This is a genomic window from Bradyrhizobium sp. WYCCWR15520 (genome assembly GCF_056174665.1).
In genome coordinates this window covers 1-56,825 of record NZ_JBWBWM010000044.1, presented here as the reverse complement: position 1 = coordinate 56,825, position 56,825 = coordinate 1, and the positions used below count along the sequence as shown (strand labels likewise).

The window sequence follows — 56,825 nt, the reverse complement described above, 5'->3', positions numbered from 1 at the left end:
ACGATCGGCGGCTTATCGGATTGGGGCCCCGCCTCGTAGAAGCCCATGCGAATGCCGTTCACCTGGGCGAACTGCAGCGGCGGCATTTCAATCATGTCAACTTCCTATTCAGCTGCACTGGTCATGTTCGGCGGCGGTGCGTATGCCGCCTCCAGCGCTTCAAATTCGACCGGAAGCATGTCGCAGAGGACCTGGACATGCGGAATGATGTTGGCGCCGGCGATGAAGCCGAAATCGAGCTGGTCGCGGTAGCTCTGCACGGTGATGTTGAGCGCAATGCCATGCGTCGAGATCGACACCGGGAAGATGTGCAGGAGCTCTGCGCCGGCGGCATACAGCGTCTGCCGCGGTCCGGGGACGTTGGATACGGTGATGTTGGCTGCCGGCGGCAGCACGTCGGAAAGGTTGGAACGGCTGTAGAGCAGCGCCAATATCTGGGTCACGATCGGCGCGCCCAGCATCGAGAGGTTGGAGACCTGCGGCATCAGCGCTCGCAGCGGATGCGACATCTCCTTCGACTTGGTGGATTGCGCAATGATGGTTTCGAGCCGTCCCTTCGGATCCTCGATATTGGTGGCAATCGAGCAGATCATGCCGAACACCTGGTTGTTGGCGTCGGCATTGCCCTCCTCGCGCAGCGAGATCGGCACCGCCGCGGTCAGGGATTTGTTCGGCAGACCGCCCTGGCTGAGCAAGTAGCGCCGCACCACGCCCGAAGACAGCGCCAGCACGACGTCGTTGAGCTTGCCGCCCGACGCCTTCGCCAGCGCCTTTGCGCGCGACAGCGAGATCGAGACGCCGGCAAAGCTGCGTTCCGACGAGATCGTCTTGTTGAGCATGGTCGGCGGCGAGGCCATGCTGGCCAGACTATCGCGCGATTTCGGATCGGAAATCTTGCCGACCACGTCGGAGAGAGACTTCAGCACCGTCGGCACGCTGCTTGCGAACTTCACCGCGGTTTCGATCTGGAACATGGCGTTGTCGAACAGGATCGAGCCGAGATCGCTCTTTCCCGTACGCGGCAGTTCGAGACTCTTTGGCGCCGCCTTGGCGTCGAACGGCTGGGTCCAGAGCTGCTGGTAGGAATCGATCAGGTTGGCGGCGATGTCGCGCGGCTCCTGCGCCACCTTGCGCGCGCTCGGCGGTTCGACTTCACGCGGCACCGGCGTGATGTCGTAGATCATGCTGGTAAGAGCTGCGCCGGCGCCGCCATCGATGCAGGCATGGTGCATCTTGGAGTACAGCCCGATCTCGTTGTCCTTCATGCCTTCGAAGACATAGAACTCCCAGAGCGGGCGGGCGCGGTTGAGCAGTTTTGCATGCATCCAGCCGACGATGCGTTCCAGCGTCGCGCGATCGCGCGGCGCCGGCAGGCTGGCGCGAAAGATGTGGCGGTCGATGTCGAACTGATCGTCTTCGACCCAGGAGGGATGATCAATGTCGAGCGGAGCCTTCTCCAGGCGCGCTTTCAGGATCGGCGCGATGTGCAGCCGCGAGGCAATCATGGCCTTGAACTCTTCGAAGAAGTCGCCCTTGTAGCCATCGGGCAGGCGGAAGATCGCCATGCTGCCGACATGCATCGGCATTTCCGGCGTTTCCAGATACAGAAACGACGCGTCCAGCGAAGACAGTTTCTTGGCGTCCGCCATGCTTTCCTCCCGCAGTAGATAACGCGGCGCCTTGGCGGCGCTTCTGGCGTCTGGAATGTCTTTGTTATTGGAGCATATCCGAAAACCGCTAGCCATCCCGCATCGATTGCAGGGCGGGATGTTTCGGGATCATGCCCTAGCTCAGGGCGTTTAACTTACGATTGTGCATTTTCAGGGGGGCCGTAGGCAATGGCAAATGGTCCTGATCGGTCAAAATGCTTAAATTCGCCCTCCGCCTGCGCCAGACGGTCGGCCACCGCCCATAATGCCGCGGGGTTGACGCCGAGCCCGATATGGCTAGCGAAGTACACCTCGATGTTTTCGGCGGTTTCCGAAGGACGCAACAGGCTGGTGTGCCAGTTCACGATGCCGTCGGTCCGAGAATAGATCGAGGTCGCTGGCACCGGCAGGTCACCGGCGATCGCCTGACGGATTTCCGGATTGTCGTCGACCGTCTCTCCCGAGAGCGCCTCATACAGACGCGTCGCGTTGGTCGCCCGGATGTCGTTGGCAAACGGGCTGCCGAGCGTGATCACAGAGCGCACCATGTCCGGCATCTGCAGCGCGAGATCGCGCGCATAGACGCCGCCGAGACTCCAGCCGACCAGACCGACCTTGCGACCGGTCTGGTCGTGAATGCGCCGCAGGAGCTCGCGCAACGCACCCCGCTTGGAAGCAACGCCGCCGAAATTGCGGCCCATGTTCCATGCATAGGCGTCGTAGCCGAGTTCTTTCAGGTAGCGCCGCATCGGCGCCATCGACAGATCGCTGGCAAGAAAGCCCGGCAGCGTCAGCACCGGATGTCCGTCGCCGCGCGGCGCGCGCATCAAGAGCGGCGACAGCAACAGGCTCGAGTTCAGTTCGAACAGCGCCCTCGTCTCGGCCAGCATCAGAAACAGGCTGGGTGGCCGAAGCCTTTGCTCCTCCGTTGCAGCCGCGCTCTCCGCGACCGTCACTTACTTATCCTTCTTGGTCATGCCGCCAAGGCCGGCCATGGTCACGAACATGTCCTGAAATCGCTCGGCGATCTTGGGATCGAACGTGAACCAACTTTGGATCAGCGACTCCGGTGAGACCTTTTCGATGTTGGCCATCACTTGCTGCTGCATCTTGTCCATCACGGCGGTCTGCATCGGCGAGACGTCGGGCAATCCGAAGAACTGCCTGGCCTCCAGCGGCGTGCAATCGATTTCGACGTTAACTTTCATGACCGCTCCTCTTGCTGGCTCCTTGCAGTATCGCCACGATGTCCCGAGTCACGCAAGGACAAGACCCGGTCCCCGGCCCCCTCCATTCCCGATATGGTCAACCAAACCGTTCGATGGCAAACGGCCGGACATCGGCAAACGGGGTCTCGCCGGTCATCATTTCGGCCAGCAGGCGGCCGGTGGCGGGGCCGAGCGTCAGACCATGGTGCTGGTGGCCGAAATCGAACCACAGCCCGTCATGGCGGGGGGCCTTGCCGATGACCGGCAGCATGTCGGGCAGACAGGGCCGCGCGCCCATCCAGGGCTTGGCGTCGACCGGCTCGCCCAGCGGGAACAATTTGTGCGCCCGCGGCAGCGCCCGTTCGACCTGGACCGGCGTTGGCGGTGCATCGCGGTGGGCAAACTCGGCACCGGTGGTCAGGCGAATGCCGCGGTTCATCGGCGCCAAGAGATAGCCGAGATCGGTGTCCAGCACGGGGTGGCGCAAGACCGCGTTGCCGCGCGGCTTGAGGTGCAGATGATAGCCGCGCTTGACCTGCAGCGGGATCGAGTAGCCGAGCGGCCGGAGCACCTGGTCCGACCACGGCCCCATCGCCACCACGGCTTCGCGCGCCGTAATGGAGCCTTCCAGCGTCGCCACCCGCCACCGTCCGCCGGACGGCTCCAACGTTCGGGCGTCGCCGACGAGATATCGCCCGCCCTTGCGGCCGAACAACGCCGCATAGGCCTTGGCCAGCCCGCCGGGGTCGGGCACAAATCCCGGCGTGGGAAAATGGATGGCGCCGGAGAAATCGCCGGTCAGATGCGGTTCACGCGCGATAATGGCAGGCCCATCCAGCACCTCGCCGGTGACGCCATGCTGCCCGGCGCGCTTGAGATCCTGTACCGCATCCGCAAACGTCGCCTCGGAGCGAAACAGCTTGATCCAGCCGGTCCGCCGCAACAGTTCCGGCACATTGGCTTCCGCAATCAACGCCTCATGCTCGATCAGGCTGCGCTGGATCAGCGGCAATTCGGCCATCGCGCTGTGCAGTGCACGCTTGGGCGACGAAGCGAGGAAATACCGCGTCAGCCACGGCAGGAAGGCCGGCAAGTCCCTGAAATGATAGCTCACCTGCGGCGCGCGAAGGAAAGCGTAGCGCAGGATCTGGCCTACGTCGCGCGGAAACATATAGGGAAAAACCGAGGCGCACTCGATCAATCCGCCATTACCGTAACTGGTCTCCTCGCCGGCGGTGTCGTGCCGGTCGATCAGAACCACGTTCCGGCCGCGCTTCTGCAGGTGCAAAGCGGCGCTGACGCCGACCATGCCCGCACCCAGGACGAGAACGTCGGCCTTCAGTTCCGCCATCTGCACTCCGAAAGTTCAATGTAACGTGCTTACACGCACGTCTTAAGGTGAAACTAGTCAATGCCGCACCGCCGCGCAAATCGGCACGCAGTGCGGGGAAATCGTGCTTTGCGCGGTGGCTGGACTTTGGCAACATGGGTCGGCAATATCGGCGGCTAATTGTAGAAATTGCTGATCAAGCGGGGAAATCGAACAAATGTCGGTACGTCAGACTTTGCTTGCAGCGGCCACGGCTTCGATCCTTGCGCTGGCAATGGCGCCCGCATCGGCCCAGACCCTGCGCTATGCCAACCAGGGCGACCTCAAGTCGCTCGATCCCTACACGCTGAACGAGAGCACCACCCACGCCCATCTCGCTCACGTCTTCGAAGGCCTTACCGCCCGCGACAAGGACCTGAAGATCATCCCGGCGCTGGCCGAGAGCTGGGAAACGCCGGAGCCGACCCGCTGGCGGTTCCATCTGCGCAAGGGCGTGAAATTCCAGAACGGCGACCCCTTCACCGCCGACGACGTCGTTTTCTCGGCGGAACGGGTCCGCAAGAAGGGCTCGAATCTGCAGACCCGCATTCCTTCCGACGCCAAGGTCGTGAAGGTTGACGACCACACGGTGGACTTCGTCCTGACCTCACCCAATCCCATCCTCAATTCGCAATGGGATACCTGGTACATCATGAGCAAGAAATGGGCCGAGGCGAACAATGCCGTCGAGCCCACGCCCGCCGCGGCGACGACGCCGAGCTTCGCCTCGCTCAATGCCAACGGCACCGGCGCCTTCTCGATCGAAAGCCATCAGCCCGGCGTCAAGACCGTGTTCAAGGCCAATCCGAACTGGTGGCGCAAACCGGAGCATAACCTCAAGGAAATCGTGTTCACGCCGATCGGCTCGGACGCCACGCGCGTGGCCGCACTGCTGTCGGGCGAAGTCGACGTCATCGAGCCGGTTCCGATCCAGGACATCACGCGGGTCGATTCCAGCCCGAACGCCCAGGTGCTGAAGGGACCGGAACTTCGCACCATCTTCCTCGGCATGGATCAGGTGCGCGACGAGCTGCTCTACTCCAACGTCAAGGGCAAGAACCCGTTCAAGGACATCAAGGTGCGCGAGGCCTTCTTCAAGGCCGTCGACATCGAACTGATCAAGACCCGCGTCATGCGCGGCCTGTCGACGCCTTCGCCGCTGATGATCGCACCGCAATTGTTCAAGCTGTCCGGTGACTTCACGCGCCCGAAACTCGATCCTGACGGCGCCAAGAAGCTCTTGACCGAAGCCGGCTACCCCGACGGCTTCGAAGTCACGATGGACTGCCCCAACGACCGCTATGTCAACGACGCCGCGATCTGTCAGGCGGTCGTCGGCATGCTGGCCCGCATCGGCGTCAAGGTGACGCTGCTGGCCCAGCCCAAGGCGCAGTATTTCGCCAAGGTGCTGAAGCCCGGCGGCTATCAGACCTCGTTCTATCTGCTCGGATGGACCCCCGGCACGCTCGATTCCCACAACGTCCTGTTTGACATCATGGGCTGCCGCGACGATCCGAAATCGGCGCGCGGCGAGGCCAATCTCGGCGGCTACTGCAACAAGAAGCTTGACGAACTCACCGACAAGGTGCTGCAGGAGTCCGACATGAACAAGCGCGATCTCCTGATCAAGGACGCCTACGCGATCGGCGCCAAGGACTTCGCATACATCCCGCTGCATCAGCAGGCGCTGGCGTGGGGCGTGTCGAAAAAAGTCAAGCTGAGCCAGCGCGCCGACAATCAGGTCCTGCTGTACTGGGCGACCAAACAGGACTAATTGGGCTGCAACACAGGTCCCGGCGGCTTATGGCTTCCGGGACTTTTCTATATCGAGGCGACAGCGACGTCCGCCGCCGCATCTAAAGAGCAGTGAAAGGAATTCATGCTCGCTTTCACTCTTCGCCGCGCTATCCAGGCCATCGGCGTCATGATCGCGGTCGGCGTCATTGCGTTCTCGATGTTCCGTTTCGCCGGCGACCCCGTCAACCAGATCGTCTCGCTGGATACGCCAGCCGCCGAACGCGAGGCGGTACGCAAGTCGCTTGGGCTCGACGATCCCGTGCCGGTTCAGTTCGCGCGCTATTTCGGCAACGCCGTACAGTTCAAGTTCGGGGTCTCCTATCAATTTCGTCAGCCGGTTTCCAACCTTCTGATGGAGCGGATGCCGGCGACGTTAGAGCTTGCCGCCTGCGCCACCGTTCTCGCCATGGTGTTCGGCATCCTGATGGGCGTCTATTCGGCGCTGCGGCGCGATACGATTCTCACAAAATTCTTCCAGGCGGTATCGCTGATCGGAATCTCGCTGCCGACCTTCCTGATCGGCATTCTCTTGATCTATCTGTTCTCGGTGACGCTGGGCTGGTTGCCTTCATTCGGCCGCGGCGACGTGGTGCGGATCGGCTGGTGGACTACCGGACTGCTCACGCTGTCCGGACTGAAGGCGCTGATCATGCCCTCGATCACGCTCGGTCTGTTCCAGATGACCCTGATCATGCGGCTGGTGCGCGCTGAAATGCTCGAAGTACTCCGTACCGATTACATCCGTTTCGCCCGCGCCCGCGGCCTGACCACGCGCGCCATTCATTTCGGCCATGCGCTGAAGAACACGCTGGTTCCCGTCATCACCGTTGCGGGGCTGCAGTTTGGCTCGGTTATTGCATTTGCCATCATCACTGAAACCGTCTTCCAGTGGCCGGGTATGGGATTGTTGTTCGTGCAGGCCGTGCAAAACGTCGATATCCCGATCATGGCGGCCTACCTGCTGATGGTGTCGCTGATCTTCGTCACCATCAATCTGGTGGTCGATATCCTTTACACCATCGTCGATCCGCGCCTGCGCTCGACCATCAGCCGTCCGGCATAAGCGAGCGATCCGATGTCCGACGCCGTCGTCCCACACCGAGTTGAACCGAACGCAGCAGCGGCGCGTTCCGGAACGAACTGGCTGAAGCGCGGGCTCGACAGCGACATATTCTATTCGTTCCGCCGTTCCCGCATGACGATGGTCGCGGCCGCCGTCACCGTCATGTTCTTCCTGCTGGCGATCTTTGCTTCGCAATTGTCGGTGCAGAACCCGTTCGATCCGGCGCAACTGCAATTGATGAACTCCCGGATCTCGCCGCTGTGGACCGCCGAGGGCCAGAGCCCGTTCCTGCTCGGCACCGACGAGCAGGGCCGCGACGTGTTTTCAGCCATTCTCTACGGCTTGCGGATTTCGCTCGTGGTCGGCGTGCTCGGCGTCATCCTGGCCGGCACGCTCGGCATCACGCTTGGCCTCGTCGCGGGCTATGTCGGCGGCGCGGTCGACGGGCTGATCATGCGTATCGCCGACGTCCAGCTCACCTTCCCCGCCATCCTGATCGCGCTATTGGTCAACGGCGTTGCCAAGTCCGTGTTCGGTAACCGGCTGGACGCCATGAGCACGCTGGCGGTGCTGGTGGTCGCGATCGGCCTGAGCTTCTGGGTGCAATATGCCCGCACCGTGCGCGGCTCGGTCATGGTCGAGAAGAGCAAGGATTATGTCGCCGCCGCGCAGTTGATCGGCCTGCCCGCGCCCAAGATCATGTTGCGGCACGTGCTGCCGAACACGATGGGGCCGATCCTCGTGATCGCGACCATCAATCTGGCGCTTGCCATCATCACCGAAGCGACGCTGTCGTTCCTCGGCGCCGGTATGCCCGACACCATGCCCTCGCTCGGCACCCTGATCCGGATCGGCAACAACTATCTGTTCGCCGGCGAATGGTGGATCGTCGCCTTCCCCGGCATCGCGCTGGCGGGGCTGATCCTCTCCATCAACCTGCTCGGCGACTGGCTGCGCGACGCGCTCAATCCAAAGCTCCGATGACCGTTCCTGTCCTTTCCGTGCGCAATCTTGAGGTGGAATTCCTCACCCGCCGCAGCACGCTGCGCGCGATCAACGGCGTGTCCTTCGACATCGCCAAGGGCGAGGTGCTCGGCGTGGTCGGCGAGTCCGGCGCCGGCAAATCAGTCACCGGCCTTGCCGTAATCGGACTGATCGATCCGCCCGGCCGCATTGCAGGCGGCGAGATCTACCTGTCGGGAACGCGGATCGACCATCTGCCGCCGGAAGAAATCCGCCGCATCCGGGGCAAGCGGATCGGAATGATCTTTCAGGATCCGCTGACCAGCCTCAATCCGCTGTACCGGATCGGCGACCAGATCGTGGAAACGATCAGGACCCACATGGACCTGTCGGAAACCGCAGCGCGCAAGCGCGCGATCGATCTGCTGGCCGAGGTCGGAATTCCCGCGCCGGAAAAACGCATCGACGCCTATCCGCACGAATTCTCCGGCGGCATGCGCCAGCGTGTGGTGATAGCGCTGGCGATCTGCGCCGAGCCGGAATTGATCATTGCCGACGAGCCGACGACTGCGCTCGACGTCTCGGTGCAGGCGCAGATCATCTCGCTGATCAAGCGGCTGGGACGCGATCACGGCACGGCGGTGATGCTGGTCACCCACGACATGGGCGTGATCGCTGAGACCTCAGACCGCGTCGCGGTGATGTATTCGGGCCGGATCGCCGAAATCGGCCCGGTGCAGGACGTCGTGCAGGATCCGCTGCACCCCTACGCCAAGGGCCTGATGGGCGCGATCCCGACGCTTGCGGGCGAAGAGAAGCGGTTGGTGCAAATTCCGGGTTCGATGCCGCGGCTGTCAGCGATACCGCCGGGCTGCTCGTTCAATCCGCGCTGCGCCTTTGCGTTCGATCGCTGCCGCGTCGAGCGGCCGGAGCCGCTCAAGCAGGGGTCGCATGCCGTGGCTTGCCATCTCTACGATACGGCGCCCAACGAAGCCGCGAAGGAGACCGCGGCATGACGGCCTCCTACGTCGATGTGAGAAACCTGCGCCGCGTATTCGACGTCTCGAAACCGTGGCTCAACCGCGTTCTAGAAGGCGGCCATCTGGAATTTCTGAAGGCGGTCGACGGCGTGACCTTCGACATCCGGAAGGGCGAAACATTCGCCCTCGTCGGCGAGTCCGGCTCTGGCAAGACCACCGTGGCGCGGATGGTGGTGGGATTGCTGCCACCGAGCTCGGGCGAAGTCGTCATCGACGGCGTGTCGATGACGAATCCGAGGCAGGCCCAGGCGCGGCAGCGGTTGCGCCGCCGTATCCAGATGATTTTTCAGGATCCCTATGCGAGCCTCAATCCGCGCTTCCGGGTCGACGCCATCGTCTCCGAGCCGATCCGCGCCTTCGACCTGATCCAGGGCGAGCGCGACATTCGCTCGCGGGTCGGCGAATTATTGAGTCTCGTCGGCCTGCATCCGGACGACGGGCTGAAATATCCGCATGAATTCTCCGGCGGGCAGCGCCAGCGCATCGCGATTGCGCGCGCGCTGGCCTCGGATGCCGAATTCATTGTTTGCGACGAGCCGACCTCGGCGCTCGACGTCTCCGTGCAGGCGCAGATCCTCAATCTGATGCGCGACCTGCAGGACAAGTTCGGCCTGACCTATCTCCTCATCAGCCATAACCTTGCCGTGGTCCGGCACATGGCGACCCGGATCGGCGTGATGTATCTCGGCCGTATCGTCGAGATTGCCGAAGGCCGCGAATTGTTCGCCAATCCGCGGATGCCCTACACCAAGATGCTGCTGGGCGCCGTTCCTGATCTGGCGATGTCCGGCCGCCAGCGGATTCCGGTCAAGGGCGAGATTCCCAATCCGATCGACCCGCCGCCGGGATGCGCCTTCAACCCGCGCTGCCCGCTGGCGTTCGATCTCTGCCGGAAGGAAGCGCCCGCCCTGATCGACGGCGTCGCCTGCCACGCCGTCAACCATCCGGTTGAGACTGCCGCCGTGGTATGACCACGGGAATGGGTGCAATGCGTGGCATGCCACTGGTTGGCATTCGGCCTCGCCTGTGGTCAAGTGCGCCGGCATCGCGATACCAGCACGGCATTGGACTCCCATGGGCAACATCAATCCCGATCCCTTCACCACTCGACCGGAAATCGAAGGCACCTTCGGCGTGGTCACCTCCACCCACTGGATCGCGACTGCTGTCGGTATGAGCATCCTGGAAAAAGGCGGGAATGCGTTCGATGCCGGCGTCGCCACCGCCTTCACGCTGCAGGTCGTGGAGCCGCATCTGAACGGTCCCGGCGGCGACGTGCCGATCATCGTCCACGACGTCAAACGCGGGCGCACCGAGGTGATCTGCGGCCAGGGTCCCGCGCCTGCAAGGGCCACCATCGCGCATTACAAGAGCGAAGGCCTGGAGATGGTGCCCGGCACCGGCCTGCTCGCGGCTTGCGTGCCCGGCACGTTCGAATCCTGGATGCTGCTGCTGCGCGATTACGGCACGATGCGGCTGCGCGATGTGCTGGAGCCCGCGATTGCCTATGCCGGTAACGGCTATCCGCTGGTCGAGCGCGCGTCCGCAACCATCCAGGTGGTCGAGCAGTTGTTCAGGAAGCACTGGACGACATCGGCGGCGGTCTATCTGCCGAACAATGAAGTGCCGCGGCCGGGCACGCTCTTCACCAACACGAAACTCTCGGAAACCTATGCCCGCATCCTGAAAGAAGCGGAGAGCGCGGGCAGCGACCGCGTGGCGCAAATCGAGCGCGCGCGACAATCCTGGTCGCAGGGTTTTGTGGCGGAAGCGATCGACAAATTCTCCCGCACCCAGGAAGTGATGGACGTCTCTGGCTCGCCGCATCGCGGCGTGCTCTCCGCCGACGACATGGCGCGCTGGCAGCCGACCGTTGAGGCGCCGCTCACTTATGACTATGGCCGCTACACCGTGTGCAAGCCCGGCGTCTGGAGCCAGGGTCCGGTGATGCTGCAACAGCTCGCGCTGCTGAAAGGCTTTGAGCTCGACGGGCTCGATCCGGCCGGTCCCGACTTCATCCATCTGCAGATCGAATGCGCCAAACTCGCCTTCGCCGACCGCGAGAAATTTTATGGCGATCCCAAGTTCACCGACATCCCGATCACGACGTTGTTGTCGGACGCCTACAATGACGAGCGCCGCAAGCTGGTCTCGAGAGACAAGGCCTCGCTCGATTTCATTCCGGGTTCGGTGGAAGGTTTTGGCTCGGTCGTCAAGCTGCGCCGTGCCGAAGGCCATCGCGAGGCGGTCGGCGCCATGGGCGCGGGCGAGCCGACCGTCGGCCGCTTCGGCGAGGTGCGCGGCGACACCGTGCATTTCGATATCATCGACCAGGCCGGCAACATGGTCTCGGCGACGCCGTCCGGCGGCTGGCTGCAATCCTCGCCGGTCATTCCCGAGCTCGGCTTCTGTCTCGGCAGCCGCGCGCAGATGTTCTGGCTGGAGGAAGATCACCCGGCCGCGCTGGCGCCGGGCAAGCGCCCGCGCACCACGCTCTCGCCCACCATGGCGCTGCGCGACGGCGAACCCTATATGGCCTGGGGATCGCCCGGCGGCGATCAGCAGGACCAATGGACCACGCAATTCTTCCTGCGGCATGTCCACGCCAAACTGAACCTGCAGGAAGCGATCGACGCGCCGGCCTGGCATTCCGAACATTTCCCGATCTCGTTCTGGCCGCGCACCGCGCGCCCCGGCGTGCTCGTCCTCGAAAGCCGCGTGCCGAAGGCGACTGTCGATACGCTGAAGGGCCGCGGCCATGTCGTCGAGATCGGTCCCGAATGGTCGGAAGGCCGCCTCACCGCAGCCTCCAGGGTCGGCCGCCGCCGCCGCGCCGCCGCCAATCCCCGGGGCATGCAGGGCTACGCGGCTGGACGATAATTAGAGAAGAGACAAGATGACCTGGTCGATCATCGCCTGCGATCCCGCAACCGGCCAGATCGGCATCGCCGTCGCAACCCGGTTTTTTGCGGTCGGCGCGCGCGTGCCGCATATCGTCCCCGGCATCGGCGGCATCGCCACGCAGGCCCTTGTCAATCCCTATTACGGGATCGACGGCGTGAAGCTGCTCCGCGAAGGGCGCAGCCCGCGCGAGGTGATCGATACGCTGATCGCCACGGATGACGGCCGCGAGGCCCGGCAGCTCCATGTCATGGATATCAAGGGCCGCATTGCCGCGCACACCGGCCGCGAATGTGTCGACTGGTGCGGGAATATCCAGGGCGACGGTTTTTCCCTCGCCGGCAATATGCTGACCGGCGCCGCCGTGCTCGACGACACCGCCAAAACCTATGCCGCCAACGCCGCCCTGCCCTTTGCGCAACGGCTGATCGCGGCGATGAAAGCCGGTGAAGCCGCCGGCGGCGACAAGCGCGGCAAGCAATCCGCCGCGCTTCTGATCCATGGCGAGGAGGAATGGTCCGATCTCGACCTACGCGTTGACGACCACACCGATCCGCTTGCCGAACTCGAACGTCTCGAACAGGTCAGCCGTGAGCGCTGGGTGCATTTCCGTCCCTTCCTGCCGACACGGAAGAACCCGGCCGGGATCACCGACCGCGCGGTCATTGACGCCAGCGTTCAAGCCGCGACCACGGGCAAGGCATGACCGCGGGCCCGCTGATCGAGATCGAGAAACTACGCGTCGTCTTCCATGGCGACGATGGCCGCACCACCCACGCAGTGGATAGTGTCGACCTCAGCGTCGCCAACGGCGCGACGCTCGGCCTCGTCGGCGAATCCGGTTGCGGCAAGAGCGTGACCTCGCTCGCGATCATGGGGCTGCTGTCGAAGCGCTCCGCCGAAGTCTCGGGTTCGATCCGCTTCGACGGTTTTGATCTACTCGACGTTCCCGACGACACGCTGCGCGATCTGCGCGGCAACCGGCTTGCGATGATTTTTCAGGAGCCGATGACCTCGCTCAACCCGAGTTTTACCATCGGCGACCAGATCATCGAGACGATTTTGCGCCATCGCGGCGGGTCGCGGCGGCAGGCGCGCGACCGCGCCATCGAGCTGTTGCGGCGCGTGCACATCCCCTCGCCCGACAAGCGCATTGACGAATATCCGCACAAGCTCTCCGGCGGCATGCGCCAGCGCGTAATGATCGCGATGGCGCTGGCCTGCGACCCCCGCCTTCTGATCGCGGACGAGCCGACCACCGCGCTCGACGTCACGCTGCAGGCGCAAATCCTCGACCTGATGCGTGAGCTGAAGGCCGCCAGCGGCGCCGCGATCATCCTGATCACCCACGATCTCGGCGTGGTCGCCGAAGTCTGCGATGAGGTGGCGGTGATGTATGCCGGCGAGATCGTCGAGCGCGCACCGGTCGACGAACTCTTCGCCAATCCACAGCATCCCTACACCGTCGGCCTGCTCGGCTCGATCCCGCGGCTCGATCGCCGTGCCTCGCATCTGGCGACCATCGAGGGTATGGTGCCGAACATGGCTAATCCGCCGCCCGGCTGCCGCTTCGCCGCGCGCTGTCCGTTTGTCGTCGAGCCCTGCACCGCCGCGCCGCCGTCGCTGGCGATCGTCAGTCCCGGCCACGCCTCGCGCTGCATCCGTGCGCCGCTGGAGCGGCTGGTGTCATGACCGCCCTTCTCGAAGTCGAAGGTCTGGTAAAACATTTCGTCGCCGCGCGTTCGGTATTCGGCCGGCCCACGGCACATGTGAAGGCGGTCGACGGCGTCAGCTTCACCGTTGAGGCCGGCAAGACGCTGGCGCTGGTCGGCGAATCCGGCTGTGGCAAGTCTACCGTAAGCCGGCTGGTGCTGCGGCTGATCGAGCCGGATGCGGGCACTGTTCGCTTTGAAGGCCGCGACCTCGGCGCCCTCAACGCCAACCAGTTGCGCGCCTTCCGCCGCGATGCGCAGATCATCTTTCAGGACCCCTACGCCTCCTTGAATCCGCGCATGACGGTGAGCCAGATCCTAAGCGAGCCGCTGGCGTTGCACGATCTGGTGCCGACCGCGCGGCGGCGCGAGCGGGTAGAAGAGCTGTTGCGGCTGGTCGGGCTGGAGCCGCGCTTCGCCCGCCGCTATCCGCACGAATTTTCCGGCGGCCAGCGCCAGCGCATTGCGATTGCGCGGGCGCTCGCCGTGGAGCCGAAACTGATCATCTGCGACGAGCCGGTATCGGCGCTGGACGTCTCGATCCGCTCGCAGATCCTCAATCTCTTGCGCGACCTGCAGGACCGGCTCGGTCTCGCCTACATCTTCGTCTCCCACGATCTGGCCGTCGTGAAGCACATCGCCGACCGCGTCGCCGTGATGAATCTCGGCGGCATCGTCGAGACCGCGAAGGCTGACGCGCTGTTCGCCGCGCCACGGCATCCCTATAGCCGCGCGCTGCTGTCTGCTATCCCCGTGCCCAAACCGCAGGCCAAACGCAGCCGCATCGTGCTGGAGGGCGAGATGCCGAGTGCGCTCAATCCGCCTTCGGGCTGCCGCTTCCATACCCGTTGCCCCTACGTCATCGCGCGCTGCCGCACCGAGGTTCCGCCCCTGCTCGCCGACGGCACAGGCCACGCCACGGCGTGTCACCGTATAGCCGAGTTGCCGGCATCCGAATCCATCGTTCCCGCCGATGGCGATTTTTCGCCGGTGCTGGAAAAACTGGTCGCCGCCTTCAGCGGTGGCACGGAAGGTGCAGGCCGCGCCGGGGTTGACATGTCAGGGACACAGCCAATTGCGTAATCGTGGATAAGGGGATGGCAGCAATGAAAATCTTTCGTTTGGCAGTCACTGCGGCGGCGCTGCTGCTGTCGCTTCCGGCAAATGTTCAGGCCCAGACCACGCTGCGGATCGGGCTCGCCGAGGACCCCGATATCCTCGACCCGACCATGGCCCGCACTTACGTGGGCCGGATCGTGTTTGCATCGTTCTGCGACAAGCTGTTCGATATCGACGACAAGCTCAATATCGTGCCGCAGCTCGCGCTGGGCCACGAGACATCGGCCGACGGCAAGGAAGTCACCATCAAGCTCCGGCCCGGCGTCAAGTTTCACGACGGCGAGGCCTTCGATGCCGAGGCCGCCAAGTATTCGCTGGAGCGTCATCTGACATTGCCGGGCTCGTTCCGAAAGCCGGAGCTGGCGGCGGTCGATCGGATCGACGTCGTCGATCCCCTCACCATCAAGCTGGCATTGAAGGCGCCCTACTCGCCGCTGGTTGCGCAGCTCACCGATCGCGCCGGGATGATGGTGTCGCCCAAGGCGGCCAAAGAGGCCGGCGACAAGTTCGGCCTGCGCCCGGTTTGCGCCGGCCCCTACAAATTCGTCGAACGCGTGCAGCAGGACCGCATGGTGTTCGAGAAGTTCGCCGACTACTGGAACAAGGACAATATCCATATCGACCGCATCGTCTATCTGCCTTTGGTGGACGCGACGGTCCGTCTTGCCAATTTGAAATCCGGCGGCCTTGATCTGATCGAACGCCTGCTCGCGACCGACATCAAGGAAGTCAAGAGCGATTCGAAACTCAGGCTCTCAACCGCAATCGAGCTCGGCTATCAGGGCGTGACGCTGAACGTCGGCAAGGACAAGGCCAAGGGGCCGCTCAGCCAGTCCGCCAAGGTGCGCCAGGCACTCGACCTCTCGCTCGACCGCGAGGCGATCAGCGAGGTGGTATCCAACGGCGAATTCAAGCCCGGAAACCAGTGGATCAATCCGGATCATTCCTATTACCAAAAGGCCTTCCCGGTGCCGAAGCGCGACGTCGCCAAGGCCAAGGCGCTGTTGAAGGAAGCAGGCGTCACGACGCCGGTCAGCGTCGACTTCATGGTGTCGAAGGGCGCGGAAACCGAGGCTGCCGCGCAGGTAATCCAATCGATGGCCGCGGAGACCGGTTTCGACATGAAGCTCAGGGTCACCGAGTTCGCGACCTCGCTGAAGCAGGCCGAGGCCGGAGAATACCAGGCCTATCTGTTGGCCTGGAGCGGCCGGATCGATCCGGACGGCAATTCCTATATCTTCCAGAAGACCGACGCGCCGCAGAACTACAGCGCCTGGTCCAACAAGGACGCCGACAAGGCGCTCGATGAAGGCCGCCTGGTCACCGATCAGGCGCAGCGCAAGGCGATCTATGAGAAGCTGGCGAAGATCGTGCTCGACGAGAAGCCGCTGCTCTACATCTATCACCGCCGCATCCTGATCGCGCATACGACGAAGCTCGAAGGCTACAAGCAGATGCCGGACGGGCTTGTGCGCGTGGTCGGGTTGAAGCTGAAGTGAGTGGTGCATCCGGTATACGGACCATGCCATGCTGAACTTCCTCGCGCGGCGCATCGTCCAGCTCATCCCGACGCTGTTCTTCGTGTCGGTCCTGATCTTCTCGCTGCAGCAATTGCTGCCGGGCGATCCGGCGCTGGTGATGGCGGGAGAGGAGCGCGACCCCGACGTCATCGCGCAAATCCGTCAGCAGTACCGGCTCGATCAGCCGGTCCCTGTCCAGTACGTCTATTGGGTCAAGGGCGTGCTGTCGGGCGATTTCGGCGAATCTCTGCGCAACAAGGTGCCGGTGCGCGAACTGATTGCGCAAAAACTGCCGGTGACGATGCAGCTGGCGTCGATGGCGATCGTCATTGCCTTCCTGATCGGCATTCCCGCCGGCATCGTATCGGCGGTGAAGAAAGGCACGGCCTGGGACTACGGCGCCAATTTCTTCGCGCTGTGGGGGATCTCGACGCCGAACTTCTGGCTCGGCATCATGCTGATCTTCCTGTTCTCGATCCAGCTCGGCTGGCTGCCGGCGTCGGGCTATGTGCCGCTGACCGAGAATTTTCGCGCTAGTATCGCCTCCACCATTATGCCGGCTTTCGTTTTGGGCAATGCAATTGCCGCGATCCTGATGCGGCACACCCGCAGCGCCATGCTGCAGGTGCTCGAAAGCGACTACGTCCGCACCGCCCGCGCCAAGGGACTTCTGGAACGCTCGGTCATTCTCAAGCACGCCATGCGCAACGCGCTGACGCCGGTGATCACGCTCGGCGCGCTTGAACTCGGCACGCTGTTGTCCGGCGCGGTGCTGACCGAGCAGATCTTCTCGATTCCGGGGTTCGGCAAGCTGATCGTCGACGCCGTGTTCAACCGCGACTACGCTGTCGTGCAAGGCGTCGTGCTGACCACCGCGACGATCTACATCACGCTCAATCTCATTGCCGATATCGCCTATGTGCTCGTCAATCCCCGGCTGAGGGCCTAGGCCATGACCGACGCTGCCCTCGGCACGATAAAGTTGGCCGCATCCGACGAGTTGGAGAGCCCGGCGCGACGCGCGCTGCGCCGGCTGTTCAAGCGCAAGGGCGCGGTGGCTGGCCTCGTCGTGATCGGCGCTTTCGTGCTGCTCGCGCTGTTTGCGCCGCTGATCTCGCCTTATGAACCGATCGCGACGAGCTGGTCGCTGGTGCGCAAGCCGCCTTCCGCGCTGCACTGGTTCGGCACCGACGAACTCGGCCGCGATATTCTTGCCCGTGTGATCTATGGGGCGCGGGCGTCGCTGCTGGCCGGCGCCATCTCAGTCGGCATCGCGTTGTCGATCGGCGTGCCGCTCGGCCTGCTGTCGGGCTATCGCGGCGGCTTCATCGACGCCCTGATCAGCCGCATCACGGATGCGATGCTGGCCTGCCCGTTCCTGATCCTCGCCATTGCACTCGCTGCATTTTTAGGCCCCAGCCTCGGCAACGCCATGATCGCGATCGGCATATCGGCGACGCCGATCTTCGTGCGGCTGACCCGCGGCCAGGTCATGAGCGTCAAGGTGGAGGACTATGTCGAGGCCGCGCGCGCCATGGGCAATCCGCGCTGGCGCATCGCGCTGTTTCACATCCTGCCCAACATCATGCCGGCGCTGTTGGTGCAGGCGACGCTGTCGATCGCCGCCGCCATCATCGCGGAAGCCGCGTTGTCCTTCCTCGGCCTCGGCCAACAGCCGCCCGCACCGTCCTGGGGCAGCATGCTGAATGCCGCGCAGCGCTTTCTGACCAACGCGCCGTGGATGGCGATCTGGCCGGGGCTGGCGATCTTCCTGGTCGTGCTGTCGTTCAATCTGGTCGGCGACGGCCTGCGCGATGCGCTGGATCCGCGGGAAAGGTAGGCACATTGGTCAAATCGCAACTTCGAGATGCACAGTTTATTTACGCGAAGCGGCGACCTTCTCGGAGCTGCCGGTTGCAGTTTCCGGTGGGGGCATGTCATGCGCGTCTTCATAGCGTCGAGCTTGATCTGGGGATCGACCGCACTGGCCCACGCCGCCGAGCTGGACCTTCCCAGCAGCAAGCTAGTCGTACGCAACGATCCGTGCCGGGTGGAAGCCACCAGCGCGGAACGCACCAAACCAGCCGCACCAATTCAGGTCAGCCGCCGCAGTGCGATCTACGTCGACCAGCACATTCACAAGGCATGCCGACTCCTGGCCGACGCTCGCGATGAAAGCTCGCGATCCGACTCTATTCGTGGCGATCTTTACTACAGCATTATCGACCCGATCTATCGGGCCCATCCGGACATTGCGCGCGCCTCGCCTCGGTCGTCCATTCCAAGGGTGTTCCACGCGACCCCGCGCGATATTGAACGAACAACCGCCAACCTCCTCAACGACGAGATAACACGCCTTCAAAAAGACATCGGAGAACTCGGCGGGGACATGCTTGACCAAGCCGTTGATAAGAACGCTCCCACGAAAGCACTGGAGCCGTTCATCGACGCTACCGCCGAGCTTTCATTCGCCGGCAAAATCGCTCTCGATGCCTACCCCGATCTGTTTGTGAAGATGCTGGAAGCGGTACCGGATCAGCCCCGCACGGCCGAGAGTGACAAAGCCTTTCGCAAGGGTGCCCCGTCTCTTGGTTCGGTCAGCCTGACAGATGCCGCCTTGGCGCTGGTGCAAACGTTCATGCGGGATGTGCGCCGGATATCGGGCGACGAGCACATCGCATCGGTAGGCTGGGCGCGGGAACAGAAGTCAAAGGGCCCTGGCGATAGGAAATGGTCCAACCAGGGTGCAGGCTGGATCCTTGGCGCCCGACGGAAGACCGAGGTCCCTCCCGACGTCATAGACACCGTTCGGGGTATCGAGATCGTATTCACAGCCGAGGATCCGGCGATGCTCATGGGCAAGACGATTGATGCAACAAAGCGAAAACTGTTCGTTCGGGATTGAAGCCCAGCGCAAACGCACTTGCCGTAACGCCGGCCAATCCTCCACGCTGGTCGATAGCGACCCCTAAATCACCACTTCCCGCAGCACCCTCCGGCAATCCATCTCATATTCGAGATCAATCACCGGCGGCCGGGCGAAATGCCAGGTCAGGCCCGCGCGCGCGGCGCCGCGGCGCACGAGCGCGTCAGCAAAGACATGATGGAAATCGTGGATGGTGTAGGTCTGCACCGCTGTCGCGTCCTTCCAGCCGACCCCGAACTCGCCCATGCGCCGCTCCATCACGCCGGCAACGTAGCGAACCTTCTCGGCAATGCCGTCGGGGCTGATATCGCGGTAACGGACGGTACGCTCGGCATAGCTGGCGTTGCCCTCCTGCGACTCGCCGCTGCCCGCGATCACGAAGCTCGGCGCTGTGCTTTGGCTCGGCCGCGTGAACGAAAAGGCGTGGAACGACGGCTCGGCCGGCGGATCGATCTCCGGGCAGACATTGCTGCGCGCCACCGGATTGGTCGTCCCGTCATACACGCCCCACTCTGCCAGCGTCTTGACGTAGTGCAGGTTGAAATTGCGAAAACCCTCGTCGGTGAATGCGGCCGGCGATCGGAGCTCGCAGGCGCAGAACGACGTCAGCGGCCTGCCTGCGGCCTCGATATATTTTGCGATCTGCGCAAATCCCTCGGCGAGCGGCACCCATTTGTCGAAGCGCACCCGCTCGATCTCATATCCGGGATTGGCCGCCACGCCGCCGGAATATTGAAACACGGCTGGAATGAAGCGGTAGTTTCCGGCTGCAAATTCACTGGTCATGCTGGCTCCCTTTTTTCCTGTTTCCTAGCATGGAGCGCCGACGGCGTCGCCGGGGCCGCATCCTCCCGATATAAAAAAGCGACGGCAGCGATTTCCGCTGCCGTCGCCCGCGATCATTCCCGGCGAAAAAGCTCAGGTCGGCTTGAGCCCCTGCGTGCCGAGATCGAAATCGGCGATCTCCTTGGTCCGCTGCGAGTCGGCCTTGGCCTGGTGGTCCGTGGCCAGCCAGACATAGACCGCCGGCAGCACGAACAGCGTGAACAGCGTGCCGATCGACATGCCGGATACGACGACAAGGCCGATCGAGAAACGGCTGGCGGCGCCAGCACCGGTTGCCGTCAGCAGCGGGATCAGGCCGGTGACCATCGCTGCCGTCGTCATCAGGATCGGACGCAGCCGGATGCGGGCCGCCATTTCGATCGCCGAACGCTTGTCGAGGCCTTCCTTGAGCTGCAATTCGTTGGCGAACTCCACCATCAGAATGCCGTGCTTGGTAATCAGCCCGACCAGCGTCAGCAACCCGACCTGGGTGTAGATGTTGATGGTCGCCACGCCGAAGAACAGCGGAATCAGCGCACCGACGATCGCCATGGGCACGCTGATCATGATCACCAGCGGATCCCGCAGACTTTCGAACTGCGCCGCCAGCACCAGGAAGATGATGATCAGGGCGAAGCCGAAGGTGATCGCGAGCTGGTTGCCTTCCTGCACATATTGGCGGGAGTCGGCCAGATAATCGTGACCGAACCCGGCAGGCAGCTTCTTGGCTTCGCCCTCCAGGAAGTCCACGGCCTGCCCGACCGTCACGCCCGGCATCGGCACCGCAGAGAAGGTCGCCGAGTTGAGCTGGTTGTAGTGCGTGAGCGAATTTGGATCGGTAGCGGTCTCGATCGACACGATGGTCGACAGCGGCACGAGCTGTCCCGTATTGGTCGGGACATAGTAACCGCCGAGCGATTCCGGCGACAGCCGCATGCCGCGCGGGACCTGCGGGATCACCTGATAGGATCGTCCCTCGAGGTTGAACCTGTTGACATAGTTGCCGCCCAAAAGCGTCTGCAACGTGCTGCCGACCTGCGCCATGTTGATGCCGAGGTCGCTCGCCTTGGAACGGTCGATGGAGACGCGCACCACCGGCTGGTTGAACTCGAGGTCGCTGTCGGAGACGATGAACATGCCGCTCTTGCGCGCGGCCTCTTTCAGCTTTGCCATCTGCTCGTAGACGGCCTGGAAGCCGGCGGTCGAATTGATCACCATCTGTATCGGCAGGCCGCCCGGCCCGCCCGGAAGCGGCGGCAGGTTGAACGCAAATGCCTGGACGCCTTCGATGTTACCGATTTCAGCCTGCACCAGCGGCTTCAGCTGGATCGAGGAACGTTTACGCTCGTCCCACGGCTTGAGCAGCATGCCGGCAATGCCGCCCTGCGGGCCGTTGATGCCGTTCAGGACGAAAGTCAGGTCGGTTTCGGGAAACTTGGCGAACGCCTTGTCGAGCTTGTCGCCATAGAAGTCGACATAATCGATGTTGGCGTATTTCGGCGCCTTTGTCACCGAGAACACGATGCCCTGGTCCTCTTCCGGTGCCAGCTCCTTGGAGGTGTTCATATAGAGGAAGCCGACCAGACCGAGGATCGTCAGCGCGAACAGCCCGGTGATCGGGCGATAATCGAGCGAACGGTCGAGCTGACGGCCGTACCAGCGCGTCATCCCACCGAACACCCTGTTGACCAGCCTGGCGAACCGGCCCTCATCCGCACTCTTGAGAAGCACCGAGCACATCATCGGCGACAGCGTCAGCGCGATCACGCCCGATACGATCACCGAGCCCGCCAGCGTGAAAGCAAATTCGCGGAACAGCGAACCGGTGAGGCCGCCGAGGAAGCCGATCGGCGCATACACCGCGGCAAGCGTGATCGTCATCGAGATCACGGGTCCGACAATTTCGCGCGCGCCCTGCAGCGACGCCTGCACCGGCGTCTTGCCCTCCTCCAGATGGCGGTGGATGTTCTCGACCACCACGATGGCGTCGTCGACCACGAGTCCGATCGCCAGCACCATCGCCAGCAGCGTCAGAAGATTGAAGCTGAAGCCCATCGCCAGCATCAGGCTGCAGACGCCAATCAACGACAGCGGAATCGTGACCACCGGGATGATGACCGAACGGAACGAGGCCAGGAACAGGAAGATCACGACCACGACGATCAGTACCGCCTCGATCAGCGTATTCTTCACCTCGTCGATCGACGACTGAATGAACTTGGTGGAGTCATAGGCCACCTTCATCTTCATCGACGGTGGCAGGTTGCGTTCGATCTCCGGCATCAACGCGCGCACACCCTTGACCAGCGTCAGCGGGTTGCCTTGCGGCGTCGCCTGCACGCCGATGAAGATCGCGCGCTCGCCGCTGAAGGCGACGCTCGCATCCGAGCTCTGGGCGGCAAGCTCGACGGTTGCGATATCCTCGATCCGCACGAAGCCGCCGTCCTTGGATTTGACGATCATCTTCTTGAATTGCTCGAGGTTCCGCAGGTCCGTATTCGTCTGAACGTTCGAGACGATGAAGTAGCCCTTGGACTGCCCGGCCGCGGCCTGGAAGTTGTTTGCGGCAATCGCCTGCGAGACATCGCTTGGCGACACGCCGCGCCCCGCCATCTTGACCGGATCGAGCCACAACCGCATCGCAAAAGTCTGGCCGCCGAGAATATCGGCGGACGCCACGCCATCGACGGTCGACAGTACCGGCTGCACCACGCGCGTCAGATAGTCTGATATCGCCGAACCCGAGAGCTCGTCGCTGGAGAATCCGAGATACATCACGGCCGTGGTCTGACCGGTCGTCTTGACGACGATGGGATCGTTCGATTCCTTCGGGATCAGGTATTTGACCGAATTCACCTTGGCGAGCACTTCGGTCAGCGCCTGGTTCGGGTCAAAATTCAGCTTGACGTAAACCTGGATCGTGCTCGTGCCCTGCACGGACGACGAAGTGATGTAGTCCACGCCCTCGGCCGAGGCGACCGCCTGCTCAATCGGCGTGGTGATGAAACCCTGGATCAGATTGGCCGATGCGCCCGGGTACACGGTCGTGATGGTGACCACGGTATTCGACAGCTTCGGGTATTGCCGGATCGGCAATACGCTAGCGGCCCGCAGGCCGATCAGCAGGATCAGCAGACTGACGACGACCGACAGGACCGGACGCTTGATGAAAATATCGGTGAAGGCCATCTGTAGATTATCCCGCTGAGTTCAGCATTTCGGGGCGCGGCATCATTCGAGAACACCGCTGCCCGTCTTTCGCCAGCGCGGCCCCCTTGGGCCGCGCGATCGTGAGTTACCAGGCGTGTCAGTAGCGCGGCGGCTTCGCCGGAATTGGCGGCACCGGATCGTTCGAGAGCGTCACCGCCGCTCCCGATTGCAGCTTGAGCTGGCCCACCGCGACGACGCGGTCGCCATCTTTCAACCCTTTCAGGATTTCGGCGCGTCCTTCGATGCGGTTGCCGGTCTGCACGAAGGTCCGCGTCACCGAGAGGCTGGTCTTGCCATCCTCTTCCTTCTTCTCGCTGATGAGGTAGACCGAGTCGCCATAGAGCGTGTAGTCGATCGCGGTTTCGGGCACGGTGACCACCGGCGGCTTGTCCGGCAGCACCACGGTAGTGGTCGCGAACATGCCGGGCTTGAGGATCTTGTCCGGGTTCTGGATCGTGGCCTGCACGCGAATGTTTCGCGTTTCGGTCGCGATCTGCGGCTCGATGGTGGTGATCTTGCCCTCGAAGGTGCGCCCCGGATAGGCATCGACCGCGATACGGACGATCTGGCCGACCTTGAGCTGGCCGGAATCCTTTTCCGTCACGGTGAAGTTCGCAAACAGCACCGACAGATCGGTCAACGAGACGATCTGCGTCCCGGCGGTCAGATATTGTCCGACCTCGACCCTGCGAACGCCGAGTTCACCGTCGAAGGGAGCCCGCACCAGCTTCTGTGAGATGATGGCTTCCGTCTTGGCGATGCCGGCACTGGCCTGGTCGAACACAGCCTGGGCATTATCCACCGTCGCTTGCGGTCCGACCTGGCGCTCGGCCAGTTGCTTGGCGCGATCCAGCGATATCTGCGCCACGCGCTGCTGTGCCTTGAAGTTGGCGAGGTCGCCCTGCTCGGGACCGTCGAACAACTGCACCAACGGCGTACCCGCCTTCACGCTAGCGCCTGCCGTGAACAGGATATCGGTGATGCGGCCGTTCACGTCGGAGGTCACGTTGACCTGATGCACGGCGGCGAGATCGCCGACCGCGGTCAGAAGATTGGGAATCGTTTCGGACTTCGCCGTGGCGACGTTGACGCTAATCGGGGGCGGCTTCATGCCCGCGAAGAACTGCGCGATCATCTTGCCGCGGAAGTAGTTGAACCACACCAAGCCGCCGACCAGCAGAGCCAGCAGCGTTCCGATGATGATGAACCAGCGCACCATCCGGACCGGCCGCTTGTGCGGCTTCTCGGTAATCGGCTTGCCCGAAATTTTGGGTTCAGTCAGGATATTCATGTCATGCACTTTCCGCCGTTACCGATTGTCCCGAATTCGGTGACAGCCCGCCGTCCAGATGAGAAGCAATTGCGGCCTCGTTAAGTCCGATGCCGCGCAGGATGAATTGACTAAGTTGCCGCTCGAGATCGGCGGCGTTGCCGTAGGAAAGACAGGGCACGACCGGAAGCCGCGTCAGCGCCGCCATCAGCACGGTGTGATGCGCGAACCAGAACAGGTTGAGCGGATCGCTGCCGATCCGCGCCGCATCGCCAGACGCGACCGCACTTTCGATCGATGCGGTGAATACCGGCCTGATCAGGCCGCTGATCTTGTCGTAGAGCAGGCGCGCGAACTCGCCGTCGTCGAGATGGCTGGTCGTCATCAGCCGCAGCCGCTGCGCCTCTTCCTGGTCCGATCCGTTCGATACCTCGATGAAATGGTCAACCATGCCCTTGACCAGTTCGACCAGTGTGGCAGTGGAAGGCTCCTGGCCGAGCAGGTGCGCGAAATCCGGATCGGCTTCGCATTCTTCGGCGAGAATTTCGGCATAGAGCGCGGCCTTGGACGGGAAGTGCTTGAACAACAGCCCTTCCGAAATAGCCGCGGCGGCCGCCACGCTCTTGGTCGTGGTGCCGGCAAAGCCGTTACGGGCGAAGCATCGCTTGGCAGCGCTCAGGATCAATTGGCGCCGCAAGTCACTGGTCATACGCAGGGTGGACATGAGGGCGTGAGTAATCACTCACCTTGACGAAGTCAAGGATCTATTGCAGCGCACCAAGCGGATTCTGTCCCGGGGTGGCGTCAAAGACACAGCCTCATCGCCTTGTTCAGCCACGATTTTTTCCCAGAGTTCGACGCGCACCCTGCCGGCTCATTTCGGATGGGCCGCAACCCAAGCGAGCCGCAGAGACGCCCGGTGGGCAGCAGCGCACCCGCTTGACGCCCCTGCAACGGCAACTAAGATAGTTGCACATGCGACTAATTTGCCGATTTGTCCCGACCTCCCAAAAGGGTATGGCGAGCCATGAACCTGAATGCGCGCGAACTGGCGGCGACCTTCGACCTCGAAAAGCTGACGCCGGAGTTCTACGCGGACCCCTACCCGACCTATCGCGCGCTGCGAGAGAACGAGCCGGTCAAGCGGCTGCCGAACGGTTCGTATTTCCTGACCCGCTACGACGATCTGGTCACGGCCTACAAGAACACCAAGGCGTTCTCGTCGGACAAGAAGAAGGAGTTCTCGCCGAAGTACGGCGACTCCCTGCTCTACGAGCACCACACCACCAGCCTCGTCTTCAACGATCCTCCTGCCCACACCCGCGTCCGCCGCCTCATCATGGGCGCGCTGTCGCCACGCGCGATTGCCGGCATGGAGCCAGATCTGGTCAGGCTGGTAGACCGGCTGCTCGACACCATCGCGGCCAAAAGCAAGGTCGATCTGATCGAGGATTTTGCGACCGCGATTCCGATCGAGGTGATCGGCAATCTGCTTGACGTTCCGCAGGAGGAGCGCGGCCCCTTGCGCGACTGGTCGCTCGCCATCCTCGGCGCGCTGGAGCCGGTTATCGGCCCGGATGCTTTCGCCCGCGGCAACAAGGCGGTGAAGGATTTTCTTGCCTATCTGGAAGTACTGGTGGCACGGCGGCGGGCCAAGCCCGGCAATCCCGACCGCGATGTGCTGACCCGGCTCATCCAGGGCGAAGACAATGGCGAGCGGCTCACCGAAAAGGAGCTGCTGCACAACTGCATCTTCCTGCTCAATGCCGGCCATGAGACCACCACCAACCTGATCGGCAACGGGCTGGTGGCGCTGCTGCAGCACGCCGTCGAGAAGCGACGATTGATCGAGGACCCGTCGCTGATCAAGACCGCGGTCGAGGAAATGCTGCGGTTCGAGAGCTCCAACCAGCTCGGCAACCGCATGACAGTCGAGCCGTTCGAGCTCGGCGGCATCAAGATGCCACCGGGCACGCCGGTGACGCTGTGCATCGGCGCGGCCAACCGTGATCCCGCGCAGTTCGCCGACCCCGAACGTCTTGATGTCAGCCGCACGCCGAACCGGCATCTCGCCTTCGGCACCGGCGCGCATCAATGCGCCGGGATGGCGCTGGCGCGGCTCGAGGGCGCGATTGCGATCTCGCGTTTCCTCGCGCGCTTTCCGGATTATGCGCTCGACGGCGAACCGGTCCGCGGCGGCCGGGTGAGATTCCGCGGATTTCTGAGCGTGCCCTGCACGGTCGGCTAAGGCTATAGCGCCGCTCCCGCGTCACAAGATCGCAAAAGTCACAAGATCGCATAATAAGTCATAGGCTCCTAGCGAACGATTCCTACGCATGCGCGTTAGCTTTGCGGGCGACGAAGCACGAGGGAGTTGCGACCATGCTTCCGCTCGGGGTTCGCGTTGCCGTGTTTTTCCTTGGTGTCTCCGCGATCGCGTTGAGCACCGGCTCGTCCGCCCAACAGGGCAGAGGTCATGGCCAAGGTGGCGGGCCAGTTGGCGGGGCTGCGCCAGCGGCCCGACCGGCGGGACCACCGCCGGCTATGGCTCGCCCAGCGGCACCACCTCCGGCAATGGCCCGGCCTGCGGCACCACCTCCGGCAATGGCTCGGCCTGCGGCACCTCCGGCAATGGCGCGGCCCGCGGCGCCGGCGTTCCGTGCGGCTCCCCCGCCACAGCGCCCGGCCATGGCGCCGCATCATGCGCCACCGCGTATCGCCGCACCGTCGCGACCGGCCGCTCCGCGCGTTGCAGGGCCACGCCCCGAAATCCAGCGTGCAGCACCGCCGCAACGACCGGCCATGACGAGAGCTCCCGAGCCGCGCATCGCCGCGCCATCGCGCCCGAGCGCATCTCCCGGTGCGGAGGCACGGCCGTCGCGAACGGAACAGATCGAAACGCGCGCGCAGCAGCGCGAGCAGCGCATCCAGCAGCGACAGCAAATGGTCCAGGAGCGGCAGCGTGAGGTGCTGTCGCGCCAGAGCACGGAGCGCCAGGGCCGCATCGATCGCCTGCAGCAGCGTGTGCAGCAATTGCAGTCGCAAAAGCCCGAAGGCCGCCAGGCGCAACGTGCGCAGGAGCGGTTGCTGCAGACACAGAGCCGCCTGCTCCAGCGCGAACAGCGCATGCAGCAAAGCGATCAGGCGCGCCTGCAGCGGCTGGCACCCCCGCCTTCGGCCGAACGATCCGCCGCTGCGGCGGCTGTGCAGGCCGCCGCACGCGGACGGTTTGCCGCGCAGTTCCGCAGTAATGATGCCCTGCAGGCCCGAGCGGCACTTACGGCCCGGGAGCACGGCTGGGCTCCGCGCCACGCCTGGCGTCGCGGCCACCACGCAGCGTTTGTGGCCTGGCTCGGTCCGGTATTCTGGCCCTATGCCTATTCCGACATCTTCGAATATACGTTCTGGCCCACCGCCTACGACCCCGGCTATTGGGCCTACGCTTACGACGACTTCGTCGACGCGGTATTCTGGGGTACGGACAGCCCCTATTCCGCTTATGCCCGATATCCTGAACCAGGTGCGGCGATCACCGATTCTCGAGCGCGCGGACGCGCAAGCGTGAGCCCGCAGACTCTCCGGCAATTGTGCGGAGATCCAGGCAAGGGCGTGACCGCCTGGCCGATTGCGGAGATCACGCGGGCGGTACGGCCGACACCCGAGCAGCGTGCCCTGCTCGATGAATTGAAGACCGCTGCGGCAAAGGCTGCCGACGTGTTCAAGGAATCCTGCGCCGATTCCTATGCGATGACGCCACCTGGCCGCTTGCGAGCGATGACGAACCGCGTAAAAGCGACGCTCGACGCGATAACCATCGTACGGCCGGCACTTGAGAAGTTCTATAATTCGCTGAACGACGAGCAAAAGGCACGTTTCAACGCGCTCGGTCCGAGCCTCGGCGAACGCCCGCAGCAGCAAGCGAATGCTCAAGCCGAGGGCTGCGGCGATCCGAAATCCAGCCTCACCCAAATGCCGATCGAACGGATCGAGGCTGTCGTACGGCCGGCAGGCGAGCAAAAGGAAGCGCTCGACCGCTTGAGCGACGTGACCAAGAAGGCGGTTGCAGGACTGCAAGCTGTCTGCCCGGACGACGTGCCGCTTACCCCGGTCGGGCGGCTGGACGCGATGGAGAAGCGGCTCAAGGCCATGATCGAGGCAGCCGATTGGGTGCAGGAAGCATTGGACAAGTTCTATGCCACGCTGGGCAGCGAACAGAAGGCGCGCTTCAACACGCTGCGGCAGATCGCAAGCCCCTGACGTGACCGCAACTTTGACCAATCCCTTGGCTAACGAGGTGATCGAATGAGGCCATGGCACTCCATTACGCTCCGGCCAGCATCCAACCGGCAAGACAAACGTGCGCGACGCCGGCGCCGGTTGCTCCTGATAATGGCATTGAGCGGAACGGCGTACATGCTTGCATCGCCTTCCGCCCTGCCTCAGGCGCCGCAAGGCACGGAGGACACCTCAGGACAACAGGCGTTTAACAATGCCTGCCGGACCTGCCACCTGGTGAGAGAGGGCGACAATCGGCTTGGTCCCAACCTGTACAAGATCGTCGGACGGAAAGCAGGATCGCTGCCGGATTACGCGTTTTCCGGCGCAATGAAGGAGGCTGGCTTTGTCTGGGACGAGGAGAAGCTCGACCGCTTCATTGCAAATCCCGATGAGGTCGTACCCGGCAACAGCATGAAGCCGTACGGTGGCCTCTCATCGAGCGACGACAGAAAGAAAATCGTCGCCTTCCTTGCCCAACCGCGATAGCGAGGCAGCGCTCAGCCGGCGCGCCGGTCGATCCGACCCGCGCGCAGCGGCTAATTGCCGGCGGTGTTGAAGCGGGAGAGATCGCAATCCCGTTCGGCATATCTCACGCGCCGCAGCCCCTCGCGGTCCTCGACCACGGTCGGCTGGCAGCGTTCCTTCCATGCCGCCTGGCCGGCTTCATCGGCCTTCAGGTCTTCGGCCGTCCGGGGCGTGATCTTCATGGTGCTGCTGCCACCAACGTAAAAATTGCTTTGCCGGCTGTACCGCGGCGCGTAGGCACTGGCCGCAGCCCAGGCGGCCGCGGCAGCCCTCGCCGCTTGGGCAGCCTGGGCGGCATCCGCAGTCTGCGCGGGCGCGGACGAGACCGAAGCGATGACAATCGAGATTGCGATGAACACGCGCATTGATACTGCCTCTTGAATAAATGCCGTGCGTCAGCAATGGCCGACAAGCATTGAGGCGTCGTAAAGCGGCGTGACTAACCGGATCGCAATTTGGTCGATAAAGATTTAGCTGTCTTTCGGGCGCAGCAAGGCCACGGCATCACCGAGCAAAGGCCCGGGATGCTCCTCGCTGAATGCGAGGAGCGGAAACGGACAGTTACTCGCTGCGGCCGAACTCACACCCCTTGCGGGCGTAGACCAGGCGGACCACGCCTTCATTGTCGTAGGTGCGCTTCGGTTTGCAGAACGCTTCCCACTTCTCGATGCTGGCGCGCCTTGCCTTTTCGTCTTCCAGCTCTTGCGCCTGGTTGCGCACCGGGTCGTCGACAAAAGACCTCGTGCACACACTGCCAAAGTACCTGCTGTGGGTGCAGCGGTCCACGATCTGCCAGGCCTGCGCCGAGGTCGAAAGCAGGCTGAGGGTCGCAATTGCGTAAAGGATTTTCATGTTGTCGCTCATCGCTCGCGGAGACGTTCTCCGTGCGGTGTAGCTAGCGCCGGAGTTCGCGGGGGCGCAACGGTAACCCTTTGTTAATCTAAATAGCCGCGCAAAAGGTTAAATCTGGAACCGCGCGCTGTCTCTTGACGCGACACTATCACAACCAGAAGGCGTGTCAGTTCACATACGAGACATCACCGTCCGCCATTGAGACAGCGAACAAGCGGCTTCGATTGGCGGCCGTTAGACCACCGTCCGATGCCGCTCGATGCAGGTCTTCAAAACCTCGTCCATCGGCCTCGCCCACCAGTCGTTGGAGAAGATTTCGATCTCGGAATAACCGGCAAAGCCCTGTGCCTCGACCGCCGCTCGCGCGGATTTGATGTCGATGACGCCGTCGCCCATCATGCCGCGGTCGTTGAGGATGTCTTTTGTCGGCACCAGCCAGTCGCAGACGTGAAACGCGAGCAGGCGATCCTTTCCGGCGCGCGCGATCTGCGACATCAATTCCGGATCCCACCAGATGTGATAGACGTCGAGCGCCACGCCGAGCGCGCCGGTGCGCTGCGGATCGAGCTGGTCGCAAATATCCAGTGCCTGCTTGGTCGTGTTCACGCAGGCGCGGTCGGCGGCATAGGCCGGATGCAGCGGTTCGATCGCAAGCGGCATGTTGGCCTGCTGCGCATATTCCAGCATTTCGGCGATGGCGTCGTGAACCTGCGTGCGTGCCGCCGCGATGTCCTTCGAAACAGCGCTTCCCGGACGCGAATATTGCGGCAGGCCGCCGACAACAAGCACCATGCAGGGCGCGCCCAGTGCCTTGGCTTCGTCGACGGCGCGGCGATTGTCGTCACGCGCCTCGACGCGGCGCGCCGCATCGGAGGTGAACATACCGCCACGGCAATAGCCCGACAATTCAAGCCCGGCATCGCGGACGGCCCGCACCGCGCGGTCGAGGCCAACCGATGCGACCTGGTCGCGCCAGGGGTCGATGGCCCGGATGCCGTGCCGCGCGCAGGCGTCGATGATGGCGACGAGATCGCCCTGCTTGCGTACCGTCGCCGTGTTCAGCGACAGCCAGCGATGATCGCTCGAGAAATTGCGCATCAGGGCTCGATGCCGCGCGTTGCCAGCACCGTCTTCATGCGCCGTGTCGCCAGTTCAGGGTTGGAGAGCAGGCCGGCCTTGTCTGCCAAACGAAACAGTTCGGCCAGATGCAGCGTCGAGCGCGTGCTCTCCTGCCCGCCGACCATGGTGAAATGATCCTGATGGCCGCTGAGATAGGCCATGAAGACAATGCCGGTTTTGTAGAATCGCGTCGGCGCCCGGAAGATATGGCGCGAGAGCGGCACCGTCGGCCCCAGCACGTCATGGAAGCCGGCATCGTCGCCGGCTGCGAGCCGCGACAGCGCATAGGAAGCCGCGGGAGCGATGGCGTCGAAGATGCCGAGCAGCGCGTGGGAAAAGCCCTGCTCGTCGCCCGCGATCAGTTCGGCATAATTGAAATCGTCGCCGGTATACATCTTGACGTTCTTGTCGAGCCGCCGGCGCATGTCGATCTCGCGCTGCTTGTCGAGCAGCGAGACTTTTACGCCGTCAACCTTGGCCGCGTTGGCGTTGATGATGGCGACCGCCGTATCCATCGCCTTGTCGAGATCGGCGGTGCCCCAATAGCCGGCCAGCGCCGGATCGAACATGTCGCCGAGCCAGTGGATGATCACGGGCTCCCGCACCTGCCCCAGCACGCGGTTATAGACCTTGGCGTAATCGTCGGCGCTGCGGCCGAGTTTCGCCAGCGCGCGCGAGGCCATCAGGATGATACGGCCGCCGGCTTTCTCGACCGCGGCGATCTGCTCTTCATAGGCACGAACGACGTCATCGACCGACTTCGCGTCTTCCACCGTGAGGTGATCGGTGCCGGCGCCGGAGAACACCAGCGCGTTGCCCTTCGCTTTGGCCGCCTTCACCGAGCGCTGGATCAGCTCCAGTGACGTCGGCCAGTCCAGCCCCATGCCGCGCTGCGCGGTGTCCATCGCTTCGGCGACGCCAAGGCCGAGCTCCCAGATATGCTCGCGGAACGCAATCGTCCGGTCCCAATCGATGGCAGCGCTTAGCCAGGGATCGTTATCGGCAAACGGATCCGCAACCACGTGCGCGGCCGAGAAAGCCACGCGGTTGAGCGTGCCTTCGAGCTTTGCCGGAAACGTTCGCGAGGCGGCAAGACGATAAGTTTCGATGGAACGGTCCGCCCTCGGCAGCTTCACTGACAGCGATGACATCGGCAGGACAGGCTTGTTCATGGCTAGGCCTCCTCACACCTTGATCGGGGCAACGTCGATCCAGCGCCGCTCGCGCCAGCTCTGCAGCGCGCATTCGGCAAGCTGCACGCCCTTGGCGCCTTCCAGCAGCGTGAACTTGTAAGGCGCGTCCTCGCAGACGTGGCGGATGAACATCTCCCACTGCTCCTTGAAACCGTTGTCGTAGACGACGTTCTCCGGAACCTTCTGCCAGTCGGCATAGAAATCATGGGTCCGCTTTTCGTCCGGGTTCCATACCGGCCGTGGCGTCGCCTGGCGCGCCTGGATCACGCAATCCGTCAGGCCCGCGACCGCTGAACCGTGCGTGCCGTCGACCTGGAAGGTGACGAGGTCGTCACGATAGACCCGCGTCACCCAGCTCATATTGATATGCGCGATCACGCCGCCCTTGAGGCGGAAAGTGGCATAGGCGGAGTCATCGGCGGTCGCCGTGTACTTCTTGCCCTTCTCGTCGAAACGCTCGGGAATATCCGTCGTGCCGAGGCAGGAGATGCTCTCGACCTCGCCGAAGAGATTGTCGAGCACATAACGCCAGTGGCAGACCATGTCGAGAATGATGCCGCCGCCGTCCTCGCTGCGGTAATTCCACGACGGCCGCTGCGCCTCCTGCCAGCCGCCCTCGAACACCCAATAGCCGAACTCGCCGCGCACCGAGAGCATGCGGCCGAAGAATCCGGAATCGCGCAAGAAAGCGAGCTTCTTCAGGCCCGGCAGAAACAGCTTGTCCTGCACCGTGCCATGCTTGACGCCCTTGGCGTTGGCAAGCCGCAGCACCGCGATCGCCTCTTCGAGATTGGTCGCGATCGGCTTTTCGCAATAGACGTGCTTGCCGGCCTCGATCGCCTTGGTCAGCAGCGACGGACGCGCCTGCGTGGTCGCGGCATCGAAGAAGATGCTATCGTTCGTGTCCGCAAGCGCCTTGTCGAGATCGGTCGACCATCGCTCCACGTTGAAGCGCTTGGCGAGCTTCTCGACCTTCTCCGCGTCGCGCCCGATCAGGATCGGGTCGGGCAACATGCGGTCGCCGTTGGATAGCAGCACGCCGCCCTGGTCGCGGATCGCGATGATGGAGCGGATCAAATGCTGGTTGAGCCCCATCCGGCCGGTCACGCCGTTCATGATCAGGCCGAGGCGTTTGGTCGTCATACTGCTTTCTCCAGAGAAATTTTTGCTGTGGGCTCTGCGAGCGGCGACATCGCGGACCAGTCCGGATGCACGGCAGTGGCGAAGCCCGGTGTCGTCAGCGATCCCGTCAGGAGATTGCCGTCATCGATCGCGAGCCGGATTTTTTCGCCGTCGCGGACATAGAGATCGGGATGACCTGCGAGAAACGCTTCCGCCTCCGTGGCAGGCGTATCGCCAAAGCCGTCGACATAATGGTGGCCGTTGCGCTCGGCATGGGTGACGCCGATCAGCGCGCCGAGTGCGAGATCCTGCTGCACGGCAAGGCCGGCCTGACAGGTGAGATCTTCGCCTGCGATGAAGCATTGTTCACCGCCCGCGCTCCATTTGGCCGCGCGGGTGGCGTTGATCACCGACTTGTAAATCCCCTTGCAGGATTTCGAGGAGATGCCGCGATAGCCGAGCGCCCGCGCCACCGGGAACGCGTCGTAGCAATCATCGGCTTCGTCGACAATGAAGTCGCAGCGCGCCAACGCACCGAGTGGCGAGGCCTTCGTGATGTCGCGCGGCATCGGCTGTTCGATGTAGAGCAGTTTCGATGCGATCGGCCGCAGCGCGGGATCACGATCAAGCCGTTCGACCAGAGCGCTCAAGACTGCGAGATCGACATATTGCTCGTTAGCGTCCAGTGTGACGCGGTAATCGTACGACAGTGACGCGAGTTCTTTGCCGATCCGGGTCAGGCGATCCGCATCGTGTGCGGGATCGCCGTTGAGCTTGAGCTTGAAATAGCGCGCGCCGGCGTTTTCGCTGAAGTCGGCAACACCGCCCTCACCTTCGACCTTGTCGTCCATGCCAACCGTGTGCCGGATCGCGACGCGCTCCAGCCGTTTGCGGCCTGCGAGAAACTGCGACACGTCCTCATTGGCCAGATCGCGCGACAAGCGCGCATCGATACCGGCAATGTTCGCCGCCATGCCGTCGAAGAAGTTGGCACCCGTGCAGCGCAGCAGCGCATCCAGAATCGCCTTGTCGATTTCGGCCGGGCCATACGCCGCAGCCAGCGGCGGGATGTCTTCTTTGGCGCAGGCCTCGATCTGTGCGCCGATACAGGCGGCGTGTAGGCCGAACGCTGTCTCAAACGTCATATGTGCGAGATAGAAATCCCGCGCGATCATCAGCGTGCGCCGCAACTCGGCTACAGTCTCTTGCGGCGAGAGATGCGGCCGCTTGTCGAACCATTTTGGCACCAGGAATTCAGCGCTGGCGCCCGTTGCCGTCCCCTTGCCTTCGACCTCGATCTCGACGCGCACGAAAGCCTGCGGCGTTGCGTTGATGACGACCGCACCGAACCGGAACGGCCGGGCAAAAGCGACCGGACGTTCAAAGAAGGAAATGTCTCGTACGGCCAAACGATACGGCATCAAGCCAGCTTTCAGTCCAGCGCGCTTTGGGTGAAGAAGTGCTTGCGAATCCGCTGCACCAGTTCGGTGAAGGCGGGATCGGCCATCGCGTCCAGCGAGCGCGGGCGCGGCAGCGGCACGTCGTAGATCGCCGCGATCGCGCCGGGACGCTCGGTCATGACGAGCACACGGTCGGCGAGGAAAACCGCCTCCGGTATCGAATGCGTGATCAGCAGCACCGTCTTGCCGGTCTCGCGCTGGATGCGCATCAACTCGACATTCATCTTCTCGCGCGTCATGGCATCGAGCGCGCCGAACGGCTCGTCCATCAGCATGATCTTGGGATCGTGCACCAGCGCGCGGCAGATCGAGGCGCGCTGCTGCATGCCGCCGGATAATTGCCAGGGCAGTTTCTTTTCGAACCCTTCGAGACCGACGAGCTTCAACAGCGCTTTCGCGCGCGGCAGGTATTCGTCGCGCGGCAGCTTCTTCATGTCGATCGGCAACATGACGTTGGAAAGGATGTTGCGCCACGGCAGCAGCAGCGCGTTCTGGAACACGATGCCGACATTGCCGTGCGGCTTTGTCACCTTCTCGCCTTCGACCAGGATTTCGCCGGTCGAAGGCGCGAGCAGCCCGGAGATCATCTTGAGCAGTGTGGACTTGCCGCAGCCGGACGGGCCGACCACGACAAAGAACTCGCCCTCATTGATGTGGAAATCCAGCGGCCGCAGCGACGGCACGTCGCCGTCGCGCGAGCGATAGGTCTTTGAGACGCCGGACAGCGTAATGCCCGACGCGCTGCCGGCACGATCGGAGACCAGACGCAGATGCGCGGCTGGCTGGTCGAACTCGGTTGGTTTCGTCGCGGGATTCATTCAGCTCATTCCGTTGTCGAGATGCCCGTCATTCCGGGATGGTCCGGAGGACCAGACCCGGAATCTCGAGATTCCGGGTTCGATGCTATGCATCGCCCCGGAATGACGACGGGTATTCACGAACCGCCCTGCGGCAGGTAATCATTGGTGTAGAACGCCTTCGGATTGTCCTTGGCCTTGGCGTCGAGACCGCCATATTCGACCATCAGATTGACCGTATCGGTCATGTTCTGGTCGGTCACCTGGAACGGGCGCTTGTTCTTGGTTTCGGCCGTGCGGTAGAGCGGGATCGTCAGTTCAAAGCCCTGCGTCAGTGTTTCGATCTTGCCGCCCTTCGGGTTGGCGTCGAGGATCGCCTGCGCGGCGCCCTTGGCATCCTTCTCTGCGGCTTCGACGGCTTTCGTCGTCGCCGACATGAAGCGCTTGACGAGATCGGCGTTGGCCTTGACGAACTCGGTGTTGGCGACGACGCCCGAGCAGACCATGTTGATGCCGTAGTCGGCGAACTTGATCGCGTTGACGTCCTTGCCGGTGGCGTCCTTGATCTTCATCGACTGGTCCATGACATAGCCGAGCAGCAGGTCAGCCTGGCCGTTGATGACGGCGTTCAGCTTGGTCTGGCCGTCGCCGGCGACCGTCTGGAAATCGCTTTCCTTCAGGCCGGTCTTCTTCAGGAACAGCGGCCAGATCTGCGTCATCGAGTCGGCCGGCGTGATCGCGACCGTCTTGCCCTTGATGTCCTCGGGCTTCTTGATGTTCTTTTCGACAAACCCCATCGCCGACATCGGGCTGGTCTGCAGCAGCACGCCGGTGGCGACGATCGGCGCGCCCTTCACGGCCGCGCGCATCATGGTGGGCACGTCGACATAACCGAAATTGGCGGTCTTGGCCGCAACGGCCTGCGTGGTCGCCGCCGAGCCGCGGCCTTCCTGGATCTCGAGGTCGATGCCTTCGGCGGCATAGATGCCCTTGGCCTTGCCGTAGTAGAACGGTGCGTGCTCGCCATAGACGTACCAGTTCAGCATCAGCACGACCTTGTCGGCGGCCGATGCCGGAAGCACCGAAAGTGCGGTCCAGATCAGGGCGGCGGAGATCGCCGTTATCGTTCGTATCATGGTCATCCTCCCGTTCGTGGTGATGCGGCCCTTGAGCGGACCGTTTGTTGGCTTGGCCTACGAAGCAAAAATGATGTCGTCGCGCTGGCTGACATGCCAGGGAATCACGAGGCGTTCGATGCGGTCGACGACCCAGAACAGGACCACGCCGAGCAGCGCCAGGATCACCAGCGCGGCAAACATCGTCGGCAGGTCGAACGTTCCAATCGAGCGCTGCATCACATAGCCGATGCCTGAATTGGAGCCGACGAACTCGCCGACAACGGCGCCGACGACGGCGAGCGTGATCGAGACCTTCAGCCCGGAGAAGATCGCCGGCATCGCATGCGGCAGATTGACGGCGCAAAATACGCGGAAGCGGCTGCCCTGCATGGCTCGCGCAAGATCGACCATATCGGGGTCGACCGATTTGAAGCCCTGCACCGCCGACACCACCACCGGAAAAAACCCGAGCAGGAACGCCGAGATCACTTTCGGGATGATGCCGAAACCGAACCAGACCACGAACAGCGGCGCGATCGCGATCTTCGGCACCGACTGCGAGAATACCAGCAGCGGATAGATATAGCTTTCGACCGTCTTCGATCCCGCGATCAGCATGGCGACGGGAATGCCGAACACCGCCGACAGCAGGAAGCCGCAGATGGTGGCATAAGTCGTGGGCCAGGACTGCCGCAGCAGTTCCGGCCACTCGGTCCGCAGCACCGCCACGACGTCGCCGGGAGCCGGGATCTGATAGGCCGGAATCTGGAACAGGCGGATGGTGACGTCCCACATCACCACGATGAACAGCAGGAACAGAAACGGCCGCACCCACGCCGCGTTCAGCGCTTTCGACAAGCCACTCTCGCGCTTCAGCTCGGCCACGTCCCACTCCCTATCGATCTTCTTTTCGGGCGGGAAATTAACCCGTTGGATAAATACTGGCAAGCGGGTTTTCGTGCGGCAATTTGCGCTCGCGTCGTCGTTCCTGCGAAAGCAGGAACCCATAACCACCGATGTCAATTGTTACAGCAGGATCAAGGACTACCGCCTCGAATCGAGGGGGCGCGGCGTATCGGTTCCTGCTTTCGCTGGGACGAAAAAGTCAAACCGGCTGATGCGCCGGCGACCGCACGCCCTGCCCCACGGCCTTGCCGAAATCCGCCGTCGACTTCCCCGTCAGCGCCGCCAGCACCAGCGCCACCATATGCGCCAGCCGCTCGTCCCTCGCCTCCTTCTTCAGGAGGTCGCGGCCGAAGATTACCGAGAGCGTGGCGCTGTTGGAGAGATAGAAGAAGCATAGCGCCGCGATCGAAATGTAGAGCTGCACCGGATCGACGGCGACGCGGAAATCGCCGCTTTCGACGCCGCGCCGCACCACGGTGCGGATCATCTCGACGAATGGCGAGTGCATCGATTTGACCTTGGTCGAACGCTTCAGATGACGCGCTTTGGCAAGGTTTTCGGTGTTGAGTAGCGCCAGGAATTCCGGGTTGCGTAGAAAATAATTCCACGTGAAGTCGATCAGCCGTTCGATCGCCTCGGGCGGATCGAGATGCTCGAGATCGAGCCCGCGCTCCTCGGAACGGATCTTCTCATAGGCGCCTTCGAGCACCGTGAGGTAAAGGTCTTCCTTGTTGCCGACGTGGTAGTACAGCATGCGCTTGTTGGCGCCGGCGTTGGCCGCGATGCGATCGACGCGCGCGCCAGCCAGGCCATGGGCGGCGAATTCCTGCTTGGCGGCCTCGAGAATGCGAAGCCGCATCCCCTCCGGGTCCCGCTGCCATTTCTGAACGCGTTTTGCCTTTGCCAAATCAGTCGCCCGATTGTCGCACTAAGCAAGCTGTAGCACGCAAGGTACGGTTTGAGAACGTGGCGACGGCCATCTTCCCTTCTCCCCTTCTTGTGGGAGAAGGTGCCTTCGCGATAGCGAAGGCGGATGAGGGGTCTCTATCCGCGGAGACAGACCCCTCACCCATCTCGAATGAGCTGACGCTCATTCGATCCACCCCAAGAGCGAGCTTCGCTCGTCTCGCTCCCCACAAGGGAGAGGGTAGATCTACGGCTTCCCTGCCGACGGCTGCACCAGCAGCGTCGGCACGCCGCAGGTGCCGCTGCGCACCGTCATGACCCGCGTTCCCGGCTTGCGACCGGTGCGGACTTCCGACACGTCGACACCGGCCTGGACGAGCCGCGCATGGGTGGCGTCGATGTCGGCGACGCGCCAGCACAGGCCGCGCAGCCGGTCCTGGGAAGTATCTACCTCCTTACCCGGCCGGTGCGTTACTTCGACGATGAGGTCACCGCAGCGGAAGAACATCAGCCGGCCCCAATCGGGGTGCGAGCGGTCGAGCGCCATGTCGAGGCCGAGCCGCGCGCCATAGAGGGCGGCTGCCCGCTCGGGGTCCGACGTTGAGACCACGACATGGTCCATCGCCGTGATCGAGGCGGTCGTGGTTCGCACTGACAGCGGTCGTTCCTGGTCGCGCTCGAGGAAGAACAGGCGGACGCCTCGCGTGGCTTCGGTCGCCGCGCGGGTCCGCTTCCATGTCAGCGTCGCGCCCGAGGCCGCATCGCGGCTTTCGACGTCGGCAATGGCATCAGGCTTCAGCGTGAGCCGGTCGAGCCTGCGATGCATCCTAGTGATGTCGCTGGTGCGGAAGCAGATGCTTGCGAGTCCCTCACCCTGGGCCGCCAGCACCGCGCGAATGCGGTCCGCATCGGCCCCCTCGCCACTCGGCGCCATCAACTCCAGCGTCGTGTTATCGAGTGTGAACAGGACACGGTCGGCGCCATCGCCGCTGTTCTGCCAGGCCGGCGCGCGGGCAAACAAGGTCTGGTAAGCCGCGGAGGCCACGTTGATGTCGCCCGTGAGAACGACGACGTGATCGAGGCCGGTGATCATGGGAACAGGCCTCGCGTGTTCTTGGCGGCGCGGACCTTCTCCACGCCGATCGCCATCGCCGCTGTCCGATGCGGGATCTTGTCCGCTTTCGCACGCGCCAGCATGGTATCGAAGGCGCGATCGAGGATGGCGTATTCGCGCCGCGTCACTTCCTCTTCCTCCCAGAACAATTGCTGCAGATCCTGCACCCATTCGAAGTAGCTGACCACTACGCCGCCGGAATTGCAGAGAATGTCGGGGATCAAGAACACTTCACCCTGGCGCTTTTCCAGCACCAGATCGGCTTCCGGCGTGGTCGGACCATTGGCGCCTTCCGCCAGCACGCGGCATTTCAGGTTTTCGGCGACGTTCGCATCGATGACGCGCTCCATCGCCGCCGGCACCAGCACGTCGCAGCGCAGCGTGAGAATTGCCTCGGGATCGAAAGTCATCTGGTTGGAGAAGCCGGCGATGCTGCCGTGTGTGCCAGCGTGCCGCATCAGCGCGGGAATATCGAGCCCGGCCGGATCATGCAGCGCGCCGGTGTGATCGCTGACGGCGATGATCTTCAACCCGTATTGCTGCAGCTCCAGCGCCGCATAGGAGCCGACATTGCCGAACCCCTGGATCACGGCGGTGGCGCTGCCCGGATTGATCGACAGCTCCTTCAGCACGCGCCTGGCGAGATAGGCGACGCCGCGCCCCGTTGCTTCGCGCCGGCCGAGCGTGCCGCCCGACGAGACCGGCTTGCCGGTGACGATCTCGGTCACGGTTTGGCCCTGATACATCGAATAGGTGTCCATGAACCAGGCCATCACCTGTTCGTTGGTGCCCATGTCGGGCGCCATCACGTCGGTATGCGGACCGACGAAGGGAATCATCTCCTGCATGTAGCGCCGCGACAGCGCTTCCAGTTCGCGTTTGGAAATGGTGGAGAGATCGACATTGACGCCGCCCTTGGCGCCGCCATAAGGCAGCCCGACCAGTGCGCATTTCCAGCTCATCCAGATCGCAAGTGCTGCGACCTCGCCGATATCGACGGATGGTGCGAATCGCGTGCCGCCCTTGGTGGGGCCGAGCGTGAGGTGATGCTGCACCCGGTAGCCCTCGAACACCGCGACCGTGCCGTCATCGCGGTGGATCGGACAGGAGACGGTGATGGCCCGCTTCGGCATCAGGATCCGGTCGCGCTCGTCCATCGGGATTTCGAGATGGTTGGCGATGACACCAAATTGGTTAACCGCCATATCGAATACGGGACCGGAATAAACGGTCATCAATTCCCTCCACTTTTGTCGCACCGCCGGGAAACCCGGGCAGCCGTCAGCCGTTATACTGACCTATACGAGCCCCTAAGGACGGTCGTATTCTCCTCATACTCCCATCTCAAGCTGCAAAGACGGCACGGTTGCGAATAATTTCAGCGAATGCATCCGATAACCGGTGCTAATGTGCGTGCGCCGGGCCGGGACCACCCCTCAGCTCATGACGGAAAACGAATGCAGGCTCTCTTCATCGGACAGACCTATATCGACGTTACCTTCATCACGGACCACATGCCGACCGGCGACGAAAAACATGTGGCCTCCGCCTATGCAGTGTCGTTTGGCGGCAACGCCGTCACCGCGGCGTTCTGCTGCGCCAAGCTCGGCATCGTGCCCGACCTGATAGCCACCGTCGCGAACGACTGGCTAGGCCGCATGTTTCAGGACATGGCCGCGAAATACGGAATCTCGATCCACCCGCGCAAGGTCAATTCCTCCTCGCTGTCGTTCATCATGCCGAAGGAAGGCAAGCGCGCCATCGTGCGCTGCCGCGACGACGAGCACATTCATCCCTTCCCGATGCTGAACCTGAAGGGCTGCCGCGCGCTGCATATCGACGGCCACCAGCCGGATGCCGCCATCCATTATGCCAAGCTCTGCCGCGAGGACGGCATTCTTACCTCGCTCGACGGCGGCGGCCTGCGCACCAACACCCATGAACTGCTGGAATTCATCGACGTCGCCATCGTCGCCGAACGGCTGTGCGAGCAGATGGACAAGACGCCGGAAGCCATGCTCGATTATCTCAAGAGCCGCGGCTGCCGGGTCGGCGGCGTCACCATGGGAGAGCAAGGCCTGCTCTGGTATGACGAGACCGGCGCGGTCCGCAAACTGCCGGCGCTGCCGATCGCGCGCGAACGCGTGCTCGATACCAACGGCGCCGGTGACGTATTCCATGGCGCTTACGTGTTTTCGTATCTCAACAATCCCGGGAAAGGCTGGCACGAGCATTTCGAGTTTGCGCGCGCGGCCTCGACCTATAAGATCCAGCGCCTCGGCAATGAGGCTGGACTACCGACGCTTGCCGACATCGATGGCGTCAAGCAGGAATTCCAGATCGGGCGCAAGAAGGAATTTTGGGATTAGAGATGGGGCGCGTCTTCGTCGCCGGCAGCATCAACATGGATGTGGTGGCGACAGCCGACCGGCATCCGAAGGTCGGCGAGACCGTCGCCGGCCAAGCCGTGCATTATTTTCCGGGCGGCAAGGGCGCCAACCAGGCGGTGGCCGCAGCCAAGCTCGGCGCGCCGTCGACGCTGATCGGCCGGCTGGGCGTAGATGCGTTCGGCCAGCAATTGCGGACGTTCCTCGCCGCGCAAGGCGTCGACCTCGCGCTGGTCCAGGACACCGCGGATATCCACACTGGAACGGCCGTCATCACCATCGCCGACGCCGATAACACCATCGTGGTGGTGCCCGGCGCCAATGCACTGGTCAGCGCCGACGACGTTGCCGCGCCTGCGCTCGCCAAGGGCGACGTCGCGGTGAGCCAGTTCGAAATTCCGCAAGCGACCATCGCCGCCTTCTTCAAACGGGCGCGCGCGGCCGGGGCGACCACCATCCTCAATCCGGCGCCGGCGCTCGCCTGCGCTCCCGGCCTGCTCGAACTCGTCGATATCCTCATTCTCAATGAAACCGAGCTTGGGCTTCTTGCGCAGAGCGTGCTTCACGACACCGACGAGCCTGCCCGCTTCATTGAAGCAGCGCGGCGCCTTCCAACCGGCCCGGACACCATCATCTGCGTTACGCTGGGCAAGCGCGGCGTGCTGGCGTTGATCGGCGGCGAGCCTTCGCTGATTGCGGGACGCGCTGTTAAGGCCGTGGATACCACCGGCGCGGGCGATTGCTTCGTCGGCGCCCTCGCCGCGCAGCTTGCCAATGGAACGCCGATCCGCGACGCGCTCGCATACGCCAATGCCGCCGCGTCGATCTGCGTGCAGCGGATGGGCGCCGCGCCGTCGATGCCGACGGCGGCCGAAGTGGATGAACTACTCGCAAAGCGCGCCTGACTTCGTAGGGTAAGCAAAGCGCAGCTTGCCACCCTACAAGTCCGGCTTAAGTCAGCGCACTCTTCAGGTCGAAGCCGGTGTCCGCCGCCTGCTCCGGCGTGATTGATCCGTTCACGGCGAGCAGGCGCCGGCCGAACATGTGGTCGCCCGCGCGATTAACGGACTCGATGCCGACGAGGCGTCCGCCCCTGTAGCAAAAGGCGGAGAATGCGGCCTGGGCCTGATCGCCGCGCACCACCACGCGGTCGTAGCCGGTGGTCAGTCCCACCATCTGCAGCTTGTCGGGACCCTGATCGCTCCAGAACCACGGCACGCCATCATAGGGTTTGGCATCGCCGGTCAGCCGGGCCGCGACGCAGCGCGCGTGGTCGGTGGCGTTCTGCACCGACTCCAGCCGCAGCGAGCCGCCGAAGCGCGGGCTTTCATAGAGCGCGCAATCGCCGATCGCCGAAATATTGGGATCGGCGGTGAGCAGATGCTCGTCGACGATGATCCCCGACGCCACCGGCAGGCCGGCCTGCGCCGCCAGCTCGACATTGGGCAACACGCCGACGCCGACCACGATCAGGTCGGCTTTCAGGTGCCGGCCATCGCTGAGGCTGACGCCGGTGACCTTGTGGCCGTCGCTCTCGATACTGGTGACCTGCACACCCAGATGAATGTGAATGCCGGCCGCGGTATGCCGCAATTGGAAGAACTCCGAGATCTCGGCCGTCACCGCGCGCGCCATCACGCGCGGGGCAAGTTCGACGACGTCGACTTCGAGACCCTTGGCCCGGGCCGTCGCTGCGAACTCCAGCCCGATAAAGCCGGCACCGATGACAACGACGCGCTGGCCCGCCGTGATGTAATCGCGCAGCGACTGGCTCTCATCGAGCGTCCGCAAATAGCGCACGCTGTCGAGATTGGCGTTGGGGATATCGAGCAGGCGATTGCGGGCGCCGGTCGCCAGTACCAGATGGCCGTAATCCAGCGATGCGCCGGAGGCGAGCGCCACCTTGCGCGCCGCGCGGTCTATCGATACCGCACGATCGGAGATCAGGTCGATGTTCTGATCAGAATAGAATTTTCCCGGTCGGAACATCAGGCTGTCGGGCCCGCCGGTTCCTTTCAGATAGGCCTTGGATAGCGGGGGCCGCTGGTACGGCAGATGGCCCTCATCGTTCAACAACGCGATGCGTTCGGAAAAGCCGTGCTGGCGCAGCGAGGCCGCAAGCTGATAGCCGGCGTGGCCAGCGCCAATGATAACAATTGTTCCTGCCGTCATAGGGACATCCTACGTTCGAGCACACGGGAATGACCCATGTCGTTTCCTCTCCAGTGATTTTGGCTTGCCTGTCTCGTCCCCTGGGCGCGGCGCTCGTGTCCGTCCCGAACGATGACAGACGCTATCTGACCTCATGGCACGAGGAGACGCAAGGGTGTCGGTGGCCCTGAGGGCGGCCTTTGCCGCATTTTTGCCGGTCCAGCCCGGGGATTGTCACCTCCTGACTTCTCTATTTAAATGCCGGCCCACCCTCGCGCCCCGAGGCCTTGCCATGTCGACCTCCGATGATACCGCCGCCCCTGCCCTGCTCAGGATCGAGGGCCCGATTGCGACCATTACCCTCAACCGCCCCGCGGCCTTCAATTCGATCAATCTGTCGATCGCACAGAAGCTCGAACAACTCGGCGCGGAGGTCGAGGGCAATGACGCTGTCCGCGTGCTGGTGATCGAGGGCGAAGGCCGCGCCTTCTCGGCCGGCGGCGATTTGCAGACCATTGGCGCTGCCGCCGCCAACGATACCGTGGCGCCCGTGGTCGGCGAGCTATTGAAGCACTACCACGCCTTCATCGAGACGCTGCGGCGGATGCCGAAGATCGTTCTCTCCAGCGTCAACGGCTCCGCCGCCGGCGCCGGCATGGGGCTCGCCTTCGTCACCGACCTCTGCATCGCCGCCGACGACGCCCGCTTCACGCCGGCCTATGCCAAGATCGGCGTCTCGCCTGATGGCGGCAGCACGGTCGGCATGGTTGGCACCGTCGGCACCCGCCGCGCGCTGCAGATACTTCTGGCCGAGGACAGCTTTACCGCGCAGCAGGCCTATGAATGGGGCCTGGTCGCCCGCGTCGTACCGGCGGCCGAGTTAAGAGCGGAAACACGCAAATTCGCCGAGCGGCTGGCGCAGAACCCGCCCGCGGCGATCGCCGGCACCAAGTCGCTGGTCTATCAGGCCGCGGTGACGCCGGTAAAGCAGCAGCTCGATGCCGAGGAAGCGAAGATCATCGACGCCATGCTCACCGAAGACTTCCGCGTCGCCGTGAAGAAGTTCACCAGCAAGGGGAAGTAGCGGCGCATTGATGCCGTCCGCTCAACTGTCATTATCCGCGAAAGCCGAAAGCGGATGATCCAGTACGCTGCGCTCTCTCAATTCAATGCAGCACTTCGGCGTACTGGATGCCCCGCCTTCGCGGGGCATGACGCCACCGGGCTAGTCCTTCCCCTGCCCGCGCATGAAGTCGAAGTCGCAGCCCTCGTCGGCCTGCAAAATGGTCTCGTTGAACAAATGCGCATAGCCGCGCCTCGCCCAATCGGGCGTCGCGGCCGGCGCGAGCGCCGCGCGGCGCTTCTCAAGTTCGGCATCATCGATAAGCAGGTCGATGCTGCGCTTGGCGACGTCGAGGCGGATCATGTCGCCGTTTTTCACCAGCGCCAGCGGGCCGCCGACGGCAGATTCCGGCGTGATGTGCAGCACGATGGTGCCGAACGCCGTGCCGCTCATGCGCGCGTCCGATATCCGCACCATGTCCTTGGTGCCGCCGCGCGCGAGTTTCTTCGGAATCGGCAGATAGCCGGCTTCTGGCATGCCCGGCGCGCCCTTGGGGCCGGCATTGCGCAGCACCAGCACGTCGTCGGCGTTGACGTCGAGATCGGGATCGTCGACCCGCAGCGTCATATCCTCGACGGATTCGAACACCACGGCGCGGCCGGTATGCTGCAGCAGTTTCGGGCTCGCCGCTGATTGCTTGATGACGGCCCCGCGCGGCGCAAGGTTGCCGTGCAGCACCGCCATTGCGCCTTCAACCTTGATCGGATTGTCGCGCGGACGGATCGCGTCCTGTCCCGGAACATCTTCCGCTTCAGCCACAACCTCGCGCAGCGTCTGCCCCGTAATGGTCTTTGCGTCGAGATCGATGAGATCGCCGAGTTGCGCCATCAATTTCGGCACACCGCCGGCATGATGGAAGTGCTCCATGTAATGCTCGCCCGACGGCTTCAGATCGACGAGCACGGGCACCTCGCGGCCGAGCTTGTCGAATGTTTCGAGGTCGATCTTGTGCGGCGAGCGATGCGCGATCGCGGTGAGATGGATCAGGCCATTGGTCGAGCCACCGATCGCCTGCAGCACCACCTGCGCATTGCGGAACGACGCCGGCGTCAGCAATTCGCTGGGCTTTGGCCCCTTCGCCTTGGCCAGCGCGGCCGCCACCCTGCCGCTTGCTTCCGCCGAACGAAATCGCTCGGCATGCGGTGCAGGAATCGTTGCGCTCATCGGCAGCGACAGCCCCAGCGCCTCGGTAACACACGCCATGGTGCTGGCGGTGCCCATCACCATACAGGTGCCGACCGATGGCGCGAGCCGGCCGTTGACATCTTCGATCTCGATATCATCAATTTCGCCGGCCCGATATTTTGCCCACAGCCGCCGGCAATCGGTGCAAGCGCCCAGTACCTCGCCCCTGTGATGCCCGACCACCATCGGCCCCACGGGAATGACGACGGTCGGCAGATCGGCGGAGACCGCGGCCATAATCTGCGCCGGCAGGGTCTTGTCGCACCCGCCGATCACCACCACCGCGTCCATCGGCTGGGCGCGGATCATCTCCTCGGTATCCATCGCCATCAGATTGCGCAGATACATCGAGGTCGGATGCGCAAAGCTCTCAGCAATCGAAATCGTCGGGAACACCATCGGCATCGCGCCCGACAACATCACGCCGCGCTTCACGGCTTCGATGATCTGCGGAACGTTGCCGTGACAGGGATTGTAGTCGCTGTAGGTATTGGTGATACCGACGATCGGCCGATTGAGCGCATCGTCGGAATAGCCCATGGCCTTGATGAAGGCCTTGCGCAGGAACAGCGAGAAGCCAGTGTCGCCATAACTCGTCAGTCCCTTGCGAAGTCCGTCGGCCATTTTTTTCTTCCTGTCGTTTCCTGGGACACTTAAGAAGCCTGGCGGATTATTGTCAATATTTGATCATTCGACCCTTCGAGGCGAGCATATCGTCGATAAACAGCAGCATTATTGACAATAATGCGCGTGCATGCTGATTTCCGGTCCAAACTGGAAACGCGCTCATGATCCAACCATTGCGCGATCTCGCAGTCGAGTATCAAGGTTCGAATAGCCGGACGATCGCGCATTTCGTGACCGCGCTTCGCGACGACTCGCCCTTCGAGACGGCGCCGCAGGATAATCTCGAGACTTTGCGGCTGGTCGAGGATTGCTATCGGCTGTCGGGCTGGGAGGCCTCGCGATGAAGCCGCAGGAATCATTGACCGAGACTTCCGCGCCGACGCGCGAGGAGGAGCAGGCGGAGGTCATCCGCCGGCTGGAAGAGGACATCATCTTCGGCCGCTTCGCGCCGGGTTTGCGGCTGGTCGAGGACACGCTGATGCAGCGCTACGGCGCCAGCCGGCATTTTGTCCGCCAGGCGCTGTTCCAGCTCGAACGCCAGGGCATCGTGCTGCGCGAGAAAAACATCGGCGCCACGGTGCGGTTCTATTCGGCCGAGGAGGTTCGCCAGATCTACGAGGTGCGGGAAATGCTGACGCGGCAGGCGGCGCTGATGATCACCCTGCCCACCCCCGCCGGCCTGATCGAGCAGTTGACCGAGTTGCAACGGCAGTATTGCGCCAAGGCCGACGCGCAGGATCTGCGCGGCATCCATGAAGCCAATGATGCCTTTCACGTCGCGCTGTTTTCCGCCTGCGGTAACCCCTATCTGGTGCGCTCGCTGCAGGACTACATGAACCTGACGCTGCCGATGCGCGCCAAGAATCTCGCCGACCGTGATGGGCTGGCGCTGTCGCGACGCCAGCACGAATTGATGATCGAGCTATTGAAGGGCCGCGACAGCTGGGCGCTGGCGCAGCTCTGTGTCGATCACATGCAGTTCAGCAAGTCGGATTATCTCGGGCGGATCGCCGCGGATAAGCAGACGATGTAGGGATCGTCATTCCGGGATGGTCCGAAGGACCAGACCCGGAATCTCGAGATTCCGGGTTCGCATCTTCGATGCGCCCCGGAATGACGTGCTATTTCTTCCAGTTGATAATCCGATCCTTGTCCCCGTCGAACTCCATGCTGCAGAACGTGCCACCCTGGTAGTAATCGCCGACCGGGTCCGGCTTCAGTTTGGCCTGCTCGGCCATCGCATGTTCGCGGAAATCCTCAGCCCTGCCGGTCGGGCGATAGCCGAGTTCGTAGGCGCGGTGATTGTCCCACCAGGCGCGCTCGTTATAGGAGGCGCCGTAGAAGATCTCGAAATGGATGTCGGGATGATCGAGCCCGATGCGGCAGAGCTGCACCAGGTCCTCCGGCTTCAGCCAGATCGACAGCCGGCGATGGTCGAGCGGCATCTCGCCAAAATTGCCGATCCGCAAGCAGGTGACGCCGAGCCCGTGCTTGTCGGCATAGAGCGCGCCTACCGCTTCGCCGAACACCTTACTGACACCGTAGCGGCTGTCGGGGCGCGCGGTGACGTCGGTACCGATCCGGTGATGGCGCGGATAGAAGCCGACGGCGTGGTTTGACGAGGCGAACACCACGCGCTTGACGCCCTTTTTCCGCGCGGCCTCGAACAGGTTGTAGCCGCCGATGATGTTGGACTGCAGGATCGAATCCCAGGGACCTTCCACCGAGTAGCCGCCGAAATGCAGGATGCCGTCAACGCCTTCGCAGATCGCCTCGACTTGTGACATATCGGCGAGATCGGCCGCCTTGAACTTTTCGTCCTTGCCGAGATCGGCCGGCGCCTTCAAATCGCTCAGCAGCAGGTCGGGATAGATCGGCGGCAACAGCTTGCGCAGGGATGCGCCGATCCCGCCGGCAGCGCCAGTCATCAATATGCGTGGCATTTGTTTCCTCTTGGTCTCGCAACCGATTTGCGGTCATTAGCAGGTAATGATAGCTAACCCAAACGCTCTGGGAACGCACCAACGAGAACAGCAAATGTCCGATGCAGCATCGCATTCAGCCGGCTGGCGCCCGGCGACCTATTACCCCGATCCGGCCATCCGTGCACTCGATCCGCGCTTCGAGAAGTATTGGCTGAAGCTCTCATCCGTGGAACGGCTGACCACCGGCCTGCGCTGGGCCGAAGGCCCGGTGTGGTTCGGTGACGGGCGCTATCTCTTGTGTAGCGACATCCCGAACCAGCGCATCATCAAGTGGGAGGAGGAGACCGGCGCGGTCAGCATCTTCCGCAAGCCGTCGAACTTCGCCAACGGCAATACCCGCGATCGGCAGGGACGGCTCGTCACCTGCGAGCATGGCGGCCGCCGCGTGACCCGCACCGAATATGACGGCTCGATCACGGTGCTGATCGATTCCTTCGACGGCAAGCGGCTGAACTCGCCCAATGACGTCGTCGTCAAATCCGACGGCTCGATCTGGTTCACCGATCCGACTTTCGGTCTGCTCGGCAATTACGAGGGCTACAAGGCCGAGCCCGAAATCGACGCCAATGTCTTTCGTCTCGATGCCGCGACCGGCAAGGCCAGCATCGTCGCCGAAGGCGTGCTGGGGCCGAACGGGCTAGCCTTCTCGCCGGACGAGAAGATTCTCTACATCATCGAATCCCGCGGCGTGCCCAACCGCAAGATCCTTGCCTATGACGTCTCGCCATCCGGCGACAAGCTTTCCAACAAGCGCGTGTTTGTCGATGCCGGCCCGGGCACGCCCGACGGTTTTCGAATAGATATCGACGGCAATCTCTGGTGCGGCTGGGGCATGGGTGATCCCGAACTCGACGGCGTCGTGGTGTTCGCCCCCGACGGCGTCATGATCGGCCGCATCGCGCTGCCCGAACGCTGCGCCAATCTCTGCTTCGGCGGCGTGAAGCGCAATCGCCTGTTCATGGCCGCGAGCCAGTCGATCTACGCGCTCTATGTGAACACGCAGGGCGCGCCGGGCGGATAAGTCCGCGCGCGCGCCTCAAGCGCCAAGGTCAATTCACCCCTTCTTCTCCTGTGCCGCGGCGGTCTGCTTGACCAGCGCCTCTTCAAACGCCTTTTCCAGCGTCGCCGCGTAGGCGTTGAACTCGCCTGGATTGACGAACGGACTGGGCGCGCCATCCGAAATCATGGCACGCTTGTCCTGCATCCTGTACATTTCCGGATGCGGCGCGAGCAGCACATCCACCTTCATCTCCTTCGCCCGCGCGAACGTCCTCCGGTAATCGGCGACGATCCCGGAATAGGTCGGATTGGGGGCGAGGCGGTTCAGCGCCACGGTGCCACTGCAGAAGATGAGGACCGAGCGCGTGGCATCGCCGTCCTTCACGGAGAATTCCCAGCTCGTGCAGCCCGGCGAATGTCCCGGCGTTTCGCGCGCGGTCAGCGTGACATCGCCGACCGTAACCTTGTCCCCTTCGCGCACCGTGCGGTCGACCTTCACCGGCGGAAACTTAAGCCCGTCGTCCTCCTGCGCGCCCGGATAGTAGCCGCCTTCGAGCAGCGGCTTGTCGGCATCGCCGGCGATCATCTGCGCGCCGCTGGCCTGCTTCATTTCGGCAAGGCCGCCGGTGTGATCGATATGGGCGTGGGTGTTGAGGAGGTATTTGATGTCGGTGATCTTGAAGCCGAGTTTTTCGATGCTCGCCTTGATCTGCGAGGTTGCGTCCGGCATCACCGTATCGACCAGGATATGGCCCTGCGGCGACGTGATCAGGTAGGACGCCAGGCCGTCGGTTCCGACGTAATAGACGTTACCGATCATCTTGAACGGCTCGGTCGGCGTGTTCCACTTCACCCTGAGGGTTTCGAGCAGATCCTTGACCGTTTGGGCCTCGACGGTGGCGGTCAGCGACATCAGCGCCACAAGCGCAACGGCGATCTTTTTCACGGCCATCCTCCATCTTTTCTTATTGCGCCGTCGCCATTATCGGCTTGCGCATTGACGCCGAGTTCAGCCTGACGACGATTCTGGTCAAAAAAATGCCGGCCGCGGTTCCGCAGCCGGCACCTTTCATGAACGGCGCGAGCGCCGCATCAATTACGCGGCATTGTAGCCGGCGACCGCCTTCACCTCGAGATATTCCTCCAGGCCGTACTTGCCCCACTCGCGGCCGTTGCCGGACTGCTTGTAGCCGCCGAACGGCGCGGTGCGGTCGTTCGGCACGCCCTGCAGGTTGATATTGCCGGCGCGGATCTGGCGGGCCACGCGGCGCGCGCTTTCCACCGTATCGCCCGAGACGTAACCGGCGAGACCGTAGGGCGTGTCGTTGGCGATCTTCACGGCATCGGCTTCATCCTTGGCGCCGATGATCGTCAGCACCGGTCCGAAGATTTCTTCGCGGGCAATCGTCATCTCGTTGGTGACGTCGGCGAAGATGGTCGGGCGGACATAGAAGCCCTTGTTGACGCCCTCGGGCAGACCGGGACCGCCGGCGACGAGCGTCGCGCCTTCGTCGATGCCCTTCTGGATCAGCGCCTGGATCTTGTCCCACTGGCCGCGATTGACGACGGGGCCGATGGTGGTGCCTTCGGCGCGGGGATCGCCGGCCTTGGTCTTGTCGGCGACGCCCTTGGCAATGGCGGCGACTTCCTTCATCTTCGACAGCGGCACGATCATCCGCGACGGTGCGTTGCACGATTGGCCGGAGTTGTTGAACATGTGCATCACACCGCCGGTGACGGCCTTGGTGAGGTCGGCGCCTTCGAGGATGACGTTCGGCGACTTGCCGCCGAGTTCCTGGCTGACGCGCTTCACGGTCGGCGCCGCGCGCTTGGCGACGTCGACGCCGGCGCGAGTCGAGCCGGTGAACGAGATCATGTCGATATCGGGATGCTCAGCCATCGCGGCGCCGACTTCGGGGCCGAGACCATTGACGAGGTTGAACACGCCCTTCGGCACGCCCGCTTCATGCAGGATCTCTGCGAAGATCAGCGCCGAGGTCGGGGTGAATTCCGAGGGCTTGAGGATCATGGTGCAGCCGGCGGCGAGCGCGGGCGCGACCTTGCAGGCGATCTGGTTCAGCGGCCAGTTCCAGGGCGTGATCATGCCGATAACGCCGACCGGCTCGCGCACCACGACAGCGGAGGGGAGCGTCTCTTCGAAGTGATAGTTCTTCAGGACTTCCAGCGTCGACATGATGTGGCCCAGGCCAGCACCGGCCTGCAGCTTTTCTGCCATCGGCAGCGGCGCGCCCATTTCGTCGGACACGGCGGCGCCGATGTCCTTCATGCGGCCCTTGTAGATCGCGATGATCTTTTCCAAGAGCGCAACGCGCTCCTCGCGGCTGGTCTGCGAATAGGTCACGAAAGCGCGCTTGGCGGCGACAACGGCCTTGTCGAGGTCGGCCTTGGAGCCGAGCGCAACTTCATACATTGCTTCTTCGGTCGCCGGATTGACGACGGGCGTGGATTTCTTGACGGCGGGATCGACCCAGGCGCCATCGATGTAGAATTGCATGCGATTGACCATCGGAAACCTCTTTATCTCGGAGCAATGAGGAGGAACGGAAGCGTTCGGCAGGCATCCTTGCACGAAAGCCCAAGCAGTTGAACCCGCCATATGCGGGGTGCCGCGATGCGGCAGGCGCTGGATATAAGGGTGGGAGTACGGAGGTGGCAAGGTACTCCTCATCGCGACTGTCCGTGTGGAGAGACCCCCACCCCGGCCCTCCCCCGCAAGCGGGAGAGAAGATTGCCGCAAGCAGCGAGTGAAAATTCAACGTAGCACCTAGACACAACTTTCAATGTCTCACGACGTTACACGCTCGCCATCAAGCCCCGAGCTGCGCCCCCTCTCCCGCACTTGCGGGGGAGGGTTGGGGTGGGGGTGGCGCGGCATTGGAAGTCTCGCATCACACCGCCGTCTTCCGGTGCCGCACCGGCGCGCCGACCGTGAGGCTTTCGGCGGCGTCGATGATGGCGTTGGCGTCGATGCCGTAGTGGCGGTAGAGGTCGCCAATGGTGCCGGTCTGGCCGAACTGCTCGACGCCGAGCGCCTCAAGGCGGTGACCGCGGACACTGCCGAGCCAGCAGAGCGCGGCCGGATGGCCATCGATCACGGTCACGATACCGCAGTCGCGGCCGAGCGGCGCCAGCAGTTTTTCGATGTGGCTGAGATGCTGGATGCCACGGCGGTCACGGCGCAAATTCCGCGCAGCGGACCATCCGGCATGCAGCCGATCGGCAGAGGTTACCGCCAGTAAACCAACGTCGCGGTGGCTTTCGCCGATGAAGCCCACCGCCTCGATCGCCTCCGGCGCCACCGCACCGGTATAGGCGATCACGATATCGCAGTTCGGTCCCGGCTGGCGCAGCCAGTAGGCACCCTCGGTGATGTCCCGTTGCAGGTCCGGCGTCATGATCCGCTGCGGCTGATCGATGGTGCGCGTCGACAGCCGCAGATAGACCGAACCGCCCTCGCCGCCGTCGCGCTGCATGTGACGAAAACCCCACCCCATGATCGCGGCGAGTTCATCGACGAAAGCCGGCTCGAACGAGGCCAGCCCATCCTGCGCCATGCCGATCAGCGGCGTCGCGATCGACTGGTGCGCGCCGCCTTCCGGCGCCAGCGTAATGCCGGATGGCGTCGCCACCACCATGAAGCGCGCATCCTGGTAGCAGGCATAGTTCAGCGCATCGAGACCGCGCTCGATGAAGGGATCGTACAGCGTGCCGACCGGCAGCAGCCGCTCGCCGTTGATCTGATGCGACAGCCCCAGCGCCGATAGCATGATGAACAGGTTCATCTCGGCGATGCCGAGTTCGAGGTGCTGTCCCTTCGGTGAGAACTCCCAAGTGAAGGCGGACGGGATTTTCTCCTGCCGGAACAGGTCGTGGTTTTCGGCCTTGGCAAACAAGCCCCGCCGGTTGACCCAGGCGCCGAGATTGGTCGACACGGTGACGTCGGGCGACGCGGTGACGATGCGCGCGGCCAGTTCGGTGTCGCCACGCGCGAGCTCGTTGAGCACCAGCCCAAAGCCCTGCTGCGTCGACATCTGCGCCGCCGGCTTGAAGGTGAGCTGTTGCGGCACGTCGATGACGTCAGCGGTGAGACGGCGGCGGCCCTCCTGGTTGAAGGGCGCTGCTGCCAAAAATGCTTCGAGTTCGGCGGGCGCCTGCGACAAGCCTTCGAACTTGTCCCATTCATGGCCGGGACGGATGTTCTGCGCGCCGCGCCACTTCTCCATCTGCGCCACCGTCATCAGGCCGGCGTGATTGTCCTTGTGGCCCTGCATCGGCAGCCCGACGCCCTTGATGGTGTAGGCGATGAAGCAGACCGGACGGTCGTGATCGATCGATTCAAATGCCTCGATCATGCTGGCCATGTCATGGCCGCCGAGGTTGGACATCAGCGCCAGCAACTCTTCGTCGCTGCGGCGCTCGATCAGTTGCGACACCTGTCCCTGATCGCCGATGTCGTCCTGCAGATGTTTGCGGAACGCCGCGCCGCCCTGGAAGCACAGCGCCGCATACATCTGGTTCGGGCAATTGTCGATCCAGCGCCGCAACGCTTCGCCGCCGGGTTCGGCGAACGCCGCCTGCATCAGGCGGCCGTATTTCACGATCACCACGTCCCAGCCGAAATTGCGGAACATGGTCTCGAACTTCTCCCACAGCCCTTCGCGCACCACGGCGTCCAGGCTTTGGCGGTTGTAGTCGACGATCCACCAGGTGTTGCGCAGCGCGTGCTTCCACCCCTCAAGCAGCGCCTCGAAGATGTTGCCCTCGTCCATCTCGGCGTCGCCGACCAGCGCGATCATCCGCCCCTCGGGCCGGTCCTTCATCCAGCCATGGGCGGTGACGTAATCCTGCACCAGCGAGGAGAACAGCGTTTGCGCGACGCCGAGTCCGACCGATCCGGTGGAGAAATCGACGTCGTCGGCATCCTTGGTGCGCGACGGGTAGGACTGCGCGCCCTTGTAGCCGCGGAAATTTTCCAGTTTTTCGCGAGTCTGGTGGCCGAACAGATACTGGATGCTGTGAAACACCGGGCTTGCATGCGGCTTCACCGCGACGCGGTCCTGCGGACGGAGCACGGAGAAGTACAGCGCCGACATGATGTTGGCGAGCGAGGCGGACGAAGCCTGATGGCCGCCGACCTTCAACCCGTCGCTATTGGGCCTGACATGGTTGGCGTGATGGATGGTCCACGACGACAGCCACAACACCTTGCGCGCCAGCGCGGTCAGCGTTTCCAGGCGTGCGGGCTCGATCGGCATGGCCATGCTCCGGAGGCGTTCAGTATGCGCCGATTTTAGCGGGCGGCAGGACACCAAAATTCTCAATTTGCTGCGACATACCGCCCAATATTGGGATAGTTTACCACAATCGACCCCAAAACCACGAGTTCATCCCAATGCCGTCCCTCGACGCCATCGACCGCAAGATCCTCGGCCTGCTGCAATCCGACAGCCGCATGACCATGCAGCAGCTCGCCGACAAGGTCGGCCTGTCGGTATCGCCCTGCCATCGCCGCGTGAAACTTCTGGAAGAGCGCGGCGTCATCACCCGCTATATCGCGACTGTCGACCAGAAATCGCTGGGCTTGCATGTCAGCGTCTTCATCTCGATCAAGCTGGCGCGGCAGAAGGAGGAAGACCTCAACCGCTTTGCCAGGGCGATTTCGAAATGGGACGAGGTGCTGGAGTGCTACCTGATGACCGGCAACCGCGATTACCTCCTGCGCGTCGTTGCGGCTGATCTTTCCTCCTACGAAGCGTTCCTGAAGAACAAGCTGACGCGGCTGGATGGCATTGCCTCGATCGAGTCCAGCTTTGCGCTGAGCCAGGTGAAATATTCGATCGCGCTGCCGGTGTAATGTGAGGGCCCGCTGGTGGCCCCGCCCTTCGAGACGGCCGCTGCGCGGCCTCCTCAGGGCGAGGGGATGGATGCTTGGCGATGCACTCTCCCGTCATTGCGAGCCAACGGGTCGCGCGAACGCGCGCCCGATGACAGGCTCCGCGAAGCAATCCATCTGTCCGCGTACGTGGTGACAATGGATTGCTTCGCTGCGCTCGCAATGACGCTGAGATAGCGACGCATACTCGACTGTCGTCCCCGCGAAGGCGGGGACCCAGTACGCCGCGGCTTCTCGGCTCAATCACTGCTGCCTCTGGAATACTGGGTCACCCGCTTTCGCGGGTGACGACGACTGAATATGACTTCGCGATCTCGCGACATGAACTGCCCGAGGTTTGCATCTGCTTTCCTGCCCTCATCGAGATCAGAGCAACTGTGCTGGAAGTAGCCCGGTGATCGGCCGGCCTCAAGGCTGGCGCTGGCGCGCCCCCGCCTACGGCGGCTGCGGCCTTGACCCCGCCCGTTCACCGGTCTGTCGGCTTTGCAAGCG

Annotated in this window: 51 protein-coding genes (1 of these 51 running past the window's edge); 23 read left to right on the top strand and 28 right to left on the bottom strand. The window is 63.2% G+C overall.

Going from position 1 to position 56,825, the window contains the following annotated elements; all coding sequences use genetic code 11:
• The 5 genes from AC0QUY_RS35295 to AC0QUY_RS35275 all read right to left on the bottom strand — a co-directional run.
• Window positions 1–95, bottom strand: partial view of an alpha/beta fold hydrolase gene (locus AC0QUY_RS35295; RefSeq protein WP_475390643.1) — the 5' portion only. The gene continues 901 nt to the left of window position 1, outside the view; only the first 95 of its 996 coding nucleotides appear in the window; its start codon is at window positions 93–95; its stop codon lies beyond the left edge, outside the window.
• Window positions 96–104: 9 nt separating this feature from the next.
• Window positions 105–1,649, bottom strand: a complete 1,545-nt coding sequence (locus AC0QUY_RS35290; RefSeq protein WP_475390641.1) for a WS/DGAT/MGAT family O-acyltransferase — start codon at window positions 1,647–1,649, stop codon at window positions 105–107.
• 155 nt (window positions 1,650–1,804) lie between these two features.
• Window positions 1,805–2,539, bottom strand: a complete 735-nt coding sequence (locus AC0QUY_RS35285; protein ID WP_475390647.1) for an esterase/lipase family protein — start codon at window positions 2,537–2,539, stop codon at window positions 1,805–1,807.
• Window positions 2,540–2,605: 66 nt separating this feature from the next.
• Window positions 2,606–2,857, bottom strand: a complete 252-nt coding sequence (locus AC0QUY_RS35280; RefSeq protein WP_057839511.1) for a DUF6489 family protein — start codon at window positions 2,855–2,857, stop codon at window positions 2,606–2,608.
• A 97-nt stretch (window positions 2,858–2,954) separates the two neighbouring features.
• A complete protein-coding gene (locus tag AC0QUY_RS35275; protein ID WP_475390639.1) occupies window positions 2,955–4,208 on the bottom strand; it encodes an NAD(P)/FAD-dependent oxidoreductase in 1,254 nt (417 codons plus the stop codon).
• Between the two features lie 196 nt (window positions 4,209–4,404).
• Here AC0QUY_RS35275 and AC0QUY_RS35270 point away from each other — a divergent pair, with 196 nt between their 5' ends.
• The 13 genes from AC0QUY_RS35270 to AC0QUY_RS35210 all read left to right on the top strand — a co-directional run bounded on the left by AC0QUY_RS35270 (window position 4,405) and on the right by AC0QUY_RS35210 (window position 19,246).
• Window positions 4,405–6,000, top strand: coding sequence for an ABC transporter substrate-binding protein (locus tag AC0QUY_RS35270; RefSeq protein WP_161852878.1), 1,596 nt, complete (start codon window positions 4,405–4,407; stop codon window positions 5,998–6,000).
• Window positions 6,001–6,105: 105 nt separating this feature from the next.
• Window positions 6,106–7,086, top strand: a complete 981-nt coding sequence (locus tag AC0QUY_RS35265) for an ABC transporter permease (protein WP_057854029.1) — start codon at window positions 6,106–6,108, stop codon at window positions 7,084–7,086.
• A gap of 12 nt (window positions 7,087–7,098) precedes the next feature.
• On the top strand, window positions 7,099–8,070 hold the full coding sequence (locus AC0QUY_RS35260; RefSeq protein ID WP_475390637.1) for an ABC transporter permease: 972 nt from the start codon (window positions 7,099–7,101) through the stop codon (window positions 8,068–8,070).
• Window positions 8,067–9,065 (top strand): ABC transporter ATP-binding protein, encoded by a 999-nt coding sequence (locus tag AC0QUY_RS35255; RefSeq protein ID WP_475390635.1) that lies wholly within the window; start codon window positions 8,067–8,069, stop codon window positions 9,063–9,065. The genes AC0QUY_RS35260 and AC0QUY_RS35255 overlap by 4 nt, the downstream gene beginning before the upstream one ends.
• Entirely contained in the window at window positions 9,062–10,060 is a 999-nt protein-coding gene (locus tag AC0QUY_RS35250; RefSeq protein WP_475390633.1) for an ABC transporter ATP-binding protein, read from the top strand. Before AC0QUY_RS35255 ends, AC0QUY_RS35250 begins: the two co-directional genes overlap by 4 nt.
• A 103-nt stretch (window positions 10,061–10,163) precedes the next feature.
• The gene (locus AC0QUY_RS35245; protein ID WP_475390631.1) at window positions 10,164–11,969 is read left to right on the top strand and encodes a gamma-glutamyltransferase family protein; all 1,806 of its coding nucleotides are present in this window, start codon (window positions 10,164–10,166) and stop codon (window positions 11,967–11,969) included.
• 16 nt (window positions 11,970–11,985) lie between these two features.
• Window positions 11,986–12,696, top strand: a complete 711-nt coding sequence (locus tag AC0QUY_RS35240; RefSeq protein ID WP_475390629.1) for a DUF1028 domain-containing protein — start codon at window positions 11,986–11,988, stop codon at window positions 12,694–12,696.
• Window positions 12,693–13,682 carry an ABC transporter ATP-binding protein gene (locus AC0QUY_RS35235; RefSeq protein WP_475390627.1) on the top strand — a complete coding sequence of 330 codons (990 nt, stop codon included), beginning with the start codon at window positions 12,693–12,695 and terminating at the stop codon, window positions 13,680–13,682. Before AC0QUY_RS35240 ends, AC0QUY_RS35235 begins: the two co-directional genes overlap by 4 nt.
• On the top strand, window positions 13,679–14,785 hold the full coding sequence (locus tag AC0QUY_RS35230; protein WP_475390625.1) for an ABC transporter ATP-binding protein: 1,107 nt from the start codon (window positions 13,679–13,681) through the stop codon (window positions 14,783–14,785). The genes AC0QUY_RS35235 and AC0QUY_RS35230 overlap by 4 nt, the downstream gene beginning before the upstream one ends.
• 23 nt (window positions 14,786–14,808) lie before the next feature.
• The gene (locus AC0QUY_RS35225) at window positions 14,809–16,320 is read left to right on the top strand and encodes an ABC transporter substrate-binding protein (RefSeq protein ID WP_475390623.1); all 1,512 of its coding nucleotides are present in this window, start codon (window positions 14,809–14,811) and stop codon (window positions 16,318–16,320) included.
• Window positions 16,321–16,348: 28 nt separating this feature from the next.
• Window positions 16,349–17,290 (top strand): ABC transporter permease, encoded by a 942-nt coding sequence (locus tag AC0QUY_RS35220; protein WP_475390622.1) that lies wholly within the window; start codon window positions 16,349–16,351, stop codon window positions 17,288–17,290.
• Between the two features lie 3 nt (window positions 17,291–17,293).
• Window positions 17,294–18,181 carry an ABC transporter permease gene (locus AC0QUY_RS35215; protein ID WP_475390620.1) on the top strand — a complete coding sequence of 296 codons (888 nt, stop codon included), beginning with the start codon at window positions 17,294–17,296 and terminating at the stop codon, window positions 18,179–18,181.
• Window positions 18,182–18,280: 99 nt separating this feature from the next.
• Entirely contained in the window at window positions 18,281–19,246 is a 966-nt protein-coding gene (locus tag AC0QUY_RS35210) for a hypothetical protein (RefSeq protein ID WP_475390618.1), read from the top strand.
• Between the two features lie 63 nt (window positions 19,247–19,309).
• Here the strand turns inward: AC0QUY_RS35210 and cnbZ are convergent, their stop codons facing one another.
• The 4 genes from cnbZ to AC0QUY_RS35190 form a co-directional block, all read right to left on the bottom strand.
• The gene (cnbZ, locus tag AC0QUY_RS35205) at window positions 19,310–20,053 is read right to left on the bottom strand and encodes a 2-amino-5-chloromuconate deaminase CnbZ (protein WP_475390616.1); all 744 of its coding nucleotides are present in this window, start codon (window positions 20,051–20,053) and stop codon (window positions 19,310–19,312) included.
• A 132-nt stretch (window positions 20,054–20,185) separates the two neighbouring features.
• Entirely contained in the window at window positions 20,186–23,281 is a 3,096-nt protein-coding gene (locus AC0QUY_RS35200) for a MexW/MexI family multidrug efflux RND transporter permease subunit (protein WP_161852866.1), read from the bottom strand.
• Between the two features lie 118 nt (window positions 23,282–23,399).
• Complete coding sequence (locus tag AC0QUY_RS35195) at window positions 23,400–24,593, bottom strand: efflux RND transporter periplasmic adaptor subunit (RefSeq protein WP_475390615.1); 1,194 nt, start codon at window positions 24,591–24,593, stop codon at window positions 23,400–23,402.
• A 1-nt stretch (window position 24,594) separates the two neighbouring features.
• Window positions 24,595–25,296 (bottom strand): TetR/AcrR family transcriptional regulator, encoded by a 702-nt coding sequence (locus tag AC0QUY_RS35190; RefSeq protein ID WP_475390614.1) that lies wholly within the window; start codon window positions 25,294–25,296, stop codon window positions 24,595–24,597.
• Window positions 25,297–25,599: 303 nt separating this feature from the next.
• On the opposite strand from AC0QUY_RS35190, the gene AC0QUY_RS35185 reads away from it, so the two are divergent.
• Window positions 25,600–26,820 carry a cytochrome P450 gene (locus tag AC0QUY_RS35185; RefSeq protein WP_475390613.1) on the top strand — a complete coding sequence of 407 codons (1,221 nt, stop codon included), beginning with the start codon at window positions 25,600–25,602 and terminating at the stop codon, window positions 26,818–26,820.
• A 294-nt stretch (window positions 26,821–27,114) separates the two neighbouring features.
• Here AC0QUY_RS35185 and AC0QUY_RS35180 read toward each other — a convergent pair whose 3' ends face one another.
• Window positions 27,115–27,444 (bottom strand): hypothetical protein, encoded by a 330-nt coding sequence (locus AC0QUY_RS35180; RefSeq protein WP_475390612.1) that lies wholly within the window; start codon window positions 27,442–27,444, stop codon window positions 27,115–27,117.
• Between the two features lie 71 nt (window positions 27,445–27,515).
• Between AC0QUY_RS35180 and AC0QUY_RS35175 the strand changes: the two genes are divergently transcribed.
• Both AC0QUY_RS35175 and AC0QUY_RS35170 read left to right on the top strand, forming a co-directional pair.
• The gene (locus AC0QUY_RS35175) at window positions 27,516–28,829 is read left to right on the top strand and encodes a Spy/CpxP family protein refolding chaperone (RefSeq protein ID WP_475390611.1); all 1,314 of its coding nucleotides are present in this window, start codon (window positions 27,516–27,518) and stop codon (window positions 28,827–28,829) included.
• Between the two features lie 132 nt (window positions 28,830–28,961).
• Window positions 28,962–29,336, top strand: a complete 375-nt coding sequence (locus AC0QUY_RS35170) for a c-type cytochrome (RefSeq protein WP_475390609.1) — start codon at window positions 28,962–28,964, stop codon at window positions 29,334–29,336.
• Window positions 29,337–29,386: 50 nt separating this feature from the next.
• Here the strand turns inward: AC0QUY_RS35170 and AC0QUY_RS35165 are convergent, their stop codons facing one another.
• From AC0QUY_RS35165 to AC0QUY_RS35110, 12 genes are all read right to left on the bottom strand, one after another.
• Window positions 29,387–29,740, bottom strand: coding sequence for a hypothetical protein (locus AC0QUY_RS35165; protein ID WP_475390608.1), 354 nt, complete (start codon window positions 29,738–29,740; stop codon window positions 29,387–29,389).
• A gap of 196 nt (window positions 29,741–29,936) precedes the next feature.
• Window positions 29,937–30,227, bottom strand: coding sequence for a hypothetical protein (locus AC0QUY_RS35160; protein WP_475390607.1), 291 nt, complete (start codon window positions 30,225–30,227; stop codon window positions 29,937–29,939).
• Window positions 30,228–30,461: 234 nt separating this feature from the next.
• Window positions 30,462–31,325: a sugar phosphate isomerase/epimerase family protein gene (locus AC0QUY_RS35155; protein ID WP_475390606.1), complete on the bottom strand. Its 864-nt coding sequence runs from the start codon at window positions 31,323–31,325 to the stop codon at window positions 30,462–30,464.
• Window positions 31,325–32,518 carry a dihydrodipicolinate synthase family protein gene (locus AC0QUY_RS35150; protein ID WP_475390604.1) on the bottom strand — a complete coding sequence of 398 codons (1,194 nt, stop codon included), beginning with the start codon at window positions 32,516–32,518 and terminating at the stop codon, window positions 31,325–31,327. The genes AC0QUY_RS35155 and AC0QUY_RS35150 overlap by 1 nt, the downstream gene beginning before the upstream one ends.
• 12 nt (window positions 32,519–32,530) lie before the next feature.
• Window positions 32,531–33,682, bottom strand: coding sequence for a Gfo/Idh/MocA family protein (locus AC0QUY_RS35145; protein WP_475390603.1), 1,152 nt, complete (start codon window positions 33,680–33,682; stop codon window positions 32,531–32,533).
• Window positions 33,679–35,082, bottom strand: coding sequence for a hypothetical protein (locus AC0QUY_RS35140; protein WP_475390601.1), 1,404 nt, complete (start codon window positions 35,080–35,082; stop codon window positions 33,679–33,681). Before AC0QUY_RS35140 ends, AC0QUY_RS35145 begins: the two co-directional genes overlap by 4 nt.
• Window positions 35,083–35,093: 11 nt before the next feature.
• Complete coding sequence (locus AC0QUY_RS35135; RefSeq protein WP_475390599.1) at window positions 35,094–35,939, bottom strand: ABC transporter ATP-binding protein; 846 nt, start codon at window positions 35,937–35,939, stop codon at window positions 35,094–35,096.
• A gap of 116 nt (window positions 35,940–36,055) precedes the next feature.
• Window positions 36,056–37,054, bottom strand: coding sequence for an ABC transporter substrate-binding protein (locus AC0QUY_RS35130; RefSeq protein WP_161852853.1), 999 nt, complete (start codon window positions 37,052–37,054; stop codon window positions 36,056–36,058).
• Window positions 37,055–37,111: 57 nt separating this feature from the next.
• Window positions 37,112–37,921, bottom strand: a complete 810-nt coding sequence (locus AC0QUY_RS35125; protein ID WP_065756591.1) for an ABC transporter permease — start codon at window positions 37,919–37,921, stop codon at window positions 37,112–37,114.
• Between the two features lie 220 nt (window positions 37,922–38,141).
• The gene (locus AC0QUY_RS35120) at window positions 38,142–38,801 is read right to left on the bottom strand and encodes a TetR/AcrR family transcriptional regulator (RefSeq protein ID WP_161852851.1); all 660 of its coding nucleotides are present in this window, start codon (window positions 38,799–38,801) and stop codon (window positions 38,142–38,144) included.
• A 294-nt stretch (window positions 38,802–39,095) separates the two neighbouring features.
• On the bottom strand, window positions 39,096–39,941 hold the full coding sequence (locus AC0QUY_RS35115; protein ID WP_475390597.1) for a VOC family protein: 846 nt from the start codon (window positions 39,939–39,941) through the stop codon (window positions 39,096–39,098).
• Window positions 39,938–41,197, bottom strand: coding sequence for a Glu/Leu/Phe/Val family dehydrogenase (locus AC0QUY_RS35110; protein WP_475390595.1), 1,260 nt, complete (start codon window positions 41,195–41,197; stop codon window positions 39,938–39,940). The genes AC0QUY_RS35115 and AC0QUY_RS35110 overlap by 4 nt, the downstream gene beginning before the upstream one ends.
• 222 nt (window positions 41,198–41,419) lie before the next feature.
• Between AC0QUY_RS35110 and AC0QUY_RS35105 the strand changes: the two genes are divergently transcribed.
• Window positions 41,420–42,331: a sugar kinase gene (locus AC0QUY_RS35105; protein WP_475390594.1), complete on the top strand. Its 912-nt coding sequence runs from the start codon at window positions 41,420–41,422 to the stop codon at window positions 42,329–42,331.
• 2 nt (window positions 42,332–42,333) lie between these two features.
• Window positions 42,334–43,254, top strand: a complete 921-nt coding sequence (locus AC0QUY_RS35100) for a ribokinase (RefSeq protein ID WP_475390592.1) — start codon at window positions 42,334–42,336, stop codon at window positions 43,252–43,254.
• A 46-nt stretch (window positions 43,255–43,300) separates the two neighbouring features.
• On the opposite strand, the gene AC0QUY_RS35095 is transcribed toward AC0QUY_RS35100, so the two are convergent.
• Entirely contained in the window at window positions 43,301–44,521 is a 1,221-nt protein-coding gene (locus AC0QUY_RS35095; RefSeq protein WP_475390588.1) for an NAD(P)/FAD-dependent oxidoreductase, read from the bottom strand.
• A gap of 271 nt (window positions 44,522–44,792) precedes the next feature.
• Between AC0QUY_RS35095 and AC0QUY_RS35090 the strand changes: the two genes are divergently transcribed.
• A complete protein-coding gene (locus tag AC0QUY_RS35090) occupies window positions 44,793–45,584 on the top strand; it encodes an enoyl-CoA hydratase/isomerase family protein (protein WP_161852845.1) in 792 nt (263 codons plus the stop codon).
• 141 nt (window positions 45,585–45,725) lie between these two features.
• On the opposite strand, the gene AC0QUY_RS35085 is transcribed toward AC0QUY_RS35090, so the two are convergent.
• Entirely contained in the window at window positions 45,726–47,432 is a 1,707-nt protein-coding gene (locus tag AC0QUY_RS35085; protein WP_475390586.1) for an IlvD/Edd family dehydratase, read from the bottom strand.
• Between the two features lie 164 nt (window positions 47,433–47,596).
• Here AC0QUY_RS35085 and AC0QUY_RS35080 point away from each other — a divergent pair, with 164 nt between their 5' ends.
• Entirely contained in the window at window positions 47,597–47,779 is a 183-nt protein-coding gene (locus tag AC0QUY_RS35080) for a hypothetical protein (protein WP_475390584.1), read from the top strand.
• A complete protein-coding gene (locus AC0QUY_RS35075; protein ID WP_475390582.1) occupies window positions 47,776–48,468 on the top strand; it encodes a GntR family transcriptional regulator in 693 nt (230 codons plus the stop codon). The genes AC0QUY_RS35080 and AC0QUY_RS35075 overlap by 4 nt, the downstream gene beginning before the upstream one ends.
• An 88-nt stretch (window positions 48,469–48,556) precedes the next feature.
• Here AC0QUY_RS35075 and AC0QUY_RS35070 read toward each other — a convergent pair whose 3' ends face one another.
• A complete protein-coding gene (locus tag AC0QUY_RS35070; protein ID WP_475390580.1) occupies window positions 48,557–49,378 on the bottom strand; it encodes an NAD-dependent epimerase/dehydratase family protein in 822 nt (273 codons plus the stop codon).
• A gap of 94 nt (window positions 49,379–49,472) precedes the next feature.
• Between AC0QUY_RS35070 and AC0QUY_RS35065 the strand changes: the two genes are divergently transcribed.
• Window positions 49,473–50,441 (top strand): SMP-30/gluconolactonase/LRE family protein, encoded by a 969-nt coding sequence (locus tag AC0QUY_RS35065; RefSeq protein WP_475390578.1) that lies wholly within the window; start codon window positions 49,473–49,475, stop codon window positions 50,439–50,441.
• Window positions 50,442–50,474: 33 nt separating this feature from the next.
• Here AC0QUY_RS35065 and bla read toward each other — a convergent pair whose 3' ends face one another.
• The 3 genes from bla to AC0QUY_RS35050 form a co-directional block, all read right to left on the bottom strand.
• Window positions 50,475–51,365, bottom strand: coding sequence for a subclass B3 metallo-beta-lactamase (gene bla, locus AC0QUY_RS35060; RefSeq protein WP_475390576.1), 891 nt, complete (start codon window positions 51,363–51,365; stop codon window positions 50,475–50,477).
• A gap of 150 nt (window positions 51,366–51,515) precedes the next feature.
• Window positions 51,516–52,946 (bottom strand): aldehyde dehydrogenase family protein, encoded by a 1,431-nt coding sequence (locus AC0QUY_RS35055; RefSeq protein WP_475390574.1) that lies wholly within the window; start codon window positions 52,944–52,946, stop codon window positions 51,516–51,518.
• 382 nt (window positions 52,947–53,328) lie between these two features.
• A complete protein-coding gene (locus tag AC0QUY_RS35050; protein WP_475390572.1) occupies window positions 53,329–55,695 on the bottom strand; it encodes a transketolase in 2,367 nt (788 codons plus the stop codon).
• Between the two features lie 137 nt (window positions 55,696–55,832).
• Between AC0QUY_RS35050 and AC0QUY_RS35045 the strand changes: the two genes are divergently transcribed.
• Window positions 55,833–56,294 carry an Lrp/AsnC family transcriptional regulator gene (locus AC0QUY_RS35045; RefSeq protein WP_475390571.1) on the top strand — a complete coding sequence of 154 codons (462 nt, stop codon included), beginning with the start codon at window positions 55,833–55,835 and terminating at the stop codon, window positions 56,292–56,294.
• Window positions 56,295–56,825 lie beyond the last annotated feature (531 nt).

What these genes read in the sequence shown, in the direction of transcription:
- AC0QUY_RS35290 (WP_475390641.1), bottom strand. Translation starts at nt 1,649, where the DNA reads ATGGCGGACGCCAAGAAACTGTCTTCGCTGGACGCGTCGTTTCTGTAT.
- AC0QUY_RS35285 (WP_475390647.1), bottom strand. Translation starts at nt 2,539, where the DNA reads ATGCTGGCCGAGACGAGGGCGCTGTTCGAACTGAACTCGAGCCTGTTG.
- AC0QUY_RS35280 (WP_057839511.1), bottom strand. Translation starts at nt 2,857, where the DNA reads ATGAAAGTTAACGTCGAAATCGATTGCACGCCGCTGGAGGCCAGGCAG.
- AC0QUY_RS35275 (WP_475390639.1), bottom strand. Translation starts at nt 4,208, where the DNA reads ATGGCGGAACTGAAGGCCGACGTTCTCGTCCTGGGTGCGGGCATGGTC.
- AC0QUY_RS35270 (WP_161852878.1), top strand. Translation starts at nt 4,405, where the DNA reads ATGTCGGTACGTCAGACTTTGCTTGCAGCGGCCACGGCTTCGATCCTT.
- AC0QUY_RS35265 (WP_057854029.1), top strand. Translation starts at nt 6,106, where the DNA reads ATGCTCGCTTTCACTCTTCGCCGCGCTATCCAGGCCATCGGCGTCATG.
- AC0QUY_RS35260 (WP_475390637.1), top strand. Translation starts at nt 7,099, where the DNA reads ATGTCCGACGCCGTCGTCCCACACCGAGTTGAACCGAACGCAGCAGCG.
- AC0QUY_RS35255 (WP_475390635.1), top strand. Translation starts at nt 8,067, where the DNA reads ATGACCGTTCCTGTCCTTTCCGTGCGCAATCTTGAGGTGGAATTCCTC.
- AC0QUY_RS35250 (WP_475390633.1), top strand. Translation starts at nt 9,062, where the DNA reads ATGACGGCCTCCTACGTCGATGTGAGAAACCTGCGCCGCGTATTCGAC.
- AC0QUY_RS35245 (WP_475390631.1), top strand. Translation starts at nt 10,164, where the DNA reads ATGGGCAACATCAATCCCGATCCCTTCACCACTCGACCGGAAATCGAA.
- AC0QUY_RS35240 (WP_475390629.1), top strand. Translation starts at nt 11,986, where the DNA reads ATGACCTGGTCGATCATCGCCTGCGATCCCGCAACCGGCCAGATCGGC.
- AC0QUY_RS35235 (WP_475390627.1), top strand. Translation starts at nt 12,693, where the DNA reads ATGACCGCGGGCCCGCTGATCGAGATCGAGAAACTACGCGTCGTCTTC.
- AC0QUY_RS35230 (WP_475390625.1), top strand. Translation starts at nt 13,679, where the DNA reads ATGACCGCCCTTCTCGAAGTCGAAGGTCTGGTAAAACATTTCGTCGCC.
- AC0QUY_RS35225 (WP_475390623.1), top strand. Translation starts at nt 14,809, where the DNA reads ATGAAAATCTTTCGTTTGGCAGTCACTGCGGCGGCGCTGCTGCTGTCG.
- AC0QUY_RS35220 (WP_475390622.1), top strand. Translation starts at nt 16,349, where the DNA reads ATGCTGAACTTCCTCGCGCGGCGCATCGTCCAGCTCATCCCGACGCTG.
- AC0QUY_RS35215 (WP_475390620.1), top strand. Translation starts at nt 17,294, where the DNA reads ATGACCGACGCTGCCCTCGGCACGATAAAGTTGGCCGCATCCGACGAG.
- AC0QUY_RS35210 (WP_475390618.1), top strand. Translation starts at nt 18,281, where the DNA reads ATGCGCGTCTTCATAGCGTCGAGCTTGATCTGGGGATCGACCGCACTG.
- cnbZ (WP_475390616.1), bottom strand. Translation starts at nt 20,053, where the DNA reads ATGACCAGTGAATTTGCAGCCGGAAACTACCGCTTCATTCCAGCCGTG.
- AC0QUY_RS35200 (WP_161852866.1), bottom strand. Translation starts at nt 23,281, where the DNA reads ATGGCCTTCACCGATATTTTCATCAAGCGTCCGGTCCTGTCGGTCGTC.
- AC0QUY_RS35195 (WP_475390615.1), bottom strand. Translation starts at nt 24,593, where the DNA reads ATGAATATCCTGACTGAACCCAAAATTTCGGGCAAGCCGATTACCGAG.
- AC0QUY_RS35190 (WP_475390614.1), bottom strand. Translation starts at nt 25,296, where the DNA reads ATGTCCACCCTGCGTATGACCAGTGACTTGCGGCGCCAATTGATCCTG.
- AC0QUY_RS35185 (WP_475390613.1), top strand. Translation starts at nt 25,600, where the DNA reads ATGAACCTGAATGCGCGCGAACTGGCGGCGACCTTCGACCTCGAAAAG.
- AC0QUY_RS35175 (WP_475390611.1), top strand. Translation starts at nt 27,516, where the DNA reads ATGGTCCAGGAGCGGCAGCGTGAGGTGCTGTCGCGCCAGAGCACGGAG.
- AC0QUY_RS35170 (WP_475390609.1), top strand. Translation starts at nt 28,962, where the DNA reads ATGGCATTGAGCGGAACGGCGTACATGCTTGCATCGCCTTCCGCCCTG.
- AC0QUY_RS35165 (WP_475390608.1), bottom strand. Translation starts at nt 29,740, where the DNA reads ATGCGCGTGTTCATCGCAATCTCGATTGTCATCGCTTCGGTCTCGTCC.
- AC0QUY_RS35160 (WP_475390607.1), bottom strand. Translation starts at nt 30,227, where the DNA reads ATGAAAATCCTTTACGCAATTGCGACCCTCAGCCTGCTTTCGACCTCG.
- AC0QUY_RS35155 (WP_475390606.1), bottom strand. Translation starts at nt 31,325, where the DNA reads ATGCGCAATTTCTCGAGCGATCATCGCTGGCTGTCGCTGAACACGGCG.
- AC0QUY_RS35150 (WP_475390604.1), bottom strand. Translation starts at nt 32,518, where the DNA reads ATGAACAAGCCTGTCCTGCCGATGTCATCGCTGTCAGTGAAGCTGCCG.
- AC0QUY_RS35145 (WP_475390603.1), bottom strand. Translation starts at nt 33,682, where the DNA reads ATGACGACCAAACGCCTCGGCCTGATCATGAACGGCGTGACCGGCCGG.
- AC0QUY_RS35140 (WP_475390601.1), bottom strand. Translation starts at nt 35,082, where the DNA reads ATGCCGTATCGTTTGGCCGTACGAGACATTTCCTTCTTTGAACGTCCG.
- AC0QUY_RS35135 (WP_475390599.1), bottom strand. Translation starts at nt 35,939, where the DNA reads ATGAATCCCGCGACGAAACCAACCGAGTTCGACCAGCCAGCCGCGCAT.
- AC0QUY_RS35130 (WP_161852853.1), bottom strand. Translation starts at nt 37,054, where the DNA reads ATGATACGAACGATAACGGCGATCTCCGCCGCCCTGATCTGGACCGCA.
- AC0QUY_RS35120 (WP_161852851.1), bottom strand. Translation starts at nt 38,801, where the DNA reads ATGCGGCTTCGCATTCTCGAGGCCGCCAAGCAGGAATTCGCCGCCCAT.
- AC0QUY_RS35115 (WP_475390597.1), bottom strand. Translation starts at nt 39,941, where the DNA reads ATGATCACCGGCCTCGATCACGTCGTCGTTCTCACGGGCGACATCAAC.
- AC0QUY_RS35110 (WP_475390595.1), bottom strand. Translation starts at nt 41,197, where the DNA reads ATGACCGTTTATTCCGGTCCCGTATTCGATATGGCGGTTAACCAATTT.
- AC0QUY_RS35105 (WP_475390594.1), top strand. Translation starts at nt 41,420, where the DNA reads ATGCAGGCTCTCTTCATCGGACAGACCTATATCGACGTTACCTTCATC.
- AC0QUY_RS35100 (WP_475390592.1), top strand. Translation starts at nt 42,334, where the DNA reads ATGGGGCGCGTCTTCGTCGCCGGCAGCATCAACATGGATGTGGTGGCG.
- AC0QUY_RS35095 (WP_475390588.1), bottom strand. Translation starts at nt 44,521, where the DNA reads ATGACGGCAGGAACAATTGTTATCATTGGCGCTGGCCACGCCGGCTAT.
- AC0QUY_RS35090 (WP_161852845.1), top strand. Translation starts at nt 44,793, where the DNA reads ATGTCGACCTCCGATGATACCGCCGCCCCTGCCCTGCTCAGGATCGAG.
- AC0QUY_RS35085 (WP_475390586.1), bottom strand. Translation starts at nt 47,432, where the DNA reads ATGGCCGACGGACTTCGCAAGGGACTGACGAGTTATGGCGACACTGGC.
- AC0QUY_RS35080 (WP_475390584.1), top strand. Translation starts at nt 47,597, where the DNA reads ATGATCCAACCATTGCGCGATCTCGCAGTCGAGTATCAAGGTTCGAAT.
- AC0QUY_RS35075 (WP_475390582.1), top strand. Translation starts at nt 47,776, where the DNA reads ATGAAGCCGCAGGAATCATTGACCGAGACTTCCGCGCCGACGCGCGAG.
- AC0QUY_RS35070 (WP_475390580.1), bottom strand. Translation starts at nt 49,378, where the DNA reads ATGCCACGCATATTGATGACTGGCGCTGCCGGCGGGATCGGCGCATCC.
- AC0QUY_RS35065 (WP_475390578.1), top strand. Translation starts at nt 49,473, where the DNA reads ATGTCCGATGCAGCATCGCATTCAGCCGGCTGGCGCCCGGCGACCTAT.
- AC0QUY_RS35055 (WP_475390574.1), bottom strand. Translation starts at nt 52,946, where the DNA reads ATGGTCAATCGCATGCAATTCTACATCGATGGCGCCTGGGTCGATCCC.
- AC0QUY_RS35050 (WP_475390572.1), bottom strand. Translation starts at nt 55,695, where the DNA reads ATGCCGATCGAGCCCGCACGCCTGGAAACGCTGACCGCGCTGGCGCGC.
- AC0QUY_RS35045 (WP_475390571.1), top strand. Translation starts at nt 55,833, where the DNA reads ATGCCGTCCCTCGACGCCATCGACCGCAAGATCCTCGGCCTGCTGCAA.